Here is a 46,729-nt window from a genome sequence, read left to right as displayed (position 1 = left end):
GAAAAACTTCCATGTCAATGAAACCGACCTTCTGCTAAAAAACAAGCAGAGCCTTCGAGCAGATTTGAACTGCCGACCTCTTCCTTACCAAGGAAGTGCTCTACCCCTGAGCTACAACGGCAGTTCCAGTTTTTTTTGAGCGGGAGACGAGGCTCGAACCCGCGACCTACAGCTTGGAAGGCTGTCGCTCTACCAACTGAGCTACACCCGCAAAAAAATATTCGTATAAAAAAAGTGGGGGCGGATGGATTCGAACCACCGTAAGCGTAAGCTAGCAGATTTACAGTCTGCCCCATTTGGCCACTCTGGTACACCCCCAAAAATTGTTGTTTTTCTCTTTGTAAAGAACTGTTCCTGAAAAAGGAGTTGCAAAAGTATAGCGATTTTTTGGTTTGGCAAAATATTGATTAAAAAAAACTCTCTTTTTTTTAATGTTTAAAATTGAGGTAGAACCTATCGCCTGATAATCGGGCATTTATGGCTAAAAAGAGTATTTTACTTATTTTATAGTCTTAGACCAAAACTGAAAGCTTGAAGGTCTTTTGCATAAATTTGGTTAGAATTGAATAATTTATTCAAGTCATATCTGAAGAAAAATGTAACCCCACTTTTTCGACCGACCTCACCCGTCAGACCATACATGAATTTATTGAGGTTATAACCATCTTTGATTTTCTCTTTATTCCTATTAAGGTCTTTCGTTTTGGTATGACTTCCTACCCTATATCCGAGGTAACCGCCTACTCCAATTTGAATTTTTTCTTTTTTGAGTCCCATGTTTAAAAGTATTGGGAAGGTAAGATAGGGTACAGTAAGTTTAGATTTTTTGGTACGAAAGTCCAATTCGGAGAATATGGTTTGACCATCCGAATCTGTTTTAAATATGGAGTTATTATTTTCAAACATGAAATTGTAAATGGCAAATTCTGGACCATAGCTTAATGCTAAGTCTACATTCTCTCCATTAGTTAAGGTTGCATTCTTTCTTAAAGAGAAGGCGACAAACCGTGATTGCCATGGCCTAAGAGCGTTTAGTTGGAAAGGGGATACGTTTGATGAGTTTGAATAGTTATTCAGTCCAAGATAGAACCCAAAGTCACTTTTAGGGAAAAAGCGGGCATTAGGGTTTGCTTCCTTTTTGGATTCCTCAATGATCATATCTTTAAACGATTGTTTATCGTTTTCGACTCCGAAGACATTAGTGCTATCGGAATGCGGCCTTTGATTTTCTGAGAACATGCGGCCTTTTGTTATAATTTGTATTTTCTGACCTTCGGGAGTAATCACATTTAAAGTATCATCTTGGTCTGTTCTTGTTTCTATTTCTATTAATGCCTTTTTTCTGGCTTCATCATCAAGACCCAATTCCTTGAGTAGGCTATTTAAATTATAGGATAACGGCAAGTCAAAGCTTTTCTCTCCAGAAGCAATAACGGTAACTCTTTTATTAAGGTTATTGTCTGAAAAAGAAATGATGGTAGTATCCTGTATCGTGGCCGAATTAGCCATAGACTTCAAGGATAAACTAGAAATTAGGAATATTCCGAAGATTATAAGTTTTTTCATTTTGAGCTATCTAATAGCGATTTCTTTAAGTTTACTCCTTGGTAATTGTATTTTTTATTCTTTTGAATCTTTGTTTAAACTGCATGGCTTCATATCCTATAAAGCCATCTTCGTTATTGATGAAAGAGTCGTCATTAGAAGCTAAAATAGCATTAATACTCACCTTTTCACCATGTTTTAAATGCTTTAATTCGGTAAATACTTTAGCAACAAAAGAACGCTCGTCATCTAGTTTAGATTCTCCCAAGTCTTTGGCTTCCGCAACGGTAATAGGAGAGTCTGAATTTACATCTGGAATATATATTTCTTCTTCTCGTAATTCTGAAGTGACAATAATAATGGTTTCACCAATGCTTTTTTTAAAAAGTTTGTTCCTAGGTTGTAAATTTTGGGATGTCTTTTGTTCCAAGTTCTTTTTCTTTTCAGAGTCTAGCAATGCGATGGTTAGCTTGTCTAAAATGGGTTCGTCGATTTCTGATACGCCCGTCAAACTTCTATTTTCTTCATTTTTAACGGATGAATTAACCTCTTTAAGATTTGTTGGTTTGCTTGTTTTTAAGGTCACTGGTGAGTTTCTAGTGGCAGTCACAGAAACTGCATTGTCAAGACTTGGAGGACTTTGACGCTCATTGTTCTCCGCTTTTGGAGATTCTAGTACGTAATCTTCGGTTGGTTGTTTTGTGTCAAGCTGAGTCTTGGTTTGTTCCATATTTGCTAGTTCTGGAGCTGAATGAAAGAATAAGTCTGTATATAGGAACAAACTAATGATTCCAACCAGTAATATGGAAGCTGCGGCTGAGAAAAACAAAAGGGGCCTTCTAGAGGATTTCTGCTTGTTAATTGCCATTAAAAATTTCTCTTTGGCTTCATTTGAAGCCTGTATTTCATAGTTGTTGAGCTTTTGTTGAAAAAGCTCATCTACTGGATGCTTCATGTTTTTATTTATTGAATTCATTGTCTTTCTCGTCTAAGGTTGCTGTCCTGATTCTCTAATTTGGTTTGGAGCAATGCTCTAGCTCTGCTTAATTGGGATTTAGAAGTGCCTTCTGAGATTCCTAGTATTTCTGATATTTCAGAATGACTATATCCTTCAATTGCGAATAGGTTAAAAACTGTCCTATACCCTGTGGGTAAAGTATTAATCAAAGTAAGTAGGTCTTCCGCTTCAAGGTCTGAGGATGCTTTGCTTTGAAAGTTTGAAACGGAAACATCTTCTATTCCTACTTCGGTTGCTTTTACGGATCTCAATTTCATAAGGGCTTCGTTAACCATTATTCTTTTTATCCACCCTTCAAAGCTTCCTTGAAAATTGAACTGTTCAATTTTCTCAAATATTTTCATAAAGCCCTTAAGCATGACATCTTCAGCTGTCATCTTATCTCCCAGGTAACGCATACATATACCCAGCATTAATCCTGAATAGCGTTCATACAAAAGATTTTGAGCTTTTCTGTCTCCTTGCTTTAGAGCTTTGGCAAGATTATATTCCGAGCTGAACAAGGATAAAATTTTTGTCATAAATGGCCTATTTCAATATCAAGATGCATAAATAGATATGAAGGGTTGCATCTAAATTAATAAAATACTTCAGACTAGAACATGAAAGAAACTGAAATGTAGGACTGTGAAAGTCCGTACTAAATGAAAATATCTAAGAGGTTTGATTGCCCTCAGCTCCAATCTACCCAATAAATGGTTTTAACGAATGAATATAGTGATATAGCTACTAAAGCATTTATTAAGCGTTAAATATGCGTAGTTTAACATTTGAGGGCATAAGAGGTGTTTGAATTGTATTAGTTTCTTATAAATATCTTTTATGTGTTCCTATAAAGAATTTAAAATTCAATGTAGAATTTAGGTTAAAAGGTGAGCATATTACCCCTCTAAAAAATTTAGAGGGGTTAATATTTTAAAGGCAGTTACTTCTAAAACAGGAAACATACTGGTGGTTTAAATACTTGAATATAAGTGCTTCAATAAATTCATTTGTTTGAAATATAAGATTGTGTATCTTTGGCATGAATGTTGACGTTATAGTTAATATATTTAATACGTGTGCAAAATGAAGATAATTACCACCTTGGCTTTGGCCATTGCGTTATTAACGCTCAGTTCTTGGAGAGATAATCCCAAAACTACTTCTGTAGCATTTTTTACAGGCACTTACGATAACTTTTTGAGGGAAGCGAAAAAACAAAACAAGCCAATATTAATAGATTTTTGGGCTGGTTGGTGTGCTCCATGCAAGAAGATGGACACGGAAACTTTTGCCGACAAGGATTTTGCTAGTTATGTAAATCAGAATTTTTTAGTTTATAAGGTGGATATAGACTCTTTCAATGGGATGGAGATAGTGGAACGATTTGATGTTAAGGCTTTCCCAACTTTGCTTGTAGGAGATTATAAAGGGAATGAGGTAACACAATTAAAAGGTTTTTATATGCCAAATTACCTTCAAAAAACACTCGAGAATTTAAATCAAGAGCACCAACTTTATGGTGAAATGAAAAAAGATCAATATGTGATGAACTAACGTTGCTTTTCAATATAAATACTGAAGCCGACCCAATGGTCGGCTTTTTCTTTGGAAAAAAATAAATGTAGTTTAAACTCCTGTTATTTTTGCGACATGAATTTAAGAAACGATTTGCTCTTAAGAGCAGCAAAGGGTGAAAGCACCGAAAGAGTGCCTGTTTGGGTTATGAGACAGGCAGGGAGAATTTTAAAGGAATATCGTCAAGTAAGAAGTAAAGCAGGAAGCTTTATCAACTTGGCAAAAAATCCAGAAATGGCGGCAGAGGTCACTTTACAACCAGTGGATATTTTAGGCGTGGATGCCGCTATTATATTTTCTGATATCCTGGTGGTACCAGAGGCTATGGATCTTCCTTATGAAATGGTTGAAAAAACCGGCCCTATATTCAGAAAAACCGTTAAAAGTAAAGCGGATATTGACTTATTAAATACAACTGATATAGAAGACCGATTGTCTTATGTATTGGATGCTATAAAATTGGTTAAAAGCGGATTAAATGATAGCGTGCCACTCATTGGGTTTGCGGGTGCTCCATTCACTATTTTTTGTTATATGATAGAAGGGAAAGGATCTAAAACTTTCTCTGAAGCTAAAAAGATGCTTTATACGCAGCCTGAGTTAGCTCATAGTCTTATGAAAAAAATCACGGAGGTAACCGTTACATATTTAAAGGCTCAAGTACAGTGTGGTGCTAATTTGGTGCAGATTTTTGATAGTTGGGCTGGAATACTTTCTCCGAAACAGTATTCAGAATTTGCGGTTCCCTATATTACTCAAATCTGCGATGCCATTAATGAGGTGCCCGTTACGGTATTTGCAAAAGGTGCCTATTTTGCCAGAGAAGAGATAGGTCAGCTTAACTGTGATGTGGTGGGTATGGATTGGAACATGAGTATAGAAGAGACAAGAAGGCTGGTGCCGAATAAAACGCTTCAAGGAAATTTAGATCCTTGTATTCTATATGGCTCTTTTGCGGATATTGAAAGAGAAACGAAAGCGATGCTTACTGCTTTCGGTAGAGAAAGATATATTGCTAATTTAGGTCATGGGGTGTACCCAGATATGGATCCAGAAAAGGTGAAATGTTTTATTGACACCGTTAAGTCTTGGTAGGCTATCTTAAAAAAATATTTTCTTTTTGTTCGAATAAGTAATGATTGAATTCGAATGGTTTACACAACATTTTAAGGTCTTTGGACGTAGTATAGGGTATGAAAAAGCTCATTCTGTTTTTAGGTATAGTTATCGTTCAAGTTTCCTGCGTTTCTACCAAATCAAATCTATCTGAAGAGGTAAAGACCCTGCTTTCTAGTCATCAAAGAATAGCGGTTCTTCCGTTTGATGTGGAATTTAATGAAGAATATAAAAGTAGTTCTGGGATAAGAGGAAGGGGGAGTAGTAGACCGGAGTATTGGCAGGAACAAGAAAGGTTAGCTGGTCTTGATATGCAAAAAGAGTTTTTTATTTCTGTGGCAAGACAAGTAGAGAAAGGGAAGTTTGAAAAAGTAATTCAGGACTTCTTGACTACAAATAAGCTTTTGGAAAGTTCTGGTGTTAAGATATATGATATTCCTAAATTGGATAAAGGAGATCTTTGTAGAGTTCTGAATGTGGATGCCGTGGTTTGGGGCGAAACAAATATTGTGGTGAATCCTCCTTTTGGTTTTACTTCTTTGCCTGGCGGTGCTACCACTATAGGCAATCTATACGATGGAAGAACAGGGGCTCTGATATGGCAAAGAGAAGTGGTACAGCGACCAACAAACAGGATGGATACACCTAAAAGGCTTGGAGGAGATACGGCTCAGCAGTTGGCAAAAATGCTTCCGTATTCAAGCTTATAATATACTTGAATACAGTGAAATATATTGAAGTAAAAGGGCTGTCTCAAATGGATGAGGCAGCCCTTTTTAGTAGTTAAAGTACCCAGGCCAGAGCTCAAATGCTTTAAGATAAATTTTAGAGGCGTTTATTTGTTGTTTCCGAATGCTTTATCATGAAAATGATATCGAGCTTCTACCTTAGATTCGGCTGCTTTGCTTTCCGTGTTGATAATCATATAGGCTGGGGTGGTATCTTTGGCGTCAATGGCCGGCCACTTAGGCAAATCTCCACCGTTTGGCGTCCCTGTTTTTATAAAATTGGCAAAGTATTGTAACATTGTTTGGGAAACTTTATAATCATCTTGTGTCCATGCATATTCATGAACCTTGTCAAGGTTTCCCATAGCATATTCTATTTCGCTAGCATGAGGTGCTCCCATAGATTTTGGGGCTGGAGGTGCGTTTTCTGCTTTTACAGTACCTCCCGCTAATCCAGAAGAAAGCGATTTATCGACGAGAGCTGGACGGAGTTTACTGTAAAGGTACCTGTAAACAGATTTTTCGCTGTTATTCTTATGTAAATCAATCCATTTCCATGTGCTATAGGCTATAAATCTGTCTGAGGCTAGGTCTGTGGCAGACTGTTCTACTTCTGCGGGTGTACTGTGCGGGTGAAGAGCTAAAACTTGCTCATATTCCTTAGGATAAGTTTGCTTGGTTTTGCTGATAAAAGCCTCAGAAGTGTAAGGTATTCCTTGCATATAAGCCATTCCAGGAATTTCGGCGGAATTCCATCCAGCCAAGAGTGGTATTTGGGACTGCTCACCAGCATTGAAAATATCTACAAGGCTCTTAGGAAGAAAGTAACCATCGATGACCAAAGGAAAACCAAACCTTTTGGAGTCGTTGTAGATTTCATAGAGGTCCCTTGTACTCATGGATCGGAGCTCCGAAATGTTTTTTATTCCGGCTTTCTCTAAAAATTCTGCTCCGTTTTTCTCTGCTTCCGCAAGGCTTATCGGAGCCATGGTAGGCGGGATGGCTGCTCCGCTTTCTCCTATGGCACCAGTTATAAGTCCCTTGGTCAGTGGTGAGGCCATTTGCGTGCTTACTCCTATTGAACCAGCAGATTCACCAGCAATAGTTACTTTGGATGGATCGCCACCAAAAGCCTTAATATTTTCCTGTACCCACTTAAGTGCCGCTAATTGATCCAGGGCACCATAGTTTCCCGACGCTTTATAGGGTGCTTCGGCCGATAGTTCTGGATGAGCTAAATATCCAAAAAGGCTTAATCGATAATTGCAGGTTACTACCACTATTCCTTCTTTCGACATGTTTTCTCCATCGTATCTAGGCTCAGAGGCATCTCCAGCAACGTTTCCTCCCCCGTAGAAATAAACTAAAACAGGAAGGTTTTTGGTATTTCTGTTTGTGGTTGTCCAAACGTTTAGATAAAGGCAATCTTCACTGATACCGCTTGATCTGGAATTCATGTCTCCAAAAACAATGGCTTGCATTGGCCTTGGTCCAAATGCCTTTGTGATTTTAACGCCACTCCAGTTCTCTAAAGGTTGTGGTGCTTTCCACCGTAAGTCTTTTATAGGAGGCTTTGCAAAGGGGATTCCAAAATATTTTTGTACACCCGATTTGACATCATAATTACCTTCTATTACACCATTGACAATGGTAGTTTGAACAGCAAAGTTGTTGTCATTCTGAGCTTTCAATAGAAAAGGGGTAATTAATAGGAGGCTTAGGAGCCTGTAATATTTTTTCATTTTTGGAAATCTTTTATTGTCTCAATTTGTGACAATAATAATAGGTGCTTTATAATAATCCTATTAATTTGCGAAAAAATAATATTTGTTGTGGCTGAACTTAATGGTGTTTTTTGCCTTCCTAACTTAGCATACGATTCCGTAGTTTTTGGTTTTTCTGGCGATAAACTAAAAATTCTAATAATGGAATATCATAATACAGGTCTTTTTGCTCTTCCTGGAGGTTTTGTTCATATGGAAGAAGATTTAAATGATGCCGTTAGGAGAGGACTTTTTGAGCGTACCGGTTTGAAAGATGTTTTCCTGGAGCAGTGTTATACATTTGGAAATACAAAAAGGAATCAGACCCCGGAAATGAAAAGGATTTTAGAAACAAATTCCATCGATCTTGAAAAGGGCTCTTGGATGCTTCAAAGGATTGTTTCTGTGGCCTATTATGCTTTGATTAATTATGACGATGTGGTGCCTATGCCAGATGAACTGTCCGACTCCTGTAAATGGTATGAGGTAGATGAGCTGCCGAGTTTAATACAGGATCATAAAGCGATAGTGGCAAAAGCCCTTGAAACTTTAAGGCTTAATTTGGATAGGAAGGTTGTAGGAGTGAATTTATTGCCCGCCAAATTCACCATGAAAGAGCTGCAAAATGTTTATGAGGCCATTCTGGGGGAGAAATTGAGAAGAACTACTTTTCAAAGAAAGATGCTCAGTTTAAATATTCTTGAAAGGCATGAAAAACAATTTACAGGTGGTGCACATAAGGCCCCTTTCCTGTACAGTTTTGACACAAAAAAAGAGGCCATTTAGTTTATAAATGACCTCTTAATGAGATGATTTCTAGTTTATTACTTAGTAGCAGTACTATCTGTAACACTAAAACCTTTTTGTCCTTTCTTGTCTGCGTACTCTTTATTTAGTCCTTCTAAAACTTCTTTAGTAATTTCTAAATTAGGTTTAGCGTATAATACACCACCACCTTTTGAGAATCCAATAACCATATCATAACGGTCGTCTTCATTAAATTTCTCAAGGTATGCCTGAATGTTTGAGAGAATCTCGTCTGTTTTGGCAGCTTGATCAGCAGCTAAACCGCCCGCAGCATTATCTCTATATAATAAGATATCTTGCTCTTTTTGTTGCAGTTGTTGCTGGGTAGTTTCACCTTGCTGTTGAGTCATACCACCTGCTTGAATTCTTCTTTGAAATAAAGCTACCTCATTTTGGAATGACTCTGACTTTTTCTTCAGTTCGTTTTCCAGTGCAAATTGCTTGTTTTGGAATTCGCTAACTACTTCTTTGTAGTATTCATAGTTGGTCAGTAAGGTGTCTGTATTAACATAGACAATTCTACCTGAAGCTTGTCCAGATGTACCCTCTTGTCCTCCTTGTTTACAAGACGCTAATAGGGCCACTGCAAAAAGGATACTTAAAATTTGTTTCATTAATATCAATAATTAGGTTCTTAAAAATGAGGTGCAAATATAGTTTTATTTTTTAGCTCGCTTAGGTTAAATGGGAATTAATCTAACAAACAGCTGTTTACTCATATTTTTTTAAGTTTATAGCCAGCTAAACCTGCTATTCCACCCACAATAGAAGCCAATAGGGCAGTAGCGAGAAGAACAATAGAAAGGTTAGCAGCAGTACTAAAACCAGCGGGTGTACTGGTTAAAACTCCCATTATCTTGTTTACAAAATTGATTTCTGATTTAAGGAATATATAAATGATGTAGGTCATCCATAGACTTAAAAGTGCTGCAAATGATTGAGCAAAGGCCTGCTTGGAAGAGGTGGCTTTCCACCGGCATGCAATAAAAGCTATGGGAGCCACAATCCACCAAGGTCCGAAAAAGCTCATTATAGCTCCAACGATTAGAATTATTAGGTATATCATTTTGATGGTTTTAAGGTTTGACTTATAATTATTTTATCAGATTCTTGGCTAGCGTTTTTTAGGAACAGAAGTTCTTTTAATTCTCCTGCCGCCCAAGAATTGACCATGTTATCGTAAAATTTGCTACCAGGGTTTCCGGATTGCCCGCCAGGGTAAACACCATATGCTCTTGGCCATTCTTTGTCCAATTCCACCACCATTCTCCAAGAGGGTCCCCATTTGTCTGTCGTGGCATTTACTATTCTTTTTCCTCCGCCAGCTTCAATATTTAAAGTGCTAAAAGCTTCAAAGGCTGGTATTAAATGTCGGATAGCTGTTTGCTTTACTTTATACCATTCCCATTTGTCGGAGAGTGGTCCGTAGGTTTTATTTAAAGAGTCTATTGTTTCGTTAAAACTTTGACTTACAATGTCGGCTAAGGTCTCTACTTTATTTTTGGTATTGACATCATCAAACCATTTTGAATCAGGGTGATGTAATATGAGATCCAGTGTTTTATCTTCAGAGGGGTACATCAAGTTTTGATTTTCAGGAAATTCATCATCCCAGATTTTCGTCATTAGGACGTTTAACCATGTTTCAAAAATGGAAGCGGCTTTATTGTGAGCATCATTTTGATAATTCCACGATTTTAACAACTTCAAAGCTTCCGTGTTGGAGGTGTTACTGGTTTCCAATATGCTGATAAGCGAAGGTAAAAACCATTTGGCAGCCAAGTTGAAGTTGTCGTTTTGGACACTTCTAAGACTATCTGCAGTTCCGTCTTTCATGGCTTCTAGTCTATTATTGATTTGCTTTCCTCTATAGGGAGGTGCAAAAGTCCAGTCAATGTAATAAGGGTAATCTTTAGGGCTAACAACAGATTGATTGGCAGAACTAACGAAGCCACGTTGTGGGTTTTTAACGTGAGGATTTTGATTGCTAGGAATGTAGTCTTGCCAGTCGTGGTCTGCCCTAGTTCCATCTAAAAGGAATTTACCTTGATCATGCCATTTTAAGGGTAATTTTCCATTTGGCGTAATGGCAATATCATTTTGATTGCTCGCAAAAACGAAGTTCTGTGCAGGAGCCACATAATAGGACAAAGCCTCCATATAGTCTTCATAGTTTTTGGCAGTATTAAGACCTAAGAAACAACTTAAATCTTTTGGCGAGCTATCATGAGTTATCCATTTCATGGCATAGCCTGCAGGAACAGATTTGTTGAAGTTTTTGGAATCATCTTCAAAATAAATCACTGGTCCATGATGTGTTGAAACTACCGTGTCTGAAACTGTTCTACCATCTTTTAAAACGTAAGTTTCAACTCTTTTGATCGTTTTTTTCCATTGGTTATCATGGAAGTATTCGGAATGAGTGTTGTCTTTGAATTTGATTTTATAAAAATCCATAACATCAGGGCCTACATTGGTAACTCCCCAAGCCACGTCTTTATTAAAGCCTATAGTGACACCTGGAGCACCTGGTAAGCAAGAGCCATAAACGTTTACGTTTGGCGAGGTAAGCTGCATTTGATACCATATAGAAGGAAATGAAAGGCCTAGATGTGGGTCGTTAGCCAAAATAGGCAAACCTGTCGCAGATTTTGAGCCCGCTATTGCCCAGTTATTGCTGCCAATTTCTGGTCGCGGGTTTTTAAGGCTCATTGCCACCGTTTTATCTTCTGGAAATGCGGCTATTAAGTCTGGAGTTTCGGGTACTTTTAATGGCTCAAAAAGTAATGGGCTTCCCACTGGAATAATAGGCTCAGCCATGTTAGGGTAGTCAGGGAAAAGCTCATTGACCACATCCATGCCATATTTTTGTGCAAGCTTAGTGAGTCTGAAATCCGTACTTCCACCATTAAGCTGATTTCGCATGTTCATCATCATAAGCATGGTTTTCTTTGGTGACCACGGCTCAGGTTGATAACCCAGGATTTTATATTCGATGGGTAAATCTTTCTCTTTTAGTGTAGCAATGTATGCGTTTACACCATCAGCATATGCTTCTAAAGTCTTTTTTAATTCTGGAACCTCATCTAAACGTTTAATGATCTCTTCTGCGGTCTTGTTCATGCCGCTTCTCCTATTATATTGGTCATATTCTAAAGCTCTTTCTCCTACTACTTCTGTCAAACGACCTGAAGAAACTAAGGTGTAAAACTCCATTTGCCATAACCTGTCTGAAGCTATGGTGTAGCCTTGGGCGTAATAAAGGTCATGATCATTTTTGGCGAAAATGTGTGGTACACGGTTCTCATCAAACTTAATAATGACTTCCTCTTGTAAACCACTTAGGGATAGTGATTCTGGTTTTTTTGAGTTTGTTTCAGCATTTTGCCAGAAACCAGTGAAGGGGCTAAACAATTTACCAATGGCTGGTACGGTTGCGTGGATTTGCCTAGAAGATAGAGTAATGTTACCAAAAGTAACGTCGGCCAAATGGCCTTAAGGATTTTCATAAATATTTCTAAGGGTTAGTTCTGTTGATAATGCAAAATACTAAAAAACAATATATTTGAATCTTTTAATTCTATATACTCGTTTATAAAATAAAAGTTACTTTGAAAAAGATTCTGTTTACCGTTGTACTGACTTTTACGGCATATATTTCTTGTTTAGCTCAGGTAGAGAGTGGAGCCTTTAATCTTCTATTGAAATCCATGCTCCACGAGACCGTGCCTACTATATCTGTAGAAGAATTATCTAAAAGCAAGCCTGCTAAAACGGTGTTCTTGGATGCCAGAGAAAGAGAGGAGTTTAATGTCAGCCATTTAAAAAATGCGAAATGGATTGGCTATGACGATTTTAATATGACTAGAGTTTCTGATGTGGATAAAAACGCCAATATAGTAATCTATTGCTCCATAGGCGTAAGAAGCGAAAAGATAGGCGAGAAATTGCAAGCAGCAGGCTTTAAGAATGTCTCCAATCTATATGGGAGTATTTTTGAATGGGTAAACCAAGGGAACCCCGTTTATGATATGTCAGGTAAAAAAACCTCAAAAGTTCACGCTTATAATAAGAGATGGGGAGTTTGGCTTAATAAGGGTGAGAAAGTATATCATGACTAATGCCTTTTTAGGGCACAAAAAAAGACGAGTGAATTGCTCGTCTTTTTTCATTTAATGCTTTGGATTATTAAAAACTATTGAGAGCGGTAGAAGCTATCTGCTTTTGCGGCAAATCTACGTTTAAAGTTATTCTCCATGTATTGGCCAATGGGTTGCCAGCTTTAGTTGGAATCAGGTAAGCTAAATCTAAACCGTATTGTTCTTTAAGCTTAATTCCTGCACCCATGGTTACGTATTTTCTTCCACCTTTAGATTCTGGTTCAAAAAAGTAACCCGCTCTTACCGCTAAAAGGTTTTGATAAATATATTCAGCACCCAAAGAGGTCGTGATTTCTCTTGATTCCTCTTTGAATCCGCCAGGAGCATCTCCAAAAGACTTAAATAAAGCTTCGATGGTGCCATATTCTGGAAGTGTTCCATCTTCTTGAGGAGTAGGTACTAGTAATTTATTAAAATCTAAAAGGAAGTTAAATTTGTTTTGAGGGTCTGCGTTAAGTGTAAAACAAGTCCCCAATTTCAAGTTCATTGGTAAGAAATACTCTTTGTCGTAACCATAGTTAACTTTACCTCCAACATTGCTAATGTTAAGTCCGAAAGCTATATCTGTCTTTTTCAACTCATCCGTTGGTCTATCTTTGTGATAGTAAAAGCTTAAATCGGCAGCAGCAGATTTTGCTGGTTTACTCGATTGATTATTGATGGCTTGCGTGCCAATCAGGTTAGAGTTGATATACTTTAAGTTAATGCCGGCAGAGAAATCCTGACCCAGTTTCATGGCATAACCTAAAGCTAAAGCCAATTCACGAGATTGGAAGCTTCCTGCATCTGCTCCAGTATTGGTGGTGAATTCTATTAAACCTTGATTGAAATAGGTAAATCCTGCGGTTATAGCTTTACCATCACCAAGGTTTTTGTAACCAGAGGCATTTAAAAGACCCATATCTCCAACCAGATCTCTAAGCCATGGGGCATATGAGAAGTTGACACCAGCACTTTTTTCTATGAACGCCAATTTGGCTGTATTCCAATAAATTGAGTTTACATCTGGGGTTGAAGCTACTCCTGCATCACCTAATGCAGCGGCCTTCGAATCTGGTGAAATAGTTAAAAAAGGAACCGCAGACGATACTATATTGTAATCTTTAGTAAGAGACTGTCCGAAAAGAACAGAAGGGAAAAAACCGACTAAAACAATCGCAATGAAACGATTTTTCATATAAATGTATATTTATTATTAGGCTCAAGCAAGCCCCAAATTTACCACCTTTTTGTTTTTATTTCCAAAAGTAAAACTTACCACCTTTGGAACTCCTGTCATTATTAGATAACTGCGTAGCAATCACCTGATAAAAATACCTACCCGTGACTGTGAAATAGGATTCAAGATTCATACCAAAACTTATTGATGCTTCACAAGAATAACAATCTCTAATCTCTTTTGCCATTAATCGACCAGAAATATCTAAAAAAGAAATTTCGAAACGCAAATCTTCCCCTATCTTATTGTGTTCAACTTTCAGGCTAACAATATCGTTGGCAGGGTTTGGATAAAGCAAATAATGGGTCAAAGTAAGTGATTCTTCATTAATTGTAAAGTTTAACGCCTCTTCTCTGGCGTTATTATAGACGTCTGCCAATTTTAACTTAATGGAGTATTTACCTGCAGGCAATTTAGAAAACATATAAATAATCTCACCATTTTTAGCGTCTTCACTGGCAGAATAATAATCATGAAGTGGTATTTCCAGCGTGTCGTTTAATACCAAAACCATGGCTTTCCCTTGCTGATTATATGAAATGTTAATACCACTTTCATCTGATGCTTTTATGATCAATAATTGCTCTTTATCGAAATAATTCATCTCAAATACTGGAGGGTTGGCGTCGGTTATAATATCTTCTGAAGTACCCCCAATTAGAAAGTTATTAAATCCGCCTATAGCTTCTTTGGTGCTGTCTGAGCTAATGGCGTAAAAGTAAAAATGTCCTTTTTCCAGTTGTTCATTTACACTTTTGGGAATGGAAAATGTACTTTCAAATTTACCATTTATAACCTTCGCTTTTCCTTCAAAGAGTTTGCTCTCAATACTCTTAAAGTTCATAGAGGGGTAGTTATCTGCTCCAATTGTTTTTTTGGTAATGGCTTTGTCATAAAGCGTAATATCCACGGTTCCATTAAAATTATCATCCGCAACCTGCCCTTTCATTGATACTTTTGATAAGCCGTTTATTACAGTGCCTTCAGGGTTTTCTCCATTTATGGAAGTTAATGCTATATTTATTTTAGGATAAACTACGGCCATTGATGGGTCTCCTAGAAGTGAGAAATTGCGATTGACTTCCCCGTCAATAGAATTATTTTTGGTATCCTTAAAAATATCACCGAGTCTGGTTGTTTCGGCGGTGTTTGAGAAAATTCTATTATAAAAAGCCTGATTAATTTTAAAGTTTGTACTGGAAAAAACAGGCCTAGTAGTGGTGAGTAGGGCTATAGCTCCACCATTTGGATTTAAAATGGCAGCCTCTGCACCAGAAACTGCGGCGGGGTTATCATATCTTCCAAATGCACAGGTAGCGGTAAAGAGGATAGGCATTTTGTCTTTATTTCGCCATCTTAAAATTTGGTCTAGCGTAAGTAGTTTTTCATCCGTCCAGCCATCTTCCGAGCCATGTCCGTTATAATTTATAATCAAAGAACCTTCACTTATGGCTTTTTCGAAGGTGCTTTTAGCTAATGGAGAGCGTTCTCCAAGTTCTGTTTTGAGTTGCGGAAATGCATCTAAATAAATTTTGTTTGGTCTAATGGCCGCATTATTCTGAAGTGCTATTTCAGAAAAAGTCTCAGCATCTCTTTGATGTATATTTAAGTCGGCGTCATCGGCCACAAAACTGATTTTTCTTTTCCAGCTTCCTTTGTTGGTGTTATAGTAAATGATTTTATCTACTAAAAGTTTGGCTTCTATACGCTCTTTTACAGGAAGCCTGCCAATAGAAATATCTAGACTGTGATCTCTGTTTGAAGTTGATTTCCATCTTCCATTTAAAGAGTAGCCCTCTGGCCACTCACCTTCATGGTCTTCTAAGAATCCGAAATAATCGTCTGAAGAATAGCTATAAATAGGCTCAAGAGACTCTTTGCTTTCATAGGTGGGAATAAGTCTGTCCTGTTTTACATAGTCTAGATTATTGGAGCCTTTCATATCAAAATTGGTGTCTCCAAAAAGTAAAAGATACTTCAATTTATTGGGGTCTTTAAGCCATAATGACCTAGCAAAATCCCTGATAGCCGTTGGGTCGGTTTTTCCCCCTGAAAACTCATTATAAATGGTTTGAATTTCTACGGATGCCACCTTTAGTTTATCATTTGAGACTCTAAAATCTGCCAGTTCTTTAACTTCTTTTTCGAAATACTTAGGATACACTATCAGTAAGTCAGGTACCTCTAGTTGGGCTAAATTCTGATTTGGAACGGATTCAATTTGAGTGGGGGTAATGAGATTGTCTAAATTAAAAAAGGCAAGCTTGGCAGTTTCTGTTGATTTTTGAAATTGAAACTTAGTGGCATCGCTTGAGTTTAGCTTTTCTGCATTAAAAAGGTCGCTGACATTCCATACAATTTGCTTTGCCGAGTTATGAGGAATATTAAAACTTACACTGTTTTTATGAATCAGGTATGCCTGATGCTGTTTGGGGTAAAACTTGATTTCCCTTTTTAATGACAGGTCGAAGTAATCTAGGTAAACGCCAGAAGAAATATCAAGATCATTTGGGAGCTGGAATGTGTACGACAGCTCTTGATTCTGTGTAAGAAGTACGCCTTGTGCTATTTCGCCCGCTCTGTTATATCTTTTGAAGTAATCGTTCCATCTGTAGTTTATCTTCGGTAATGTTACGTTGACCTTAGCTTCCCCGCCCACTATTATGGCCAACTCGGTATCTTCAAAAGTTTGACCAACAAACTGGAAACCTAAAGAAACTGGTTCTGATTTAAGATATCCTTCCACTTCAAATTTGTATTTCCACTCCGAAAAGAAATATTCGCCAAGCCATTCTCTACCAGAATTAAGTAGGTTGGTATATTCGGGTTCGTAGAATTCAAAATGAGTTAAAGAAGTTATAGGCTCAAAACTCAAGCTTTTAGGTGTATGCGTTTTTATTTTTTTGGATGCTTTACTATCCGTTTTTAGAAAGACAAAGTTTTTATTGGAATAAGGATGTTGTTCATGCACCAATCCTAATTTAAGGCTATCAAAATAAATGTCATCTGGGTTTTCGGCATAGAAAAGGATATAATCCTCTTTATCAAATTTCCCATCGGAATCATTCACAAAAACACTGATTTCTTGTAAATCTTTGGCTCTGGTAGAGCTATTTGGCTGAGGTAAAAGCTTTGTTGTACTTCCAAAAACTTGGATATTATGGGGGTTTAAATTTTGAAGGTTAATACCCGTTTTTTCTAAAAAGCTTTTGTCAATTTTATAAACACCATTTGCTGTAATAGGAATTTTAAACCAAGAACCTTCAGATAAAATGCTGGCTTGTCCAAAGGTATTTTGGAGAGAAAACGTAAAAATGAAGAATAGTAGATATACTTTTTTCAAATTGACACTGAGGTGACTTGTTATTAATAACGCATCGATTTAAAAATCATTCTAAAGCAGTTCGATTTCTGCCATGATGGGTATTGTATATTTCCTTTTAGTAATCACATCTTGGCACAGAATACGAGTTCTGCGTTTTTCAATCTTTTGAAACTTACGTTTTTTGAAAATAAAAGTTTGACCGTCAGGTATATTTTCTAAATATAAGCTATTGGCCTGCCCACCTTCATTAAAAGACTTTAGGGCTTTCATCAGTATAACATCTCTGGTAGATGATGCTGGTGGGTTAATCATGTGTTTGGCCAGAGGTTTCAGTATTTCTAAAGGAAAAACAGATTCATTTAACACGGGAATCATAAGGTGTTGAAAATTCAATTTCCACTCTTTTCCATGAGGTACGGGTTTATTTTTCTGATGTTTAATGGCCACATGTTGGTGAGCCACTTCATGGATATAGGTTATTAGGAAATTATATGGATTTAAATCATGATTTACGGTTATCGTATGGGCATAAAGAGATTTCCTTCTGCTAACAGCTTCCTTATTTAAATCATGATTTACGGTTATCGTATGGTGTCCGTTTTGAAACTTATAATTTCCCAAACAGGTACTACGGGTTTTGGTAATAGAAAAAGAAAAAGGATTATCCTCCCAAAGTTGGGTGCAGTATTCGAGAGCATCTGCGGGTATTTTGGGTTGTAAGACCTCTTTAAAAACGGCTCTTGTTAAAACAGGTTTCACCTTCTTTTTCACAAGCTTAGAATGTACTAAAGGCTTAAGTTTTTTGAAGTCAAACATTATTTGATGCAATGTTGTTAGTAAAGGAGATGTCTCCTAACGGAATTTTCGTAAACCCAAATTTAAGAAGTCCATTTTGGATTGTTTGCTTTTTGAGGGAGTTCGTTAATGCCAAATCAATTAGATTTGTGCGGAATTTAAAAAGACTTAATGAGAGAGCTGAAGATTTTCAATACGCTGAATAGGAAAAAAGAAGTTTTTACGCCTTTAACGGAAGGTTACGTGGGAATGTATGTTTGCGGCCCCACGGTTTATAGCAATGCTCACTTGGGCAATGTCCGTACTTTTCTGACTTTTGATGTCCTTTTTAGGTATCTCAAAAATATAGGTTACAAAGTAAGGTACGTCAGAAACATCACAGATGTAGGACATTTGGTAGGAGATGGAGACGAGGGCGAAGACAAAATTGGTAAAATGGCTAAGCTAGAGCAGCTAGAGCCTATGGAAGTGGTGCAGCGATATACCAACGATTTTCATGACGTATTAAAGCAGTTTAATTTCCTTCCACCAAGTGTGGAGCCTACGGCAACTGGGCATTTAATAGAGCAGATTGAAGCCGTCAAAGATTTAATAGGAAAAGGTTTGGCCTATGAGTCAAACGGTTCTGTTTACTTCGATATCAATAAATACAATGAGCAGGGCGGTAATTATGGTAAGCTTTCTGGAAGAATTCTGGAAGATTTACTAAATGAAACCAGAGTTTTGGACGGTCAGTCTGAAAAAAGGAATCCATTAGATTTTGCTATCTGGAAGAATGCCTCTCCTGAGCATATTATGCAATGGCCTAGTCCTTGGGGAATGGGCTTTCCAGGTTGGCACCTAGAGTGTAGCTGCATGAGTGCCAAGTATTTAGGGGATCAGTTTGATATTCATGGAGGTGGAATGGATTTGAAATTCCCACATCATGAGTGTGAGATAGCTCAAGGAACTAGCCTTACAGGTCAAGAGCCAGTGCGATACTGGATGCATACCAATATGCTTACGGTCAATGGTCAAAAGATGTCAAAGTCTTTAGGCAATAGCTTTTTGCCAGCTCAGCTTTTTACGGGAGATCATGAATTATTAGACCAAGCCTACAGTCCAATGACAGTGAGGTTCTTCATGTTGCAGTCGCAGTACAGAAGTACTTTAGATTTCTCTAACGATGCCTTAAAGGGCTCTCAGAAAGCATTTAGAAGGTTATTGAATGGCCTTATAATAGTGAAGTCTTTAGGTTATGAAACTGCCGATGTGGAGGTTGATTTAAAAAAGAAAGGCATTGTAGATGAGGCCATTGAAGGATTTTACACGGCCTTAGGAGACGATTTGAACACAGCCGTTGGCATAGCACACTTGTTTACCATGTTGAAGTATATCAACATGATGTATATGAAACAGCTGTCATCTGCAGAGTTAGGAGAAGAAACGTTTAATAGTTTAAAAGAAAATTACATTCGCTTTTTTGAAGATATCCTTGGTTTGTCGGAAGAAGAGAATGGAACTGATACTTCGGTTTTAAATGGCATGTTAGAGCTCTATAAAGAATATAAAGCCAATAGACAGTTTGATAAAGTAGACCAAATCAGGGCCTACTTTAAAGATAATGGCATGGTTATTAAAGACTTAAAGCATCGAATTGATTGGGCTTGGGAAGAGTAATTTACTCTTCCTTTTTAATACCTTCAGAAACCCAGTTGGCTATGGCTTGTCTGTTATTAGGAATTAACAATCTTCTTTGATCAAACTCATTAGCGATATTTCCAAGTTCAATGTAGACCGCAGTAGGTTTGGTTTCATTTAGCATCCATAGACCGCGAGATTTTACCACACCTTCATAGCCACGGCCATTTTGATGTTCGTCATATTTGTCTTTAACGGTATTATAAATGGAGTGTGCTAGTGATCTTCCTGAGCTACTAAATTCATTGTAGTAGAAGAAAACATCCACTTTTTTGTGTTCGTATCTTGAGTCAACATGCGTAATAATGGTACGTTGTGTTTTAAAACCTTTGGCTTTGTTTTGTTCATAAAGCTGATTGATTATATCTGTTCGCTGACGTAATCTGGCCTTTTGGTTAAGTGGCATACTAGCACCACCCCAAACCGTTTCATCTTTATCTGGAGCAAGAATTTTTTCGTCTCTGATGCCATCGTTTTCGTCACGGGTAATCATATAGACTCTGGCACCGTTGCTTATTAAGTTTCTTGCCAGCCTTAGACTGACGTCATAGGCGTATTCATCTTCGCAGAGCCAGTCGTTTCCCATTTGAAACATGGCACCTGGGTCTGGCCCTCCATGTCCGCTTACGATATAGTAAACATGTTCTTTTAATGTATTATCGTAAATGGGTGTTTTAGCATAATCTTTGCCAAAAATAGAATAATTGACATATCTAATGGCTGACTTTTCATTAGGTTTGTCATTGAAAGAAGTTAGAAGGAAAAGGCATGATATGACCACAGAAGCGGCTATTGTCTTTCTCATTTTGTACATGTTTTATTAGAAAAGCTAGTCCGTAAAGGACTTTATATTGTTATCAAAGTTAAATAGATGAAGTCAACAATCAAAATTTTAGGTTTTATTCTCTCTGTTTCTTTTTTATCAGGATGTAGGTCTGATAGCTCGGAATCGTCCGGTAATCAAGAATTTGAAGCGACTAAGCCAAGCGTTTTAGCTCCTGATTTTAATTCCAAAGGAGCTTATGAAAAAGTAGAAAAACAACTGTCGTTTGGCGTACGACTTCCAAATACCGATGGTCATAAAAAATGTGGCGACTGGATAGTGGAAACCATGGAAGGTTATGGGCTTTTGGTGGAGCAGCAGGAGTTTCAAGCTTATTCCTTTAAGGGTAAAAGCCTTTCTGCAAGAAATATTATAGCCTCTTATAATCCGGAAGCCACAAAAAGAATTCTCTTAGCGGCACATTGGGATACCAGAGAAGTGGCAGACCAAGATGAGGCAAGAAAAGAAGAGCCAATACTTGGAGCCAATGACGGAGCCAGCGGTGTGGCGGTTTTAATGCAAATAGCGGAAAGTATAGCTCAGGCCATAGAAAAGCCAAATGTTGGTATTGACTTTATATTTTTTGATGCGGAGGATGGCGGAAAGCCAGATTCATTTCCGGGTAATGCTTTAAATGATTATGGCGGGTATTTGATGGGTTCGGAGTATTGGGCTAAAAATCCTCATAAAGAAAACTACACTGCTTTCTATGGCGTCTTATTGGATATGGTGGGGGCTAAAGGGGCTACGTTCTATAAAGACAAGGTTTCTATGCAGGTGGCACCTTCTGTGGTGAATAAAGTTTGGAATATAGCCAGTGCCAAAGGTTTTAGTTCCTTTTTTCTTTCCCCTATTGGCGGAGACATTTTAGATGATCATATCCCCGTGATACAACATCGAAAAATACCGATGATTGATATCATTGACCAAAAAATAGGTGGCAATCAAACTTTCTTTGACCATTGGCATACCCACAATGATAACTTAGAAGCTATTGACGTCAATACGCTAGAAGCAGTAGGTGAAACTGTTCTCCAAATGCTTTATGAAGAAAACGGCATTGTGCAGTAGGTTACGCATGATAGAAGGCATAAAAAAAGGGTTTCTCGTTTGAGAAACCCTTTTTTTTAATTCCGTTCGGAAGATTATTTGATGTCAAAAGTTGTTTGACCGATTCTATAACCTTCAGAAAATAATTCTACCGTATATTTTCCAGACTCATAAGAAGCTCCTCTGTCATAAATGAAGTCAACAGTTTGACCGTCATTTGTGAACATTACCGTTTGTTTAGCGGTATAAACCGTTTCTTTACCAGCGAAACTGAAAGTTCCAGAACCTGTTGCCATATCAGAAATTACAGCACCTTTAGGATCCATTATTCTAATCAGTATGGTTTTGTTTTCTTTACGAGTAAGTGGGTTTTCAGCAAGTTTGAAAGCAATTTTTACTTTATCAACACGCTTAGACTTAAACTCTGCACCATCTCTTTCTCTACCTCTTGAGTTGATAGCAGAAACTGCATAATTCATTGGTCTTAAGGTAGAAGCTAGAGAGACCTTCTCGCTAAGCTCCGAATTTTTAACACTTACAGAGTAAACAGAATCCGTAAGAGCGGCTTTTGTGTTTTCAAGAGCAGTATTTGTTTGAATAAGCTCTGTTTTTTCGCTGATTAAAGTTTCGTTTTTATTAGTTAAGATCATGTTAGCCTCTCTAAGTTTGGCTATTTCATTATCTTTTTGACTAAGCACCATCTCATAATTAGAGATTTTAGTTTGATAGTCTTTAAGACTTACATTCTTAGAATAAATAAGATTCTTTTTATCTTTTTCTAATTGAGCTTTAAGAACCTGAAGCTCTTCTACTTGACCACCAAGTGCAGAGATTTCTGCAATTTTGCTATCCAGCTGAGTGCCTATCGAGTCAAGTTTAGAACTCGCTAACATAAGATCCCTATTAACCTGACTAACCTCTACGGTTTTGTTATCTACTTTTTGACGTTCCTGATAATAAAGATAACCAAGGATCGCAGCTAAAGCTATGGCAATAATTAAACCTGCTTTTAAGCCTGAATTGTTGTTTCTTTCTGAATGTTCCATTTTGAAATGTTTTAGTCAATTTTATATTTTAGGGAAAAAGGAATGCAAAGATACGTTTTTATTCGCTCTTATTAGGGCTAAGTGCCTTAGTTATTGATGAATGATACATATATTAAACATTGCAAATCGCTTTAATACGCCTCATGGAGGTGCAATTTCAATACATTAACTGTACTTTGTCAAAGTTATTATATAAGGCTGCAAAATTTTAAGAAAAATTTAAGAAAAACTAAAACTGACTATTTATGGCTCTTATTTCAAAGAAAAAAATTCCATATAAGATAAATGCCTCATTGAGGTCATATTTACAGAAATATGGAAGAGAGAGAGAAATTCCATTAAAGTACAGTGATTTGCTACGCATCGACAATAGGATACCGTTGATGGATAAAAACAATAATGATACACTGTGGGAAACGGTATTTTATTCGCAGTCAGATCTTAAGGAGATTTATGAAAACCTTAAAGTTATTTATGCCGATTTAAAAACCGATGGCGATGAAGCCGTCATTCAACATTTAGTGGTAGATAGGGTAGACACTTGTACCTATGCCAACACCTCACCTTTTAGAGTAAGAATAATTAATAAGGTTAATGATAATTACGACTATTTCTATATTAAAAATGCAGATTCTTCAAGAGTATATGGTTTAGAACTGGAGCACCTATTGTCTCCAAATGTACTGAGTTACATTACCAATAAAGATACTCTGGTAGAAGAGCACATTGCAGGTATACCAGGAGATATATTCATGGAGTATCATTTAAATGATCTTAATCTAAATCCTATTAGACTGGCAAAAGAGTTTATTAAATTCAATGAACGATGCTTCGCAAGGCTTTTGGGTGATATGCATTCCGCTAACTTTGTGGTTATTATCACCCCCGACTTTGAGGATTTTCATTACCGAATAAGGGCAATAGATTTTGACCAGCAATCTTATGAAGGAAACAAGTCGGTTTATATGCCTCAATATTTCAAAGAGAATAATGCCATTATTGAGTTAGGAATAAAATATATGACACCGGAGTCTGTTAAACAGTATCAGAAAGAGGAAAGAACGCTGATAGGTAACAGAATAAAATCTGAAAAAGAGAGGTTGAATAACCTCATGGAGGTGATGAGAGAAGATAATAATTACTTACCTCAAAATTTAGAAAGGCTAAAATCGGACTTGAATGAGCATCACAGAACGAAGGATTTCAATGCTTGTAAAAGCATGGCAGACGTTCTGGAGCTTAACCTTACAAGGCTAAGTCTTTTTGACAAAGGAAAGTATAAGGAAGACCCAGCCTAATAACAGTAGCGTGCCGCCTATGGGAGCCACCGCTCCAAAAGTTTTAATACCCGTAAAGCAAATAAGGTATAAAGAACCCGAAAATATTACGGTTCCAGCAATGAAAGTATTACCGGCATATTTATTCCATTTGTTCGGGAAATCTTTCGCTAAAATACCTGTCATTAATAGAGCTATAGCATGGTAAAATTGGTATTTCACGGCAGTTTCATAGGTGTCTAAATTACCTGCATTAATCAACATTTCCTTTAAAGCATGAGCTCCAAAGGCACCAAGTGCCACCCCAAGAACACCGAAAGCACTACCAGAAATTAAAAAATACTTTTTCATAATCTATTTCCGAAAATTGAACTACCCACTCTAATCATTGTACTTCCATTATCTATGGCCTCTGGCCAATCTCCACTCATCCCCATAGACAATTCTTTCAAAGAGAGAGCTGGTGCTTTTTGATTTATCCTTTCAAATAGCTGCTGTAGGTTTTTAAACTCTTTCACCACTTCTTCTTTATCGCTTGTAAAAGTACTCATGCCCATCAGGCCAATGATCCGCACATTTTGATATTGGCTAAAATCCGCTTCAATGGCACTCATAATTTCTTCTTCGTCAAAACCTGTTTTAGTCTCTTCTTGAGCGATATGAATTTGCAAAAGACAGTTTATGATTCTATCGCTTTTCTGAGCTTGCTTATTGATTTCCTTGAGCAGTTTTATGGAGTCTACAGAATGTATGAGGCTAACAAACGGAGCGATGTATTTGACTTTATTAGTTTGCAAGTGGCCTATCATGTGCCACTGGATGTCTTTGGGTAGATTTTGGTATTTATCTACCAACTCTTGAACGTAGTTTTCTCCAAAGTCTCTTATTCCCGCTTCGTAAGCTTCTAATATTTTTTCTTCTGACTGTCTTTTAGAAACGGCGATAAGTTTGCAATGCCCTATTTTGTCCTGAATTTCTTTAATGTTGGATTGGATAGTATTCATAATTACCCCAGAATGCTTTTTAGGTCGGCAGGAGAATAATTAACACTTTTAAGGGTCTTATGGTCTCCTTCACGAAACACTAAAAACTTATCTCCGTCTTTTTTGAAATAGCTATCTGTCCCCTTCTCCTTGTAATGAGCAATGGTAGCAAGAGCTTCTTCCTCTGTGGCACATGCCTTACTCATATTGGAACGTTGGACTTCGTCAAATAAGGCCGTGAATTTCTCGCCAAGACCGAACTCTAAAATGGCTCCAGATAGAACATATTGAATGTCACAAAGTGCATCTGCCACTTCCACAAGATCGTTATTAGCAATGGCTTCCTTTAATTCATTTAGCTCTTCTGAAATTAATTCAACCCTTAAATCACATCTTTTTTGAGATGGGATTTGCGGTTTTTCAACTATTGGATGTTGGAAAGTTTTATGAAATTCAGCGACCTGAGAAAGGGAATTGGGTGATTGCATTATTTAAAAGATTAATTAAGATGCCGTAAAATAAATTATCGAGTCTTGTAGTTTGCAAAGTTCTTATAAATCGAGTAATATTGCTAAGAAAACTTGAAGTCAATTAAATCTTAAACTTAAAATTATGAACAAAATAGTTAGGCTTATTAGCGTACTAGCCTTAGCTTCCACAGTAGCTTTCGTATCATGTAAAGGAGACACAGGAGACACTGGCCCTATTGGTCCTGCAGGTCCTACTGGAGCCGCTGGAACAAACGGAACAAATGGTACTAACGGAACCGCTGGAACAAATGGTACTAATGGAACAAATGGAACAAATGGAACAAATGGTAATGCAAATGTTAAGAGCTTTGTTAAAACCGTAGCCGTTGCTGATTGGGGAAATGTTGAACGTGCTGGTATAGGTACTAACACTACAAGTACTTGGGGTGGAGCTGCTGTTCCAAATGCTACTATCACTGCCGATAAATCTGTTTTGGCATATCTTGTAACAGGTGATGAGAAAATAAAATTACCAATCTCTTTTTCTAAGGAAATAGATGGTTCTGTAGAGTCTTTAGAATACTCTTACAAAACTGGTCAAGCAAACTTATATTATAAGAGCCAAACTGCTCTTTTTGGTGGTAGCACTTCTTACAAACCTCAATTTGCATTAACTGTTAAGTTTGTGGTTGTAGAAGAAACTGAAGCGATCGCTCTTAAAGCTGCTGGAGTTTCTTTAGAAGACTATAACGCTGTTATGAATTATCTTGGTAAGTCGGTACAACTACCTACTCAACTATAAAATATATCATCTCTTTTTTGATAGCCTTTTCAGTTTACTGGAAAGGCTATTTTTATATATAGTAATTTGAAAAAAGTAATATTTTTTTTAAGTATTTTATTCTCGGGAATTGCTAATGCTCAATTCTCGGAAGATACTAAAAGTAAAGAGATAACGATCGCGGGCTTAGATAAGCTATATAATTTAGAATTTAGAGAGGCGGAGGCTATTTTTAAACCAGTTTATCTAAAGTACGATAATCACCCAGTGGGTTATTTATTGAAGGCATTAATGCTTCAATATGAATATGGACCAATTGAGCGTAATCAAGTGAGGTTTTCGGAATATTTACGTCATTTGGAGTCTTGCGAGCGGTTGGCTAAAGAAATGTATGTTGATAAAAAGTACAGGGTAGACGCTACATTTTATCTTTTGGCAACGCAGGGTTATATAAGTCGAGCTTATCATGATAGAAAGGATTATCTTAAGGCAGGATTTGAGGCTAAAAAAGCATATGGATATCTAAAAGAGGGTTTAGGGTTGGCACAGAAAAATGCCGAGTTTTATTTTACGAATGGCCTTTACAAATATTATAGAGTTCAGTATCCAGAAACTCATCCGAGTATAAAACCTATTATATACTTTTTTGCTGAAGGTAATAAAACGCAAGGACTCTCTGATTTAAGAAAGGCCGTAAATGGTGCTGTTTTTACACAGACAGAAGCAGCATTCACTCTGGCAAGTATTTGTCTAAAATATGAAAATAGAGCATCAGAAGCAGAAAGTCTAACAAAGAAATTAAGCTTAAAGTATCCTCAAAACCCTGATTTTCTTCTAAAATATACAGAAGCGTTGCTTGCCAATGGAGAGACAAATGTGGCAGCGGAGAAAATTAAGACCTTAAAAACATTCAAAGGAGCCGATTATCAGATAGCGTCTTTGGTTTTTAGTGCAGAAATTGATTTATTGTCAGAGAAGAGAGCGTTAGCTTTGCCTAAGCTTTTAAAAGCAATGGAGATACGGGAAGACGGGAGAGAGACTTCAGATTTGAAAAGTATGGCTTTATTAGGCTTGGGTAATATTTATCTTGCAAATGGTCAAAACGAATTAGCTAAAGCGTATTTTAGAAAGTGTTTGGAAATAGCCGAGTATACTGAGGTTAGGAGAAAGGCTTATTTAGGGTTGAAAAAAGTATAATTATGCAAACGATATTAATTAAGAACGGTAAACTGGTCAATGAAGGTAGCATCGTAGAGGCCGACTTGTTGATTAAAGCAGGAAGAATTGAGAGAATAGCAGCGGAAATTTCTTCAGAAGGAGTGGATAGGATAATTGATGCCAAGGGCCAATATGTGCTTCCCGGTGTTATAGATGATCAGGTTCATTTTAGGGAGCCTGGTTTGACACAAAAGGCCAATATTTATACGGAGGCTAGAGCGGCTGTGGCAGGTGGAACGACCAGTTTTATGGAGATGCCTAATACTGTTCCCAATGCACTAACGCAAGAGCTCCTTCAAGAAAAGTATGACATTGCAGAAAATGGTTCGTTGGCCAATTATTCATTTTATATGGGTGCCTCTAATGATAACTATGAGGAGGTCATGAAAACAGATATGAGTAATATCTGTGGTTTGAAAATCTTTATGGGAAGTTCTACAGGAAATATGCTTGTGGATAACGAGAACACGCTTTCTAAGGTGTTTTCCAATTTTCCATCGTTAATAGCTACGCATTGTGAAGATGAGGCTACCGTGAAGGCTAATTTTGAACGTTATAAGGAAATGTATCTTAATAAGGAAGTGCCTTATGACATACATGCCTTAATTAGAAATGAAGAAGGATGTTATAAGTCTTCTTCTATGGCGGTGGACTTGGCTAAAAAACATGGTACTAGGCTTCATATTTTACATATTTCATCTTCCGAGGAAATTGAGCTTTTCCGAAATGATATCCCATTAGCAGATAAAAAAATTACGGCGGAGGTTTGTGTTCATCACCTTTGGTTTGATGCTGAAGATTACAAAGAAATGGGTACTAAGATAAAGTGTAATCCAGCGATAAAACATGATCACCGAGACAAACTATTTCAAGCTCTTTTGGATGACAGGTTTGATGTTATTGCCACTGATCATGCACCACACCAATGGGAGGAAAAGCAGCAAGGCTATTGGGCTGCACCGTCAGGTCTTCCATTAGTACAGCATAGTTTACAGGCGATGTTAGACTTTAGTGCTAAAGGTAAGATTAGCATTGAAAGAGTGGTCGAGAAAATGAGTCACGCTCCAGCCATTTGTTTTGAGATAAAGGAAAGGGGGTATTTACGCGAAGGGTATTGGGCTGATATTGCAATTGTAGATTTGGATAGGTCTTCAAAAGTTACCAAGGAGGGACTGTTTTATAAATGTGGATGGTCGCCTTTTGAAGGGCATACATTTAAATCTAGTGTAACGCATACCATCGTCTCAGGTCATTTGGCCTATTCGCAAGGAGCGTTTTTTGAAGAGAAGAAAGGAGAAAGGTTATTGTTTAATAGATAAAAAAAGGCCCTTCGTATGTTGGTAGTACACTACCACGTCGAAGGGCTTTCTTTACGCGAATTGGGGTCTTCTAAAAATTCTATTAAGAAGAGTTTTGTATGCGGTGCCATATTCATTATAGCACCATTCCTTCAAGAGATTAATTTCTGTAGGAACCAATTGCTTCATTCCTTTAATTAACTCTTTTTCAAATAACTTACGGTCAAAACTTACCTTCTCCAATATCATTTTTATGTATTCTAACATGGACATAAGGATTAAAGGTTTTAGGTTAACACTCCAATATCTTTTTATAAACTGTACGATAAATATATAATATTTAAGCCGAAATAGCAAATTGATCTTGAGCTTAAAGGTATTAGAAACTTATCCGCTTAATAACGTTTTCGATATTTAATGTATTGTCGAAATAGGACACTATTCTTAATAATACTTCTTCCATGACCGCATCTGGGCATGAAGCACCACAGGTTAAAAGAATTTTGACTTTGTCTTTTTTAGGTATATAAGATTCAGACGAAACGATTTGCTTTGTATGGAGTTCGAAGTGACTTATACTTTCTTTTGATAAGAGACTTTTGGCAGATTGAATATAGTAAGTCTTGTGTTTGCTTTCGCAGAGTTCCACTAAGTGAGAAGTATTACTGCTGTTGTATCCACCCACTACAATAGCCAGGTCTGCCTGCTCTTCTATTAAGGCATAGGTGGCGTCTTGGTTGTCATTGGTGGCATAGCACAAGGTGTCTCGCGTGTTTGCAAAATGTTCGGCTTCCTTTGCTGGAGTTAGATTTAAATGACTAATCAGCGTCTGTTTTAGGTATTCCGAAATTTCCTGTGTTTCGGAGGCAAGCATAGTAGTCTGGTTTACTACGCCAATCTTTTGTAAGTGTTTAGTAGGGTCAAAACCCTCGGAATATTGATGTTCGAAATCGTCATAAAAATTCTTAAAATCAGATTCACCTGTAATATATTTGGCCAGTTTCTGGGCTTCTTTAATATCCTTGATCACCAGTGTAGGTGTTTTAGCTACACTATGAGAAAATGTAGCTCTGGTCTCTTCGTGTTTTGGTTTACCATGAACAATAACGGTATATCCCCTTTCTCCAATCTGGCTAGCTCTGTTCCAAACTTTCTCTACAAATGGGCAAGTGGTGTCAAAAGCGTAAGGGTCTATTCCTAGGTTATTTAATTTCTCCTGAATCTCTAGCGTGGTTCCAAAAGCAGGTACTACTACAATATCTTCGGAGGTTAATTCTGACCAATCCACTAGCATTTCTCCATGGGTGTTCATAAGAAACTTTACACCTCTCGATAATAAATCTTGATTCACATCAGGATTATGTATCATTTCACTCAACAGAAATATTCTTTCGTCTGGGTGTTTTTCCAAGGTTTTGTAGGCGATCTCTACGGCGTTTTCAACGCCGTAACAAAAACCAAAATGACGAGCAATGAGAATTTCAACAGGACCAAAGTCTAGATGACTTGGAGAAAAGTCTTTTTTTAATTTATCCTTGGAGCGTCTAAGTTCTTTAATAGAACCAATGATATTGCTTTTGTAAATTTCGGGGATGTCAAACTTCTTCATAATTAGGTCTAGTTACGTTTGCGAGAAGAACTTAGGTTCATTTGAACTAGAATTACAAAAGTACTATTTCTGAAAAGGAGACTTTCATAAAATTCTCTTTAAATTTGAGCCTAAATACCTAATTAAAGAGCAATTGAATTTTATCAGACCATTGGTCTTTCTTCTGATTCTTACGCATTTTGTAAAAGGTCAAAGTGCATTTGTTTCTTTCGATGATGACTATTACCACAAGATTGAAAGGCTAGAGCTTAAGTCTGGGAAGTTAAGTAATGACTTTCACGATGACGTGAAACCTTATGAGCGGATAGCTATTTCAAATTTTTTGGATGGCTTGGAGATTCCTGATTCGATGATGTCGTCTGTGGATTCGTGGAATTTGAATTATTTAAAATCTGATAACTGGGCTTATGTTTCAGATTCTTTGTTAGGTATAGGAAAACCTTTTTGGACACATTTTTTTCAAAGAAGGGCCAATTTCTATGCGATAAAGAATGAAGATTTTGACATTCATGTTGACCCTGTTTTTCAGTTTGGAGGAGGAAGTAACTTTAGGGATAGCCATAAAGAAGGACAATTTGTAAACACCAGAGGAATTAGTGTTTATGGTACTGTGAATAAGAAACTAGGCTTTTACACTTTTTTTACCGAGAATCAAGCTTCCACACCTTATTATATAAGAGATTATCAAAGGCAAACAGGAGGCTTTCCTTATTCTGGCTTTACAAAAATTATCAAAGAAGATTCTTCCAAACTAGGAAGAGACTATATGCAGGCGATTGGTTATTTTGTTTTTAAACCATCCAAAAGTATAAACCTAAGATTTGGGCATTCTACTAACTTTATCGGTTCTGGAATAAGATCTATGATTTTGAGTGATTTTAGTGCTCCTTATTTAAACCTAATGGTCAATGTGAAAATGGGGAGGTTAGAATACCATAATATTTTGGCAAGAATGAATAATACCCAAGAAGATGTGGGTGTTGCCAATACGGAACCTATTCCTGCTAAATATATGGCTTTTCATCATTTGAATGTGAACCTTTCTAAAAAACTGAACATTGGCCTTTTTGAAACGGTCATGTTTGGAGACAGGGCTTTTGATCTCAATTATTTAAACCCCATCATTTTTTATCGTTTTGTAGAAGGATTAATAGGGAGCAGAGACAATGCCATAGTGGGTGCGGATTTTAAACTGCTTTTAGGGAAATCGTTCTCTCTTTATGGACAATTTGTTTTAGATGAGTTTAACTCTGCAGAGAGCAAAAAAGAAGGATGGTATGGAGAAAAAAATGCCGGTCAGTTAGGTCTGAAGTACATCGATTTCTTAGGGATAAAGCAACTGGATTTACAAGCAGAGTATAATTTTGCAAGACCTTATACTTATAGCCATTTCAGTACTTTTACCAATACTGTAAATTATAATGTCCCTTTGGCTCATCCTTTGGGAGCGAATTTTAAGGAATTTCTTTTTGTGGCCAGGTATCAACCGACCCCAAAGCTATCTTTGAAGGGAACATGGATGACAGCCCTGAAGGGAATAGATATAGATACCGAAAATTGGGGTGGCGATATTCTTAAAAGTTATAGAGATAATAGACCAAGTGATTTTGGAAATTTCATTGGTCAAGGTACCAAACAGAATTTATACCTATGGCGTATGGAAGCTGCTTACATGTTAGGACATAATTTGTTCTTAGATGCCTCTTTTCAAAATCGTAAGGAATTTTACAAAGAATTGAAAGATGTGAAAACTTCTCTTTTCAATTTCGGCGTAAGATGGAATATTGGAAACCAGCAGCTACTCTTCTAAAACGGGTTTTTTACAATATCTAAAGTGTTCAATTTGGGGTTAAGGGTTTGCTGATTGATAGAGACCTTAAAAAAAGCAGTTCCTTTGCTTTTGAAAACCTTCACATAGACTCCTCGTTGTTTTATAGCCCTATATATTGCGGTATAATTGAAACCGTCCAACTCCCATTCATTAAGCAATAGTGTTTCCTTCAAAGCTTCATATGCTAGTGTAAGATTAGAATAGTAGCCAAAGGTAGATGGACTGCCTTTTATGGAAATGAGCTCATGCCTAAAATTGACTTCAACAAGGATTATTTTTGAGGTTTTCACTGTAGAATGGAAGATTATAGGATGAAAATTTGAATTTAGCACAATAAATTGAAAAATAGTTTTATTATTTATCAATCGTGAAACAAATGATATGACTTTGGCGTTTTAGGGTCATTGTGTTTAACACATTAATAGACTTTTTATGTGATTTAGGAGCAGCTTTACTAAAAGGGCTGTTTTTTTGTGCTTGAGAAAAGCGTTTTGGAGAATTCTAAAATCTGACTCCGAATAAATTGATTCCCTTTATTTGTATTTAATTTAGACCATTTATAAATCTGTGTATTTGCGAACAGGGAAGAGGTCTTTTCTGTTAGGAATACGTAACCAATAAGAATATTATGATAAGTGAAAAAATGGAGCAAATGCTCAATGAACAATATAACAAAGAGGTCTACTCAGCAAATATGTATCTATCCATGTGTTCTTATTTTTTGGATAGAGATTTGGATGGTTTTGCCAATTACTTCAGAATTCAGTCCAAAGAAGAGTTGCAGCACGCCGAAAAGCAATTTAACTATGTGCATGAGGTTGACGGGAAAATTACGATAGGACTTATTGAAGCCCCAGAGAATAAGTTTGAATCCATTGTAGATTGTTTTGAGCAAACATTGGCTCATGAGAAATTGGTTACCAAAAGTATTTATGGCCTAGTAAGACAGGCTTTAGATGAAGGAGATTTTGCTACGCATACTTTTTTGCAATGGTTCATTACAGAGCAGGTAGAAGAGGAAGCTAGTGTAAAGGCATTATTAAAAAAGTTAGAGATGATAGGTGATAACTCTTCAGCATTATATTTACTAAATGATGAGCTTTTAAAAAGAGTGCTGGAGCCGGCAGTTTAAGACCCACAAAGATTCTAAAATCAAGCTACCTAATGGGTGGCTTTTTTTTGTTCTTGTTTTTTTAATCTTATTTAGACTTAATATAAATAAAATCATTACTTTTGTCGCAACATTATTTAAAGAAAATGGAAAGTAACGAATTATACATTTTTGAAGAGTCACAGGAGAAAGATAAAAATCCATTTTTTACATCTCCTTTTGACAATGAATGTTGCGTTTTAAAGAAATGTTGTAAAGCGTATAAAAAGAAGGGTCGCCATTGTAAAAAGTGCCCTAAGCTTTAATGAAGGCCTATTTAAATGTTCTTCATCCAGAAAGTAATTGCTTTTTGGTACTTTTTCGTTATTTGATTTAACTATAACTTTCTCCTAAAAAATTATTTAAAATAATTCTAAATAGGGTTGATACTATAAGTCCCTAGAGGTATTTTTGTGCCTAGTTTTTAATTATTCTAAATATAATTAAGCTATAGCGACTCATGTATTTCCTGTGAATGTCGCTAGGAAAACTTACGACTAGTACGTAAAACAGATATTTAATGTACAAGATTTTATTTCTTTTGGGGCTTATAGGACTTTTAGGTTGCAGTGAAACACAGGAGCCTAACAGCGAGGTTAAATTTGATAGAACTCAGTTCTTAGAAAGCTATGCCGATAATTTAATTATTTCAGGTTTTGAGGCAGCTAGCTCCTCAGCTAAGACTTTAGGGGTGGCTATTGAGCATCTAAATAATGGAACGGGGAGTTTAGAGGAATCTAAAATAGCTTGGAAGAATGCTTATCAATCCTACCTCAATGTTTCTCAGTATAACTTTGGGCCTGCGGAAGAAAAAGTTTTGACCAAATCTCTGGTGGAAGAACTAGCGACCTTTCCGGTAGATGTTTCTTCATTAAAATCTAAGATTAATTCAGGAGATTTTAAGATGACGGATTCTCAAAGAGCTACACGCGGTTTTTTGGCGATGGAATATATTCTTTTTGAGAATGCCGATGTGGCCTCTTTCCCATATTTAAAGGCTATTGCAGATGCTACAAGTGCTAGATTAGAAGTTGTTTTGACCGAATGGAAATCTAATTATAGAGCTGAGTTTATTGCTAATAATGGTACTTCAGCCGGAAGCTCTACTTCTCAGATGTATAACGAATTTTTGAAAAGCTTTGAGGGTCTTAAAAATTTCAAATTAGGTTTACCATTGGGTCTTAGACCTGGTCAGACAACTGCGGTTCCTCAAAACGTGGAGGCTTATTATTCAGAAAATTCCTTAGCATTTGCAAAGCAGCATTTTAATGCTCTAAAGACCTTTTGGATGGGCTACAGTCAAAAGGGTTTTAGAGATTATTTACTTTCCGTAGAAGGAGGCGAAACGTTGGTTAATAGCACCGAACTACAAATAAATGAAGTGGAAGTGGTCTTTGGGGATGTAATTGAGTCTGATTTCCTAGAACAGAATTTAGACGGGAATGAGAGGCTAATAGCACTGCATACTGAGCTTCAAAAGCTAACAAGATTTTTTAAAAGTGAAATGTCATCCTTGCTGGGAATCGCAATAACGTTCAGCAGTGGTGATGGAGATTGATTTTAACACCCAATAAAAATAAAAATGAAAAGACTTATTCTTTCCTGTGTCATATTATTTGCAGCGTTTTCTTGTGATGATCAAAACGAAGAACCTACACCAGGTGTAGCTTTAGAAAATGAGGTTTTATTGCAATATGCCAGTTTGGTATATGCCAATTACGATGACGCTTTACAAACGGCTTTAGCACTTCAAACAGCTGTAGAAGCATTCGTAGCTTCTCCTTCGGAAGCTTCTTTAAAGACAGCAAAGGATGCATGGCTTGCTGCCAGAAATCCTTACGGTCAAACAGAAGCGTTTAGGTTTTATGGAGGCCCTATTGACAGTGAAGATGGACCAGAGGGTCTATTGAACGGATGGCCATTAGACGAGAGTTATATCGATTACGTGGTAGGAAACGCAGAAAGCGGAATTATAAACGATCGCGTGAGCTTTCCAACTTTGAATAAGCAAACCTTAATGGATGCTAATGAAAACGGTAGTGAGACTAATTTAAGTACTGGATATCACGCCATAGAATTTTTGCTTTGGGGACAAGACTTTAATGACAATGGCCCTGGAAGTAGACCTTTCACCGATTATACTATAGCAGAAAATGCTGACAGAAGAGCCACCTACTTAAAAGTGGTTACAGGGCTTTTGATAGAGAACTTAACAGAAATAAGAGCTGCTTGGGCACCAGGAGCGGCGTACACGACATCTTTTGTGGCAGGAGGAAAAACTTCTATTACCAATATTTTAAGAGGAATAGGTGCTTTAAGTAAAGGTGAGTTGGCTGGAGAGCGTATGACAGTGGCTTTAGAAAATGGCGACCAGGAAGATGAGCACTCTTGTTTTAGCGATAATACAAAGGCAGATATCGCTATGAATTTTAAAGGAATTGAGAATGTTTACAAAGGTTCTTATACCAGTTCAAAAGGTACAGTTACTAGCGGAACGTCACTTTCTGATTTATTAGGAGCTGCAGATGCTGCTAAAAACACAAGCGTATTAAACTTACTGGTAGAATCTGGTGCTAACATTGATGGCATTCCGTCTCCATTTGACGCTGCTTTAAGAGCAGGTGATCCTAATGGAAAAATAGAAAGCTCTATCATTTCTTTAAGAAAGTTGAGCGATGCTATTGTGGATGCTGCATTAGCGATAGGAATTCAGGTGAACGCCAATTTGGATTAAGAGATAAATATAACCTTTCAAGGGTAAGCAGAGGCTTTTAAGGTCTCTGCTTATGTTGTTTTTTTAAGATGAAGAACTTTTCGCATAGTCTACTGTTTGTTTTGGCCGCTACAATTTTGTTAAATTGTGAGAATAAAGATGCTCTTTCCCCCGAAGGACAATATGAGGAAAATGAAGAATATGCTGGAGGTAACTTAACCACTTTTGACTTGAGTGAAAACGCTTTTGGTCACTCTGCTCCAAATTTGAGTTATGAAGAAGAAAACGCTTTTGTTGTCGGTAATTCTTTTTTTAGGTCAAACTGGACAACGGCTCCGGCATCAGCATCTGCCAGGGATGGTTTAGGTCCTGTTTTTAATGCAAGTTCATGTGGCGGATGCCATCCTAAAGATGGTAGGTCTGCTCCACCTCTTACTTTTGGTGAACCTTTAAGTGGTCTTCTTTTTAGACTCAGTGGGGTCAATGGTTTACCAGAGCCGACCTATGGCGAGCAGCTGCAAGATAAAGCCATTCTAGGAAAAAAACCTGAAGCAAAAGTAGGTGTTAAGTATACCGAAATTTCAGGAAAATATCCAGACGGGCGTATTTACAGTCTGAGAAAACCAAGCTATGAATTTTCGGAGTGGGGATATGGAGCTATAGAAAGTGGTTTTCTTTTTTCTCCTAGAGTTGGTAATCAGCTTGGCGGAGTAGGTCTTTTAGAGGCTATAAGCAAAGCAGATATCTTAGCTAAGGTGGATGAAAACGACGCAGACAATGACGGAATTAGTGGACGAGCCAATTACGTTTTTGAAGAAGTAACGCAAAGTACTGTTTTGGGTAGATTTGGATGGAAGTCTAATCAGCCTAGTTTGTTGCAGCAGACTGCCGGAGCTTTTAATGGCGATATTGGTATCACCAGCTCGGTTTTCAGGAAAGATCATACCACGGAGCTTCAGCAGGAATTAAAAGATGTGGCTAACGGCGGAGAGCCAGAAATATCTGATAAAAACCTTAATGAGGTTGTATTTTACTTACAGACACTCAGTGTGCCTGCCAGAAGAAATGTAAAAGATGCTGATGTCTTAAAGGGGAAGCTTATTTTTAATCAAATAGCCTGTGCTTCTTGTCATACGCCAAAGTTCAAAACAGGCATTGAACATAGGATTGCCGCTTTAAGAGAGCAGACTATAAGGCCATATACAGATTTATTGTTGCACGACATGGGAGACGAACTGGCGGATAACAGACCAGATAATCTGGCAACAGGAAAAGAATGGAGAACTCCCGCACTATGGGGCTTGGGAATGATTCAGACCGTAAATAATCATACCTTTTTATTACATGACGGCAGGGCAAGAAATATAGAAGAGGCGATACTTTGGCATGGTGGTGAAGCTAAAGGTTCCAAAGAAAAATTTGTTAATTTGCCAGTACAAGATCGTAAAAGCCTTTTAACATTTTTGGAAAGCTTATAAATCATGTTCGGCCGATGGACTAAATTTCTTTTTAAGGAAGTGCCAATTTACCCCTTGGTAACCTTTAGAGTTGTGTTTGGTTTATTGATGGTTGTTTCTACCGCCAGGTTTATGTATCTCGGTTGGATTACGGACCATTTCATCAACACCCATTTTCAGTTTAAATATTTCGGATTTGAATGGGTCAATTTATTAGAGCCTGTTTGGATGTATGTCCTGCATATAATCATGCTTTTGGCCGCTCTTGGTCTTATGCTGGGGTTTTTATACCGACTTTCGGCTGTTCTTCTTTTTGTTTCTTTCACTTATACAGACCTCATAGACCTTACCTATTATCTCAATCACTACTATTTTGTAAGTCTGGTTTGTCTGCTTTTAGTGTTTATTCCGGCTCATAAATATTGGAGTATAGATGCTAAGATTTGGCCCCTATTATTCTCCAAAAGCACGAAGGCTTGGCATGTGAATATCATCAAATTTCAGATTTTTGTGGTGTACTTTTTTGCAGGAATTGCCAAAATAAATTGTGACTGGCTTTATAATGCCTTACCGATGAAAATCTGGCTTCCAGCACATGATACGGTGCCTGTTTTAGGAAGCATTTTTAGCCATAGCTTTTCACCTTATGTTTTTAGCTGGATGGGCATGTTTTACGATACCTTCATTGTGTTTTTTTTGCTGTTCAAACCTACGCGGTTTTACGCTTATATTTTGGTCATAATCTTTCATGTAATGGTAGGCGTTTTGTTTCAGATTGGGATTTTCCCGGTGGCCATGATAGGGGTTACGCTTATTTTCTTTTCTAACGAATGGCATCAAAATAGAATTTGGGCGTTGAAGAATTCGAGGTTAGGTGTTTTCTTCAGAAGGATTTTTGAAAGAATTACGCCGTCAAAACCTTTAGGTTTTCGATGGTATAAAGGCGTAAGGGAGGATGTTGTAGCTGGTTTAATTACTTGTTATCTCGTTTTTCAACTATTTTTTCCTATGAGGTATTTACTTTATTCAGGAAATATGTTTTGGACCGAGGAAGGGTATCGATTTAGTTGGCGAGTAATGCTTATGGAAAAGGCAGGAACAGCCACATTTTATGTGAAAGATGGTGAGACTGGAAGGGTGGGCATTGTAGACAATAGTGAGTTTCTGAATACACATCAAGAAAAACAAATGGCTTTTCAGCCAGATATGATACTCCAATATGCCCATTTTTTAGGCAAACATTATGAAAAACTTGGGGTACAAAAACCAGAAGTTAGGGTGGAAGCATGGGTGACCTTAAATGCAAGACCTAGTCAGCTGATGATAGAACCAAACGTAGATTTAATGACCATTCAAGACGCTTGGCAACAGAAGCATTGGATTATTCCTTTAAATCCATATTAAATTAATGGCTTAAATTTATTTAGACTGGGTCTAAAGAGTTATCTTTGTGCCTCAGAAATTTTTATGAGGTACTTTATCACTTTTTTCTTCCTAATTCCCGTCTTGACCATAGGTCAAAATGGAGACCTTAAAGGAATTGTTCTAGAGACGAGTTCATTGTCTGCATTGCAAGATGTGATAGTCAATATAACGTCTAGGTCAGAAGTTGCTTTTACAGCCAAGGATGGTTCTTTTGTTTTTGAAAACTTACCTTTTGGAGACTACGATTTATACTTCAAGCTCCTTGGTAAATCTCCTTTAAGCTTACATATTAACCATTCTACTAGTACTCCTTATTTAAGAGTGGAATTGGAGAACAATTCTCTAGATTTAGAGGCTGTAACCGTTAATGCAAAATCTGACAATTCGTTTGGTCGTACGCATTTAAAAGCAATTCAAGGAACGTCTATTTACGAAAGCAAGAAAAGTGAAGTAGTGATTTTGAAAGATATTTCTGCCAACTTATCTACCAATAATGCTCGTCAGGTATATGCTAAAATTACAGGTCTTAATATCTGGGAAAGTGATGGAGCAGGTTTACAATTAGGCATAGGAGGAAGAGGTTTGAGTCCAAACAGAACCGCCAATTTCAATACCCGTCAAAATGGTTATGATATATCAGCAGATGCTTTAGGTTACCCAGAGAGTTATTATACACCACCTACAGAAGCTTTAAGGAAAATTGAAATTATCAGAGGTGCCTCGTCTCTGCAATATGGCACACAGTTTGGCGGAATGCTCAACTTTGTATTTAATAAAGGTCCGAAGGATAAAAAGATAGCATTGACGAGTCGCCAAACTTTAGGCAGTTGGAACTTTCTAGGTTCGTTTAATAGCATAGGTGGGACCGTAGGTAAATTGAATTATTATGCCTTTTATCAACATAAGCAGGGAGATGGCTGGAGGCCAAATGCTGGTTTTAAGCAAAATAATATTTATGTGGATCTGACTTATAATTTTACAGACAACTTCAGTTTAGAATTTAATCATACCTATAGTAGCTATACCGCACAGCAGCCAGGTGGATTAACAGACGCCCTTTTTGACCAAGACCCACGCCAGTCTTTAAGAGAAAGAAACTGGTTTGATGTTGATTGGAATTTGACCGCACTTACTTTGGATTGGAAACTTTCAGAGAAAACTAGAATAAATTCCAGAACATTTGTTTTGGATGCAGGCCGTGCCGCATTGGGGAATTTGGAGCGGATAAACGTGGCCGACTTTGGAGGAGATAGAACCCTGATAAAAGGCAAGTTTGACAATATAGGCAACGAAACGAGATTATTAAACCGCTATGATTTGGGCAAAGAATACGGTGCTTTTGTCATAGGCACAAGATATTACAGAGGTGTCACCACTTCCATTCAAGGAGACGGGTCGGATGGCTCAGATGCTAATTTCAGTTTCAATCATCCCGAATATCCTGAAAACTCAAGCTTTAGTTTTCCAAACACTAACTTTTCTGCTTTTGTAGAAAATATCTTTAACCTTTCGTCAAAGTTCAGCATTACTCCGGGAGTAAGATTCGAGTATATCAATACGCAATCTGAAGGTTATTACAGGCAGCGAGTATTTGATTTTGCTGGCAACATCGTTGCTGATACCAAGATTGAAGACAATCTATCAAGAAACCGTTCCTTTGTGATTTTAGGTTTGGGAGCTTCTTATCGCAAAAATGACGATTTGGAAGTCTACGCTAATCTGTCGCAGAATTACCGAGCCATCAACTTCACAGATTTAAGGATTGTGAATCCAAATTTTGCAGTAGATCCAGACTTGAAAGATGAAAAAGGATACACGGCAGATTTAGGTTTAAGAGGTAAGGCTAGCAATTATTTCACCTATGATTTAAGTCTATTTTATATAGCTTATAAAGGCCGAATAGGTCAGATATTAAAAGCAGATCAGCCGCCATTGTATTTGGATTACAGACTTAGAACGAACGTGGCCGACGCCAGAAATATAGGTTTAGAGTCATTCTTAGAATTAGATATTTTAAAGGCCTTAAGACCTAAAAGTATAAAATCGCTATCTGTTTATGTCAACGGGGCTATTGTAGACGCCAAGTATATCCATACTGAGGAAACCAGCATTAAAGGTAAGAAAGTGGAAATGGTGCCACCCGTCATGCTGAGAACTGGCATTACTTATAGAGATAAGTCATTCAGTTCGTCTGTTCAGTTTTCTTATGTTGGAGAGCATTTTACAGATGCTACTAACGCCATAAGGACAGCCACAGCAGTAGAAGGAATTATTCCTTCTTACCAAGTGGTAGATCTTTCGGCTGCATACACCTGGAAGTGTCTAAAACTAGAAGCGTCTGTCAACAACTTATTGAACCAGATGTACTTCACCAGAAGAGCGGAAGCTTATCCTGGTCCAGGCATTATTCCATCCGACGGAAGAGGTTTTTATACCACACTAGGGATAACGCTTTAGTTACTTAATCTGTTTCCCTTCTTCGGTATTCACAAAAAGAATATTACAAAGGTCTCCATATCCTTCAAAAACAGCTGTCCCAAATCGTTTCAAAGCTTCACTCAGGAAACCTAGAATTAACATATCAGCATCAGGTGAGTTTTTATTGATGATACTATTGAGGGAGACATCTTCGTCGCGGTCGATAAAAACAATATTTTTAGCCGAGATAGGTAATTGACCTAGGGAAATCATATTGTTTATTTTTTCCTTTTCTTGCTGAATAGATGCCTTTGGGAAAACATAGAAAACTTTTATTATTCCGTTTTTCCAGTCTGGGTGTGCAGAAATAACATAGGCCATCAAAATCATGAGGTTAGCGTTTTCATAGTCGGAGCTGGTTATCCAAACATGGATCTCATTCATGAGTCCAAACTGCCTTTCCGAAGTTGACAAGATACCAATGTCAAAATTTGACGCTTGAATGAGCTTGAAATTGTCAACAATCGTCTGAATTTCCGATGGGTTGTTTCTGGCATGGTCAAACAATAGCATATTATTTTCAGTACCAGAAATACTAGGCAATTGCACCACCTGAGATATGGATCCCTCTAGGGTTTGATTGATAAGTGTATCTATATAAACTTCACTATTGGTGGCCTGAGCCATTTTTATTATCCTGTTTTTCATCAATCTTGCATCTTGATTGGCTTGTTTTGACAGATAACCGTCAATGTGATGGATATATGTTCCGAAGCCGTATTTATGAGAAATCCACCTGATAAGGTTAAAGGCATCGAGCCTTTGAAAGGTATGGGGACTTAAAAAGACGGCAGATGGTCGCCAGCTCTTATTATCCTCCTTATCCGATTTCTGTAAGAAAACATGAATTTTTCTACTTACCTGATACATCACTCCTTGAAAAATTACAGCAATGTTTTTCTTATCTGTCGTAAAATAATTTAATGTGAAATAAAGAGCTAGCATAAAGAAGATAGAGATAAAAGCATAGCCCGAATTCATAAAGAACATTAATCCAAAACATGCTACAGCTCCAAATAAACTGATATACCATTTTGACTTAAACCTTGGTCGGTACGATGGGTCGCCCGCAAAATGCTGCATAAAGGAGATCAAACACAAGGAACCATAGGTTACCATAAAAAACATTGAAATAACTTCAGCTACGGCATCCAGTTTACCTAGAAGAATAAAAAAGAGGGCAATTGTTCCTGTAATAATGGAGGCATTATAGGGATCGTCTCCTTTCCCTTTTCCTTGAGCCAACCAAGAATTTATGGCTGGGCCCGGAAATACCTTGTCTTTTGCCATGGCTTGAAGTGTTCTAGGAGCCACTAAAATGGAGCCAATAGCAGAAGAAATGGTTGCGGCCGCCAATCCCAATGGGATTAACCACCAGCCTTGAATGGCAATGTCGGACATTACCAAACGAGAAGTGTCCGCTAAAAGAGGAAGAGGGGCAGAATTATAAAGCTTTAAGGCTATCAAAACATAGATAATCATGCCGAAAAACGTTGCGGCCATGGTGCCAAGTGGAATAGATTTTCCAGGGTCTTTTAAATCTCCTGACAAACCCACTCCAGAAATAATACCCGTAAATGCAGGAAAAATAATGGCAAAAACGGTAAACAATGAAACTTCTGGAATAGGTGGAGGAGGGGTGGCTAATGGGTCTAATTCAATAGGTTTTCCCATGAAAAATGCTATCAATGCTACCGTCAAAATAGCAACAACCCAATATAAAGTTTGTATCCCCAGTTTCGCACCTTTAGTGAGAACAATAGCTGTAAGTGCAAAAAGAGCAGGAATCGCTAAAGTTTGACTTTGATGCAGTAGCCAATCTGCCCACGGAAGGAAAATGTAATGTTTGAAAAGCCAGTCGAAAAAAGGTGAAAAAGCTTCGGTAAATGCTAAAATATAAAACGCCACGCTGATGGCTTGAGATAAATATAATGCCACACCTATGGTAGAGCCTATTACAAGACCGAAAGATCTAGAAAGAATATAATATGCACCGCCACCTTCAACTTTTATGTTTGTGGCAATTTCCGAAAGAGCCATGGCCGTAGGGATAGTCACGGCATGCCCAATTAAGACAATAATAAGGGTGCCTCCTAGGCCTACAGTACCCACGGAGTAGCCAAACCTTAAGAAAAGAATGGCTCCAAGAATAGTGGAAATAGCAGTAAAGAAGACAGGGGCAGTCCCGAATTTATTTTGATTTTCTGTCATAATAGGATTAGGGTGATGCTGTCAGTTTCGTTTGGGTTAGAAAAGTTTAGAGTGGCGTTTTAAATTAAACCTTCCGCTTTAGCTCAAAATGTTTTCCAAGATACACTCTTCTTACCATTTCGTCGGCAGCTAGTTCTTCCGCAGAGCCATGTTTTAATATTTTTCCTTCAAAAAGAAGGTAAGCCCGATCTGTGATAGATAGCGTTTCGTTCACATTATGGTCGGTTATTAAAATTCCGATGTTCCTATGTTTCAATTTGGCCACAATGGTCTGGATTTCTTCCACGGCTATCGGATCAACTCCTGCAAATGGCTCATCCAATAAAATGAATTTAGGGTCTACGGCTAATGCTCTAGCTATTTCGGTTCTTCTTCTTTCTCCACCAGAGAGCACTATACCCTTGCTTTTTTTAACATGTTCTAAGGAGAACTCTTCTAGTAGTTGCTCGGTTCTTTCCTTTTTCTCTACTTTGTTCAGACTAGGCAAGGCCAGTTCCAAAACACCATAAATATTCTCCCAAACCGTAAGGTCTCTAAATATAGAGGGTTCCTGAGCCAAATAACCCAAGCCAAGTTTGGCTCTTTTATACATCGGTAAATGAGTAATGTCTAGGTCGTCAAGCCAAATTTTACCAGAGTTGGGTTTCACTAGACCCACAGCCATATAAAAGGAAGTGGTTTTTCCGGCTCCATTTGGACCCAGAAGACCCACAATTTCCCCTTGTTCTACTTGGTAGCTTACTTGATTGTTTACCAGTCTTTGACCGTATTTTTTAATAAGATTTTCTGTACGAAGTATCATTTATTAGTATCAGGTTCTAGTAATATAGGTATTTCATGGTTTAGGCTAAGTATTTTTTCATAAAAACCAAAATAGCACACTTTTGCTAGATTGAAATTATATTCGGGCTTTTAAATACCTCTCATCATTTGCCACAAATATAACGGCGAGCAAGCGGTTTTTGAATATAGCTTTAGAACTTTATGTCTTTCAGGAATAGCTGTAGGGTACTCACTCCTTTGAAGTTATTTTCTTCCAGCGTATAAACGATGTGAAAGCCATCGGTATTCATTAATTTATCATAAAATGCTTCTCGCATTCCAAAACCCAAGGCAGTCATCGTGGTACCAGTTTCTTTTTCTACCAGTTCCAGTTTCAAATGTTTCTCTTTCAGTATCCTTGGTGGAGCGGCTAAAACAAGCTCATTGGTTTGAAAAACGGGATGCATATTTTTGGGGCCGAAGGGACCCATTTGTTTCATAATCCTATAGAACTTCTGGTTGAGGTCTTCTAATTTGACTTTGAGATCAATGTTTATCTGAGGAACGAGCTGTTCATCGCTTATGTTTTTGGTTACCTCTTGGTTAAAAGCCTGTCTAAATTCGTCAATGTTACTAATCGGAATGGTCATTCCTGCAGCATGCATGTGGCCACCAAACTGTTCTAAAAGGTGAGAACAAGCCTCTATGGCGTTATATAAATTAAAACCAACCACAGATCTGGCTGAGCCCGCGGCCATATTGCCTTTGGTTTTAGTGAAAATAACGGTAGGTCTGTAATAATGCTCTATGCATCTCGAGGCCACTATCCCAATTACCCCCTTATGCCAATCTTCCTGAAATAACACCGTGCTTTTGGCTTCATTCAGAAGCCAATCATCTTCTCTTATTTTTGCCAAAGCCTCTTCCGTGATTTTAGCATCATGCGTTCTTCTTTCTAGATTATGGTCTTGAATGGTGTAAGCAAATTCCACGGCTTCTTCATAGTTAGAAGATAATAATAGTTGTACCGCGGCTTTAGCGTGTTTTATTCTTCCAGCGGCATTAATTCTTGGGCCTATGGTAAACACCACATTTTCAATGTTCATTTCTCCATTAACACCCGCCACTTCTTTAAGGGCTTTGAGCCCTGTTCTTGGGGCATCATTTATTTTCTTAAGACCGTAAAATGCCAAAATCCTATTTTCTCCTACTATGGGTACTATATCGGAAGCTATGCTGACCATAGCAAAGTCTAAGTAAGCATAAAGTCTTTCAAGGTCAATCTTATTGTTGATGCAATAGGCGGTAAGTAATTTAAACCCAACACCGTTTCCTGTCAACTCTTTGAAGGGGTAGGGGCAGTCAGTTCTTTTCGGATCTAATACGGCTATGGCCTTCGGCAATTCGTTTCCGGGCTCATGATGGTCACAGATTACAAAGTCGATGTTTTTTTCTGCTGCGTAATCTACTTTGTCATTAGATTTAATACCACAATCTAAGGCTATTATTAAGGAGGCACCTATGGACTCTGCCCAATCTATGGCTGTGAAAGAAATACCATATCCTTCTTTGTATCGGTCTGGGTTGTAGTATTCCAAATTGTCATAAAATTCGCTTAGAAAGCCGTATACCAAAGCTACGGCAGTGGTGCCATCCACATCGTAATCTCCATAGATAACTATCTTTTCTTTCTGGTCGATGGCCTTCTGAAGTCTGCCCACTGCCAGGTCCATGTCTTTCATTAAGAAAGGGTCGTGTAGATTGTCTAAAGAGGGCCTAAAAAAGTATTTGGCCTCTTCAAAGTTTTTAATACCCCTTTGCCAAAGCATTGTGGCAAGGGGTCTTTCAATTCCTAAGTCTTTGATGAGATTTGCTATGATCTCTTCTTCTTTTCCGTCGGGCATGAGGTGCCACCTTTTTTCAGTCATTGTGTAAAATTAGCCAAAGTTTGGCATAGAATTTGGATGTTTATATTTTGTGAAATCGAAATCCTGTTTCTATTACGTTAGAGGATTTATGAATTACTAGTTGGTCATGAAACTTAAAGTAATTTGTTAAGTTTGTCGAAAACAGTAAAATGGACGTCGTGGAGGCGTTCATTTTTTTTTGCATCTACTTTAATTTGAATTACGTATTTGGTGCAATGAAAAGAATAAGCTGTGTTTTATTAATTCTAATTAGTACTTCTGTTTGGGCTCAAGAAAAGAAACCAATACTTAGAGATAAATCTATTTTAGCGTTGCCTGTAGTTTTTAGATTCCCAGAAACTGGCTGGGGAGGTGGTGTGGCAGGTACGGCCAGCTGGTCTTGGGCTAGAGATAGTTCTTGGTCAAAGCCCTCTCAGGCTTCATTAGGGCTCACTTATACGCAGAATAAGCAAATTTTAGCATTCCTGCCTTTTCAAATATTTTTTGATAATAATAATTATTTC

General features: G+C 37.5%; 39 protein-coding genes, 3 tRNA genes and 1 pseudogene. 19 read left to right on the top strand and 24 right to left on the bottom strand.

Annotated elements, in window-relative coordinates; translation table 11 throughout:
• Positions 1-49: 49 nt before the first annotated feature.
• From ACTBZY_RS21450 to ACTBZY_RS21425, 6 genes are all read right to left on the bottom strand, one after another.
• Positions 50-121: transfer RNA gene (locus tag ACTBZY_RS21450), tRNA-Thr, on the bottom strand.
• A 17-nt stretch (positions 122-138) separates the two neighbouring features.
• Positions 139-211: transfer RNA gene (locus tag ACTBZY_RS21445), tRNA-Gly, on the bottom strand.
• A gap of 24 nt (positions 212-235) precedes the next feature.
• Positions 236-318, bottom strand: a tRNA-Tyr gene (locus ACTBZY_RS21440).
• Positions 319-504: 186 nt separating this feature from the next.
• Positions 505-1,566, bottom strand: a complete 1,062-nt coding sequence (locus ACTBZY_RS21435; RefSeq protein WP_463048437.1) for an outer membrane beta-barrel protein — start codon at positions 1,564-1,566, stop codon at positions 505-507.
• A gap of 31 nt (positions 1,567-1,597) precedes the next feature.
• Positions 1,598-2,521 carry a hypothetical protein gene (locus ACTBZY_RS21430; RefSeq protein WP_463048436.1) on the bottom strand — a complete coding sequence of 308 codons (924 nt, stop codon included), beginning with the start codon at positions 2,519-2,521 and terminating at the stop codon, positions 1,598-1,600.
• On the bottom strand, positions 2,518-3,084 hold the full coding sequence (locus ACTBZY_RS21425) for an RNA polymerase sigma factor (protein ID WP_463048435.1): 567 nt from the start codon (positions 3,082-3,084) through the stop codon (positions 2,518-2,520). The genes ACTBZY_RS21430 and ACTBZY_RS21425 overlap by 4 nt, the downstream gene beginning before the upstream one ends.
• A 547-nt stretch (positions 3,085-3,631) precedes the next feature.
• Here ACTBZY_RS21425 and ACTBZY_RS21420 point away from each other — a divergent pair.
• The 3 genes from ACTBZY_RS21420 (at position 3,632) to ACTBZY_RS21410 (ending at position 5,949) form a co-directional block, all read left to right on the top strand.
• Positions 3,632-4,102, top strand: a complete 471-nt coding sequence (locus ACTBZY_RS21420; protein ID WP_463048434.1) for a thioredoxin family protein — start codon at positions 3,632-3,634, stop codon at positions 4,100-4,102.
• Positions 4,103-4,198: 96 nt separating this feature from the next.
• Positions 4,199-5,218 carry a uroporphyrinogen decarboxylase gene (gene hemE / locus ACTBZY_RS21415; protein ID WP_463048433.1) on the top strand — a complete coding sequence of 340 codons (1,020 nt, stop codon included), beginning with the start codon at positions 4,199-4,201 and terminating at the stop codon, positions 5,216-5,218.
• Between the two features lie 98 nt (positions 5,219-5,316).
• The gene (locus tag ACTBZY_RS21410) at positions 5,317-5,949 is read left to right on the top strand and encodes a hypothetical protein (RefSeq protein ID WP_463048432.1); all 633 of its coding nucleotides are present in this window, start codon (positions 5,317-5,319) and stop codon (positions 5,947-5,949) included.
• 125 nt (positions 5,950-6,074) lie between these two features.
• On the opposite strand, the gene ACTBZY_RS21405 is transcribed toward ACTBZY_RS21410, so the two are convergent.
• Positions 6,075-7,709 (bottom strand): carboxylesterase/lipase family protein, encoded by a 1,635-nt coding sequence (locus ACTBZY_RS21405; protein ID WP_463048431.1) that lies wholly within the window; start codon positions 7,707-7,709, stop codon positions 6,075-6,077.
• 90 nt (positions 7,710-7,799) lie between these two features.
• Here ACTBZY_RS21405 and ACTBZY_RS21400 point away from each other — a divergent pair, with 90 nt between their 5' ends.
• On the top strand, positions 7,800-8,516 hold the full coding sequence (locus ACTBZY_RS21400; protein WP_463048430.1) for an NUDIX hydrolase: 717 nt from the start codon (positions 7,800-7,802) through the stop codon (positions 8,514-8,516).
• 38 nt (positions 8,517-8,554) lie between these two features.
• Here ACTBZY_RS21400 and ACTBZY_RS21395 read toward each other — a convergent pair whose 3' ends face one another.
• From ACTBZY_RS21395 to ACTBZY_RS21385, 3 genes are all read right to left on the bottom strand, one after another.
• Positions 8,555-9,151: an OmpH/Skp family outer membrane protein gene (locus ACTBZY_RS21395; RefSeq protein ID WP_463048429.1), complete on the bottom strand. Its 597-nt coding sequence runs from the start codon at positions 9,149-9,151 to the stop codon at positions 8,555-8,557.
• Between the two features lie 101 nt (positions 9,152-9,252).
• Complete coding sequence (locus tag ACTBZY_RS21390; protein WP_463048428.1) at positions 9,253-9,603, bottom strand: hypothetical protein; 351 nt, start codon at positions 9,601-9,603, stop codon at positions 9,253-9,255.
• Positions 9,600-12,026, bottom strand: coding sequence for a penicillin acylase family protein (locus ACTBZY_RS21385; RefSeq protein WP_463048427.1), 2,427 nt, complete (start codon positions 12,024-12,026; stop codon positions 9,600-9,602). Before ACTBZY_RS21385 ends, ACTBZY_RS21390 begins: the two co-directional genes overlap by 4 nt.
• Positions 12,027-12,148: 122 nt before the next feature.
• Between ACTBZY_RS21385 and ACTBZY_RS21380 the strand changes: the two genes are divergently transcribed.
• Entirely contained in the window at positions 12,149-12,658 is a 510-nt protein-coding gene (locus tag ACTBZY_RS21380) for a rhodanese-like domain-containing protein (protein ID WP_463048426.1), read from the top strand.
• A 67-nt stretch (positions 12,659-12,725) separates the two neighbouring features.
• Here ACTBZY_RS21380 and porV read toward each other — a convergent pair whose 3' ends face one another.
• From porV to ACTBZY_RS21365, 3 genes are read right to left on the bottom strand one after another with little or no spacing between them, the layout of a single operon-like run.
• Positions 12,726-13,874, bottom strand: coding sequence for a type IX secretion system outer membrane channel protein PorV (gene porV, locus ACTBZY_RS21375; RefSeq protein ID WP_463048425.1), 1,149 nt, complete (start codon positions 13,872-13,874; stop codon positions 12,726-12,728).
• A 58-nt stretch (positions 13,875-13,932) separates the two neighbouring features.
• The gene (gene porU / locus ACTBZY_RS21370; protein WP_463048424.1) at positions 13,933-17,259 is read right to left on the bottom strand and encodes a type IX secretion system sortase PorU; all 3,327 of its coding nucleotides are present in this window, start codon (positions 17,257-17,259) and stop codon (positions 13,933-13,935) included.
• A 51-nt stretch (positions 17,260-17,310) separates the two neighbouring features.
• Positions 17,311-18,057: a SprT family zinc-dependent metalloprotease gene (locus ACTBZY_RS21365; RefSeq protein WP_463048423.1), complete on the bottom strand. Its 747-nt coding sequence runs from the start codon at positions 18,055-18,057 to the stop codon at positions 17,311-17,313.
• 150 nt (positions 18,058-18,207) lie between these two features.
• Here ACTBZY_RS21365 and cysS point away from each other — a divergent pair, with 150 nt between their 5' ends.
• Positions 18,208-19,695 carry a cysteine--tRNA ligase gene (gene cysS / locus ACTBZY_RS21360; RefSeq protein WP_463048422.1) on the top strand — a complete coding sequence of 496 codons (1,488 nt, stop codon included), beginning with the start codon at positions 18,208-18,210 and terminating at the stop codon, positions 19,693-19,695.
• A 1-nt stretch (position 19,696) separates the two neighbouring features.
• On the opposite strand, the gene ACTBZY_RS21355 is transcribed toward cysS, so the two are convergent.
• Positions 19,697-20,521, bottom strand: coding sequence for an N-acetylmuramoyl-L-alanine amidase family protein (locus ACTBZY_RS21355; protein WP_463048421.1), 825 nt, complete (start codon positions 20,519-20,521; stop codon positions 19,697-19,699).
• Positions 20,522-20,587: 66 nt separating this feature from the next.
• Here ACTBZY_RS21355 and ACTBZY_RS21350 point away from each other — a divergent pair, with 66 nt between their 5' ends.
• Positions 20,588-21,610, top strand: a complete 1,023-nt coding sequence (locus tag ACTBZY_RS21350; protein ID WP_463048420.1) for a M28 family peptidase — start codon at positions 20,588-20,590, stop codon at positions 21,608-21,610.
• 74 nt (positions 21,611-21,684) lie between these two features.
• Here ACTBZY_RS21350 and ACTBZY_RS21345 read toward each other — a convergent pair whose 3' ends face one another.
• On the bottom strand, positions 21,685-22,635 hold the full coding sequence (locus tag ACTBZY_RS21345; RefSeq protein WP_463048419.1) for a hypothetical protein: 951 nt from the start codon (positions 22,633-22,635) through the stop codon (positions 21,685-21,687).
• Positions 22,636-22,880: 245 nt separating this feature from the next.
• On the opposite strand from ACTBZY_RS21345, the gene ACTBZY_RS21340 reads away from it, so the two are divergent.
• A complete protein-coding gene (locus ACTBZY_RS21340) occupies positions 22,881-23,933 on the top strand; it encodes a hypothetical protein (protein WP_463048418.1) in 1,053 nt (350 codons plus the stop codon).
• Here ACTBZY_RS21340 and ACTBZY_RS21335 read toward each other — a convergent pair.
• Genes ACTBZY_RS21335 through ACTBZY_RS21325 form a run of 3 tightly spaced genes read right to left on the bottom strand, consistent with a single transcriptional unit; the run spans position 23,889 to position 25,383 of the window.
• Positions 23,889-24,263: a DUF423 domain-containing protein gene (locus ACTBZY_RS21335; RefSeq protein WP_463048417.1), complete on the bottom strand. Its 375-nt coding sequence runs from the start codon at positions 24,261-24,263 to the stop codon at positions 23,889-23,891. The two genes, ACTBZY_RS21340 and ACTBZY_RS21335, sit on opposite strands and share 45 nt — an antisense overlap.
• The gene (locus tag ACTBZY_RS21330; RefSeq protein ID WP_463048416.1) at positions 24,260-24,916 is read right to left on the bottom strand and encodes a YggS family pyridoxal phosphate-dependent enzyme; all 657 of its coding nucleotides are present in this window, start codon (positions 24,914-24,916) and stop codon (positions 24,260-24,262) included. The genes ACTBZY_RS21335 and ACTBZY_RS21330 overlap by 4 nt, the downstream gene beginning before the upstream one ends.
• A gap of 2 nt (positions 24,917-24,918) precedes the next feature.
• Positions 24,919-25,383 carry a pyrophosphohydrolase domain-containing protein gene (locus ACTBZY_RS21325; protein ID WP_463048415.1) on the bottom strand — a complete coding sequence of 155 codons (465 nt, stop codon included), beginning with the start codon at positions 25,381-25,383 and terminating at the stop codon, positions 24,919-24,921.
• 124 nt (positions 25,384-25,507) lie between these two features.
• Here ACTBZY_RS21325 and ACTBZY_RS21320 point away from each other — a divergent pair, with 124 nt between their 5' ends.
• The 3 genes from ACTBZY_RS21320 (at position 25,508) to ACTBZY_RS21310 (ending at position 28,683) form a co-directional block, all read left to right on the top strand.
• Positions 25,508-26,167, top strand: coding sequence for a hypothetical protein (locus tag ACTBZY_RS21320; protein ID WP_463048414.1), 660 nt, complete (start codon positions 25,508-25,510; stop codon positions 26,165-26,167).
• A 66-nt stretch (positions 26,168-26,233) separates the two neighbouring features.
• Positions 26,234-27,343: a tetratricopeptide repeat protein gene (locus ACTBZY_RS21315; RefSeq protein ID WP_463048413.1), complete on the top strand. Its 1,110-nt coding sequence runs from the start codon at positions 26,234-26,236 to the stop codon at positions 27,341-27,343.
• 2 nt (positions 27,344-27,345) lie between these two features.
• On the top strand, positions 27,346-28,683 hold the full coding sequence (locus tag ACTBZY_RS21310; protein ID WP_463048412.1) for a dihydroorotase: 1,338 nt from the start codon (positions 27,346-27,348) through the stop codon (positions 28,681-28,683).
• A 51-nt stretch (positions 28,684-28,734) separates the two neighbouring features.
• Here ACTBZY_RS21310 and ACTBZY_RS21305 read toward each other — a convergent pair whose 3' ends face one another.
• On the bottom strand, positions 28,735-28,929 hold the full coding sequence (locus ACTBZY_RS21305) for a hypothetical protein (RefSeq protein ID WP_463048411.1): 195 nt from the start codon (positions 28,927-28,929) through the stop codon (positions 28,735-28,737).
• 112 nt (positions 28,930-29,041) lie between these two features.
• On the bottom strand, positions 29,042-30,271 hold the full coding sequence (locus ACTBZY_RS21300) for a 4-hydroxy-3-methylbut-2-enyl diphosphate reductase (protein WP_463048410.1): 1,230 nt from the start codon (positions 30,269-30,271) through the stop codon (positions 29,042-29,044).
• 133 nt (positions 30,272-30,404) lie between these two features.
• Between ACTBZY_RS21300 and ACTBZY_RS21295 the strand changes: the two genes are divergently transcribed.
• Positions 30,405-32,081, top strand: a complete 1,677-nt coding sequence (locus ACTBZY_RS21295; RefSeq protein ID WP_463048409.1) for a hypothetical protein — start codon at positions 30,405-30,407, stop codon at positions 32,079-32,081.
• Here the strand turns inward: ACTBZY_RS21295 and ACTBZY_RS21290 are convergent.
• Entirely contained in the window at positions 32,078-32,392 is a 315-nt protein-coding gene (locus ACTBZY_RS21290) for a hypothetical protein (protein ID WP_463048408.1), read from the bottom strand. The two genes, ACTBZY_RS21295 and ACTBZY_RS21290, sit on opposite strands and share 4 nt — an antisense overlap.
• Before the next feature lie 338 nt (positions 32,393-32,730).
• On the opposite strand from ACTBZY_RS21290, the gene ACTBZY_RS21285 reads away from it, so the two are divergent.
• From ACTBZY_RS21285 to ACTBZY_RS21260, 6 genes are all read left to right on the top strand, one after another.
• Positions 32,731-33,234, top strand: a complete 504-nt coding sequence (locus tag ACTBZY_RS21285; RefSeq protein ID WP_463048407.1) for a ferritin — start codon at positions 32,731-32,733, stop codon at positions 33,232-33,234.
• 538 nt (positions 33,235-33,772) lie between these two features.
• Positions 33,773-34,810, top strand: a complete 1,038-nt coding sequence (locus ACTBZY_RS21280; protein ID WP_463048406.1) for an imelysin family protein — start codon at positions 33,773-33,775, stop codon at positions 34,808-34,810.
• Between the two features lie 24 nt (positions 34,811-34,834).
• Complete coding sequence (locus ACTBZY_RS21275) at positions 34,835-35,986, top strand: imelysin family protein (protein WP_463048405.1); 1,152 nt, start codon at positions 34,835-34,837, stop codon at positions 35,984-35,986.
• 68 nt (positions 35,987-36,054) lie between these two features.
• Positions 36,055-37,443, top strand: a complete 1,389-nt coding sequence (locus ACTBZY_RS21270; RefSeq protein WP_463048404.1) for a di-heme oxidoreductase family protein — start codon at positions 36,055-36,057, stop codon at positions 37,441-37,443.
• 39 nt (positions 37,444-37,482) lie between these two features.
• On the top strand, positions 37,483-38,826 hold the full coding sequence (locus ACTBZY_RS21265) for an HTTM domain-containing protein (RefSeq protein WP_463048403.1): 1,344 nt from the start codon (positions 37,483-37,485) through the stop codon (positions 38,824-38,826).
• Between the two features lie 63 nt (positions 38,827-38,889).
• Complete coding sequence (locus ACTBZY_RS21260) at positions 38,890-41,304, top strand: TonB-dependent receptor domain-containing protein (protein WP_463048402.1); 2,415 nt, start codon at positions 38,890-38,892, stop codon at positions 41,302-41,304.
• Here ACTBZY_RS21260 and ACTBZY_RS21255 read toward each other — a convergent pair whose 3' ends face one another.
• The 3 genes from ACTBZY_RS21255 to recJ all read right to left on the bottom strand — a co-directional run bounded on the left by ACTBZY_RS21255 (position 41,305) and on the right by recJ (position 46,226).
• Complete coding sequence (locus ACTBZY_RS21255) at positions 41,305-43,536, bottom strand: APC family permease (RefSeq protein ID WP_463048401.1); 2,232 nt, start codon at positions 43,534-43,536, stop codon at positions 41,305-41,307.
• Between the two features lie 64 nt (positions 43,537-43,600).
• Positions 43,601-44,338 (bottom strand): LPS export ABC transporter ATP-binding protein, encoded by a 738-nt coding sequence (gene lptB / locus ACTBZY_RS21250; RefSeq protein WP_463048400.1) that lies wholly within the window; start codon positions 44,336-44,338, stop codon positions 43,601-43,603.
• 172 nt (positions 44,339-44,510) lie between these two features.
• Positions 44,511-46,226 carry a single-stranded-DNA-specific exonuclease RecJ gene (gene recJ, locus ACTBZY_RS21245; RefSeq protein WP_463048399.1) on the bottom strand — a complete coding sequence of 572 codons (1,716 nt, stop codon included), beginning with the start codon at positions 46,224-46,226 and terminating at the stop codon, positions 44,511-44,513.
• Positions 46,227-46,441: 215 nt separating this feature from the next.
• On the opposite strand from recJ, the pseudogene ACTBZY_RS21240 reads away from it, so the two are divergent.
• A pseudogene (locus ACTBZY_RS21240) lies at positions 46,442-46,729 on the top strand (hypothetical protein); the annotation flags it as partial.

Source organism: Arcticibacterium sp., from assembly GCF_055134445.1.
The sequence above is the reverse complement of the archived record's forward strand: the minus strand, read 5'-3'. Positions and strand labels throughout refer to the sequence as shown.

Bases quoted from the DNA above. Each gene is read 5' to 3' on its own strand.
- ACTBZY_RS21310 (WP_463048412.1), top strand. From the start codon at position 27,346: ATGCAAACGATATTAATTAAGAACGGTAAACTGGTCAATGAAGGTAGC.
- ACTBZY_RS21405 (WP_463048431.1), bottom strand. From the start codon at position 7,709: ATGAAAAAATATTACAGGCTCCTAAGCCTCCTATTAATTACCCCTTTT.
- ACTBZY_RS21300 (WP_463048410.1), bottom strand. From the start codon at position 30,271: ATGAAGAAGTTTGACATCCCCGAAATTTACAAAAGCAATATCATTGGT.
- ACTBZY_RS21355 (WP_463048421.1), bottom strand. From the start codon at position 20,521: ATGAGAAAGACAATAGCCGCTTCTGTGGTCATATCATGCCTTTTCCTT.
- hemE (WP_463048433.1), top strand. From the start codon at position 4,199: ATGAATTTAAGAAACGATTTGCTCTTAAGAGCAGCAAAGGGTGAAAGC.
- ACTBZY_RS21270 (WP_463048404.1), top strand. From the start codon at position 36,055: ATGAAGAACTTTTCGCATAGTCTACTGTTTGTTTTGGCCGCTACAATT.
- ACTBZY_RS21345 (WP_463048419.1), bottom strand. From the start codon at position 22,635: ATGGAACATTCAGAAAGAAACAACAATTCAGGCTTAAAAGCAGGTTTA.
- ACTBZY_RS21365 (WP_463048423.1), bottom strand. From the start codon at position 18,057: ATGTTTGACTTCAAAAAACTTAAGCCTTTAGTACATTCTAAGCTTGTG.
- ACTBZY_RS21305 (WP_463048411.1), bottom strand. From the start codon at position 28,929: ATGTTAGAATACATAAAAATGATATTGGAGAAGGTAAGTTTTGACCGT.
- ACTBZY_RS21320 (WP_463048414.1), top strand. From the start codon at position 25,508: ATGAACAAAATAGTTAGGCTTATTAGCGTACTAGCCTTAGCTTCCACA.
- ACTBZY_RS21335 (WP_463048417.1), bottom strand. From the start codon at position 24,263: ATGAAAAAGTATTTTTTAATTTCTGGTAGTGCTTTCGGTGTTCTTGGG.
- ACTBZY_RS21330 (WP_463048416.1), bottom strand. From the start codon at position 24,916: ATGAATACTATCCAATCCAACATTAAAGAAATTCAGGACAAAATAGGG.
- ACTBZY_RS21280 (WP_463048406.1), top strand. From the start codon at position 33,773: ATGTACAAGATTTTATTTCTTTTGGGGCTTATAGGACTTTTAGGTTGC.
- ACTBZY_RS21340 (WP_463048418.1), top strand. From the start codon at position 22,881: ATGGCTCTTATTTCAAAGAAAAAAATTCCATATAAGATAAATGCCTCA.
- ACTBZY_RS21350 (WP_463048420.1), top strand. From the start codon at position 20,588: ATGAAGTCAACAATCAAAATTTTAGGTTTTATTCTCTCTGTTTCTTTT.
- ACTBZY_RS21420 (WP_463048434.1), top strand. From the start codon at position 3,632: ATGAAGATAATTACCACCTTGGCTTTGGCCATTGCGTTATTAACGCTC.
- ACTBZY_RS21260 (WP_463048402.1), top strand. From the start codon at position 38,890: ATGAGGTACTTTATCACTTTTTTCTTCCTAATTCCCGTCTTGACCATA.
- cysS (WP_463048422.1), top strand. From the start codon at position 18,208: ATGAGAGAGCTGAAGATTTTCAATACGCTGAATAGGAAAAAAGAAGTT.
- lptB (WP_463048400.1), bottom strand. From the start codon at position 44,338: ATGATACTTCGTACAGAAAATCTTATTAAAAAATACGGTCAAAGACTG.
- porV (WP_463048425.1), bottom strand. From the start codon at position 13,874: ATGAAAAATCGTTTCATTGCGATTGTTTTAGTCGGTTTTTTCCCTTCT.
- ACTBZY_RS21255 (WP_463048401.1), bottom strand. From the start codon at position 43,536: ATGACAGAAAATCAAAATAAATTCGGGACTGCCCCTGTCTTCTTTACT.
- ACTBZY_RS21395 (WP_463048429.1), bottom strand. From the start codon at position 9,151: ATGAAACAAATTTTAAGTATCCTTTTTGCAGTGGCCCTATTAGCGTCT.
- ACTBZY_RS21435 (WP_463048437.1), bottom strand. From the start codon at position 1,566: ATGAAAAAACTTATAATCTTCGGAATATTCCTAATTTCTAGTTTATCC.
- ACTBZY_RS21285 (WP_463048407.1), top strand. From the start codon at position 32,731: ATGATAAGTGAAAAAATGGAGCAAATGCTCAATGAACAATATAACAAA.
- ACTBZY_RS21425 (WP_463048435.1), bottom strand. From the start codon at position 3,084: ATGACAAAAATTTTATCCTTGTTCAGCTCGGAATATAATCTTGCCAAA.
- ACTBZY_RS21325 (WP_463048415.1), bottom strand. From the start codon at position 25,383: ATGCAATCACCCAATTCCCTTTCTCAGGTCGCTGAATTTCATAAAACT.
- ACTBZY_RS21275 (WP_463048405.1), top strand. From the start codon at position 34,835: ATGAAAAGACTTATTCTTTCCTGTGTCATATTATTTGCAGCGTTTTCT.
- ACTBZY_RS21390 (WP_463048428.1), bottom strand. From the start codon at position 9,603: ATGATATACCTAATAATTCTAATCGTTGGAGCTATAATGAGCTTTTTC.
- ACTBZY_RS21430 (WP_463048436.1), bottom strand. From the start codon at position 2,521: ATGAATTCAATAAATAAAAACATGAAGCATCCAGTAGATGAGCTTTTT.
- ACTBZY_RS21410 (WP_463048432.1), top strand. From the start codon at position 5,317: ATGAAAAAGCTCATTCTGTTTTTAGGTATAGTTATCGTTCAAGTTTCC.
- recJ (WP_463048399.1), bottom strand. From the start codon at position 46,226: ATGACTGAAAAAAGGTGGCACCTCATGCCCGACGGAAAAGAAGAAGAG.